The following is a 46,336-nucleotide window of genomic DNA, read 5'->3' as shown; positions in this document are numbered from 1 at the left end:
CGAGGGGGCTTGCCCCCGCTGGGCTGCGAAGCGGCCCCAAAAAGATGGGACTGCTGCGCAGTCCAACGGGGCGGTGCGACGTTTCGACAAGCCCCTCGCCACAGGTACTTCTTTTCACACAAATATTTGCCTAGAACTACTGCACCACGCCCACCTGCACCCGCCCCCGACGCGCCAATCCCGCTTGCAACGCAAAAGCCACCACCACCGTCGCCGGCGCGGAAAAGCTGCTCAAGCCACCGGCCGAAAACATCAGCGCCAGCCCCAACGCCGTAGCCCCAAACCACGCACTCAGCCCCACTGGATTGAACGCCGACACCCGCTCCAGCGACCCGGCGTCATAACGTCCATAGACAATCTGCGCCAGCGCCACGCCCACCCAGGCCACCACGAAGATCCCCTGATAGGCCAACGCCTTGAGCAGGTAGGCAAACACATCCGCCAGCATCAGCCCGTAGACGATCACCCCCACTGCCACCGCCCACACCAGGTACGAGGCACGCAGGCCGAAGCGGGCGAAGAAGGCCTGCATGTTCAGGGTCGCCAGGTAGTAGTTGGCGGTGTTGATCCGGGTTTGCGTGGCCCAGACGAACAGCAGCCCCCACAGGCCCATCAACTGCAGGATCGCCATGACCACCGACACCTCGTTCAGCGCACCTTCGTGGGGAATGCTGCTAACCAGGTAGATGCCCGCCGCGCCATTGAGCAGGAAGGTCACCATGTAGAACGGCATGCCGAAGTTCCAGCGACCGTGGTATTCGGCGTCATCCGGTTTGCCGAAACGGGCGTAGTCGAAGGTGAACAGCATCAGGATCCACACGCCCATGTAGGCCACGAAGCAGTCCCACCAGCCGAACGCAGCGGGCGTCGCCGGGCCGAAATCCAGCCATTGCGACTGGTAGCCGTAACGGCTGATCGACAAGCCCACCGCCACCAGCAGGCCGCCGAGGTACACCGGCAGCAGCACGCCGTTGAGCTTGTCCAGCCAGTGCTGCACGCTGCCCAGAATCATAGGCACGCTGTACAGCACCACCAGCAGCGCGGCCAGCGGATATACCAGCTCCGGGTACAGATGATTGAGTGCCACGGCGATCACCGAGCCCTCGAACACCGCGTAATAGATCGCCGTGGAGAAGAAGATCAGTGTCGCCAGGCACGCTCCGGTACTGCCGAACAGCAGCCGCGAGAATAACGCCACCGACAAGCCGCTGCGCACCGCGAAGCGGCTGAGCACGCTGTTGACCAGCCCGTAGCTGATCACCGACAACACCATACCGATCAGCGCATTGCGCGCGCCGTAGGACAGCGCCAGGGACGCCCCGACCACGATGTAGAACATCGCGCTGCACACCGCCCACCAGGCCATGGTCAGCGACAGTCGGACCATGCGCGCTTCGGTAGGAACGGGGTGATTGGCCGGGTCCTGCCCGGTTTGACTCGATTGCGATAAAGCAGCCATATGCGTGATCTCCAAAACCAGTCAGAGGTTGAAGCGCGGGCAGCCGCCACCGCACCGAAGTGCGGCGTTGGCTGGTCTTTTGGCTTTACCCGCGCCGTGCGGCGGGCAGAATCAGGAAGGGAACAGCTTGCTCAGGCAGCTGAGTTTTTTCTTGTAGGAACGTCGGGCTTCCAGTGCCTCTTCCAGGGTCACCGCGACGAAGCGGGCCTTCTGGTTGGGTTGCATCTGGCCGATCAGGTCGAGGTCGGCGCTGATCACCGTGCCGATCATCGCGTAGCCGCCACCGGACACCGCATCGCGGTGCAGCACGATGGGTTCCAGACCTGCCGGCACCTGGATCGAACCGATGGGGTAACAGCTGTCGACAATGTTCGAAGGATCGGAACCGGCACCGAACGGCTGCTCGCGAGGCTGGAAGCTCAGCGGACTGCCGCCCTTGAAGCGATAACCGATGCGATCCGCTTCCGAGCCGACGGTCCAGGCTTCGGCGAAAAAGCTGTCCGCCGCCGCTGGGGTCAAGCGGTCGTAGTACAGCCCCGGCACCACCCGCAGGGTGATTTCCCCGCCCAGCGACTGACGCAGCGCCATGGGCAGACTGGCCCCGACGCGGCCCTTGCCGCTGGCGACGCCCACCGGCAATTCGTCACCGACCGCCAGCCTGCGCCCCTGAAAACCGCCCAGCGCCCCCAGCGCATAGGTGGAACGGCTGCCGAGCACCACCGGCACATCGATGCCGCCGGCCACCGCCAGATAAGCCCGGGCGCCAGCCTTGGGGAAATCGAAACGCAACACCTGCCCGGCCTTCACCTCGAAGGCGGTGTCCAGGTGCATGTCCACGCCATCGACCTTCGGCGTCATGTGCGCACCGCACACCGCCACCAGCGCGCCCTGCGTGAATTCCAGCTCCGGCCCCAGCAGCGTGCATTCCAGCGCCGCCGAGTTGGCCGGGTTGCCCACCAGCTGGTTGGCCGCGCTCAGGGCGTACTGATCCAGCGCTCCGGAAGGCGGGATGCCCAGGTGGTAATAGCCTTCGCGGCCAAGGTCCTGCACCGAGGTGGCCAGACCGGGTTTGAGTACCTTGATCATGCCAGCACCTCCTGCAGCGACTTGGGATAGCCGATCGGGTCGGCGAGGAACGCATCGAGCGAGAATTCCACCGGACGGATGCGCAGATCGAAGCGCCCGGCTTCCACCTCGGCCACCGCCTGGTCATAGGCCTCGCGGTCCATCGGTTTGAACTGCACGATGTCGCCGGGACGGAAGAACACCATGTGTTCCTTCAGGTACGCCAGGTTCTGCTGCGGGTCGTAGATCGGTGCCGGGGTGACGCCGAACATCTGGTAGCCACCGGCGCCACGCACCGAGTAGATGCAACCGAAGCAGCCGCCATGGCCCAGGGTCAGTTTCGGTGTGTCGGTGCGCGGCCGCAGGTACTTGGGCACCTGCAACTGGCGTTCGCGCTCGACCATCTGGAACATGAACGGCAGGCCCGCCACGAAGCCCACCATCGAGACGAACCACGGCGCGCCACTGTGGGCGGCGATGAACGCCTCGACGTCGGCCAGGCCGTTGATCCGTGCGGCGTACTCCAGGTCCGTGGCGCTCGGGTCCTGATGGCGATCGCGAAAGCGCATCAGGGTTTCGTGGGTCCAGGGATCGTTGTAGAGCACCGGGATCTCGATGATCCGGGTGTGCAGGGTGCGCTCGGCCACGGCCTCGGCTTCGGCGCCCTTCACCGCTTCAAGCAGATCGGCCGGGGCGATGCGGTCCGGGTCGAAACGGATCTGGAACGAAGCGTTGGCCAGGCACACGTCGAGTACGCCATCCAGCGCCAGACGCTCCACCGCACGGGTGACCGCCATGCCCTTGAAGAAGGCCTCCAGGGACATGCTGTCGCTGACTTCGGCAAACAGGTGTTCGTCGGCGCCAAAGCTGTAGCGAATCGGACTGCTCATGCTTCACCTCCGCTGCGGCGCTCGGCCAGCCAGGTTTCCAAAGTGCCGGTGTGGAAGTCGGCGGTGTGCAGCCAGGGTTGCTCCAGCAGCTCGCCGTGCAGAGCCAAGGTGCTGGCCATGCCGGTGAGCGTGGTCTGCTCCACGGCCAGTCGCGCGCGGGCTAGCGCCTGGGCGCGATCGCTGCCATGAACGATCAGCTTCGCCAGCAGCGAGTCATAGTATGGCGGCACCCGGTAGCCTTCATACAGATGGCTGTCGACGCGCACGCCCTCGCCTTGCGGCCAGTTCAGCGCTTGCACCAGCCCCGGGCTTGGGAAGAAATCCCGCGCCGGGTCTTCGGCGTTCAGGCGCATTTGCAAGGCCGCGCCGTTGAGCCGGATATCGCTTTGCTTGAGGCCCAGCGGTTCGCCACCGGCGATGCGCAGCATGGCCTGGACCAGATCGATGCCGGTGATCAGCTCGCTGACCGGGTGCTCCACCTGGATCCGCGTGTTCATCTCGATGAAGAAAAACTCGCCGGTGGCGTCGTCGTACAGATACTCAAGGGTGCCCGCGCCTTGATAACCCAGGGCCTCGGTCAGGCGCACGGCGCTAGCACAAAGAGTCTCGCGCTGCTGTGCATCAAGAACCGGCGACGGCGCTTCTTCGAAGATCTTCTGCCGACGGCGTTGCAGCGAACACTCGCGCTCGAACAGGTGCACCGCGTGCTTACCATCGCCCAGCACCTGCACTTCGATGTGCCGGGCCTTGCCGATGAAGCGCTCCAGATACACCGCGCCGTTGCCGAACGCGGCCTGGGCTTCACGCTGGGAACGGGGGAATTCTTCGCTCAACTGCTGCGGGTTTTCCGCCAGGCGAATCCCGCGTCCGCCGCCACCGGCCGAGGCCTTGATCAGCAGCGGGAAGCCGACGGACTCGGCGGCTTTGAGCGCCGATTCCACATCGAACAGTTCATCCGGCGAGCCAGGTACCACCGGCACGCCCGCCGCTTGTGCGGTGCGCCGGGCTTCGGCCTTGTCGCCCATGCGTCGGATGGTCTCCGGGCTTGGACCGACGAAAATCGCCCCGGCGGCTTGCACCGCTTCGGCGAATTCGGCGTTCTCCGAGAGAAAGCCGTAGCCTGGGTGGACCGCGTTGGCGCCGGTGGCCTTCAGGGCGCCGAGCAGCGCTTCGACATTGAGGTAGCTCTTGTCGGCGCGGGCCGGGCCAAGGATGTGCACCTCGTCGGCCATGCGCGCGGCCTGGGAATCGACGTCTGCTTCGCTGCACGCCGCCACGGTAGGAATCCCCAGCGCTTTCGCGGCGCGAATGATCCGCACGGCAATCTCGCCACGGTTGGCGATCAGCAATTTACGTATGCCTTGAGTCATGGTCGTGCCCTCACGCGTCTTCGAGTGTGGCGATGACCTGACCCGGCTCCACCGGATCACCGTCTTCGACCAGAAACGCGTCCAGGCGCCCTGCCGTGCCGGCGGTCAGTTCGGAAAACTGCTTCATGACCTCGATCAGACCGATCACCGTGTCGGCGCTGACCTGGGCACCGGCCTCGACGTAGTTCGGCGAGTCCGGGGTGGCTTTGCGGTAGAAGGTCCCCGGCAACGGGGTGATGACTGTGTGCTGCGCCATGTCTGTTCCTCTTGGAATAGTTGTAGAAAGGCAGGCAAAAAATCTGTGTGTGATGCAAACCCTGGCGTCTGTGTGCCAGGTGGTTCCTGTTGGTTATCGCGTTGCGATGTGGGTTATCGCGGTGCGCGCACCTTGATCCCCGCGCCGTCCAGCGCTTTGCGGGTGGCCTCGACCAGCGCCAGGGCGCCGGGTGTGTCGCTGTGCAAACAGATGGAATCGAATTCGATCGCCAGGTCTTCACCTTCCACCGTGCGCACCACGCCCTCCTGGCAGGCACGCAGTACCCGCGCCGCTACCTGCGCCGGGTCGTAGGCACGCACGTTGCGGGTGAAGACGATGGAGCCGCTGAGGTCGTACTCGCGGTCGGCGTAGAACTCGCGGATCACCGGTTGGCCGAGTTCCGTGGCGATGCGCCAGATCGCCGAGTCGGGCATGCAATACAGCAGCAGCTCGGGCTCCAGGCGCTGCAGGTTTTCCACCAGCAAACGTGCCGCTTCCTCGTCCCGGGCCAGGTGCATGTACAGCGCACCGTGGGGTTTGATGTGTTGCAGGGCTACGCCTTGAACCTTGGCGAGTTCACGCAGGGCGCCCAGCTGATAGAGCATGTCGTCCACCAGCTCCTGGGCCGGTGCATTGATGTGGCGACGGCCGAAACCGACCAGGTCGCGAAAGCCCGGATGGGCCCCGACGGCCACGCCCAGGCGCTTGGCCTGCTCGACCGTGCGACGCATGGTGCCGGGGTCGCCGGCATGGAAACCGGTGGCGACGTTGGCCGAGCTGATGAAGCCCATCAGTTCGTTGTCAACGCCGTCGCCGATGGTCCACGGCCCGAAGCCTTCGCCCATGTCCGAATTGAAATCTACTGCCTGCATGACACTTGCTCCTGACGCTTGTGACTTCATGCACTCCAAGTTAAATTCCGGCCGACCCCTTGGGAAGATCTATTATCAGAGGGGCCATCTTCTGAAAAACAGATAGCTCTGAAAAACAGATCGCTTCTGAAAAACAGATACCTCGTCGACCGGAGCTTTCATGTCACTGACCCTGCGCCAGGTTCGTTATTTCGTCGCCACTGCCGAGATCGGGCAGATCTCCCAGGCGGCGATCCATTTGAATATTTCCCAATCGGCGGTGACCACCGCGATCAAGGAGCTGGAGGGCATGCTCGGCGCGCTGTTGTTCCAGCGCTCGGCGCAGGGCATGAGCCTGACCGATGCCGGGCGGCACTTTCTCAATCGGGCCTACGTGATCCTGCGCAGCGTCGACGATGCGCTGAACAGCCCGCTGCCGGACGTGCGCGCCAGCGGCCTGCTGCGGGTGGCGGCCAGTTACACGGTGATCGGTTACTTCCTGCCGCACCATCTGCAACGCCTGGAACACTGGCACCCGGACGTGGCCATCGAAGTGCACGAACGGGAACGCCAGGCCATCGAGCAAGGCCTGCTGGAAGGCGAATTCGACATGGCGGTGGTGCTCACGGCGAACCTGACGCACCCGGACATCGTCTCCGAAACCCTGTTCAACTCCGAACGCCGGCTGTGGCTGCCCAGCCATCACCCGCTGTGCGAACGCTCGGCGGTGAGCCTTGCCGATGTGGCGAGGGAACCGTTCATCCTGCTGACCGTCGACGAAGCCGAACAAAGCGCCATGCGCTACTGGGAACACGCCCATCAGCAACCCGACGTGCGGGTCCGCACCAGCTCGGTGGAAGCGGTGCGCAGCATGGTGGCCAACGGCAGCGGCGTGGCAATTCTCTCCGATCTGGTGCACCGCCCCTGGTCGCTGGAAGGCAAACGCATCGAAACCGTGACCATCACCGACAAGGTCACCCCCATGAGCGTCGGCCTGGCCTGGCACCGCGAGCGCGAATTCAGTCCGGCGATGCAGGCGTTTCGCACTTACTTCCACGACGCTTTCCTTGCGCCGCAGCAGCATTCGGCACGGCGCTGAAACGCAACAGGGGGTGCGTTATGGTGCGAATTGCCTAACAATCGGGGCTTCCACTTTCGAGGATGATCCAGGCATGACCACCCACGACACCTCTCTACAAGACACGGCAGCCCCCGACGGCGTCTGCTACGGCTGCGGCGGCAGCAATCCCCACGGGCTGCACATCAAGAGTTACTGGCACGAGGACGGCACCCATGTCGTGGCCGAACATGTGCCGGAAGACAAGTACTGCGGCTGGCCGGATCTGGTCTACGGCGGCCTGATCGCGATGCTGGTGGATTGCCACTCCAACTGGACCGCCATGGCCTGGCACTACCGCGCCGAACAGCGCGAAGTCGCCAGCCTGCCGCGCATCAACTGCGTCACCGGCAACCTGGGCATCAAGTTCATCAAACCCACCCCCATGGGCGTGCCGCTGACGTTGCGGGCCAGAGTGGAAGGCGACGTCGGGCGCAAGACTCGGGTGATCTGCGAAGTGTTCGCCGGCGACGTGCTGACGGCAGTGGGTGACTCGGTGTTCGTGCGGGTCGATGCCGGGCAGTTGGCCGATGCGGCGCATGGTCGATAGGTTGCTTGCGGATTCGGGGCAATGACTGGGGAATTTGCCCCAAATTTGGCTTTCGCGCCCCGGTTCAGAACCTCTCATCTGACCACCCGCCCTCGCTCAACGCCCAACGGCTCTGGCGTCAGGTCCAGCCTCAGGTTTGGCATGAACAATGCTCCAGTTACTACAGGCTTGAAGTAGAAGCCCGATTTGCTGCACAGGGAAACGAAACACTGACAGGACATTCCCCATGGCTGCCATTTCAGCACTGTTCAATCGCCTGCCCCGGGGAGCCGCCGACGCCATTGCGCCGACACGGCAGTTCAATCTGTTGCGCTGGTTTTCGCTGATCAGTTTTTTCCTCGTCAGCGTCATCGCCTTTGGTCTGGGCACGGTGTCGACCCAATATCTGGTGATCGAAAGCCTGGAGCGCGATGCACTGCTGTCAGCGCAATTCATCCAGACCATCGCCGCCGGCGAGATCCGCCATCACGGGCTCACCGGGATGCGGGTAGCCGATGTGCTGGCGGCGCCTCCGTATGGCGTGCTTTCCCATGAATTGGCACAGAACCGGCTACGGGCGCGCTCGGAGTTTTTCGACCATCTGTCGCACCTGCCCGATTCCCTGTTGATCAGCCTCTACTCCCCGCAGCGGACGGTGATCTGGTCGACCAATCCCGAATTGATCGGCAAGCAATTTCTCGACGACGAAGCACTGGAAGCCGCCTTTCACGCCAAGGACCGGGTCTCCACCAAATACAGCGCGGCCGATGAAGCGCGCCCCGAGCAGCAGTTTTTGCATCCGCCGAAAAACTTCTTCATCGAAAGCTACATCCCGCTGATGGATGACGTGGGCAACACACTGGTAATGGTGGAAATCTACAAGGAGCCGTCCGACCTGATCGAAAGGCTCGAGCGGGGCCACTGGATCATCTGGCTGTCCACGGCGCTGGGCGGTGTTCTGCTGTACTTCGGGCTGTACTGGATGGTGCGACGGGCGTCGGCGCAACTGGCGTCGCAGGAAGCGCAACTGGTGGCCAACAAGACCTATCTGGGGCTGATCGAGATGTCCACGGCGGTTGCCCACAGCCTGCGCAATCCGCTGGCGTGCATCCGCTCCAGTGCCGAGTTGGCAGACGAAACAGAGGGCCAGCCCGCGCGCAAGAACATCGCCGATATCGTCAGCCAGGTCGACCGGATGTCGAAGTGGGTGCATGAACTGCTGCTGTGCCTGCGACCGATTCGCGGAGAGGCTGAACTGGTGGAGCCGATGGTCGGGGTACAGGCCACGCTGAGCACCTTCGCCACGCAACTGGGGCAATCGAGAATCCAGGTGATTTTCAGCAACGAGCCGACGCCCCGTGTGGTCAGCAACCCGCTGCTGCTGTCGCAGATTCTCAACAGCGTGATCGCCCATTCCATCGAGGCCATGCCTGGCGGGGGAACATTGACCATCCGCGCCGAGCTGGATGAAACCCAGCAATGGCTGCATCTGACCTTGCATGACACCGGATACGGACTGTCCAGGCTGCAGGAAATGGCGGCCTTCAAATCCTTCTACACGACCAAGGACGGCAGGCTCGGCATCGGGCTGATCATGGTCAAGCAGATCATGGAAAGCTTTGGCGGCGAGGCGACGTTGAGCAGCCTTGATCAGAAGGGAACGTTGGTGCGACTGACGTTCAAGGTGGTTGAACGCAAGGAAAGTGCGCAGCGTAAAACGGCGTAGGTGCGGGGGATTTGTTCGGGCCATGTGCTAACGTGCGGCCATCCCCACGTGGAAGCCACCGCCCATGTCTATCTTCGACAGCCTGCTCGCCTTCACCCTCGCCGCCACGGTACTGACCCTGACTCCCGGCCTGGACACCGCCCTGGTCCTGAGAACCGCCACCGTGGAAGGCCGACAACAGGCGTTTCGTGCCGCACTGGGCATCAACGCCGGCTGTCTGCTGTGGGGCGCTGCTGTCGCTTTTGGCCTGGGCGCCCTGATCGCGGTTTCGGAACTGGCGTTCAGCCTGCTCAAGTACTGCGGCGCCGGGTACCTGGCCTGGCTCGGGCTGAACATGCTGCTGCGCCCACGCCGCTCGCTCTCCCCCGTCGAAACCGATGGCAAGCCGAACGCCAACTGGTTCCTCAAGGGCATGCTGGGCAACGTGCTCAATCCCAAGGTCGGCATCTTCTACGTCTCCTTCCTCCCCCAATTCATTCCCCAGGGACAAAACCTGATTGCCTGGACCTTCGGTCTGGTCAGCATTCACGTGGTACTCGGCCTGATCTGGTCCGCCACCCTGATCGGCGCGACCCAACCACTGGCCAGCGTTCTGCGACGCGAGCGCGTGATCAAGTGGATGGATCGCACCACGGGGATGATTTTTGTGCTGTTTGCGGCGCGGTTGGCGTTCAGTCGGCGTTGAAATCCATCTGAAAAGATCGCGCCTTCGGCAGCGACTACAGGGCGCAGCATACGGGGTGAAGAGGCCTACACTTCTTGAATGGAGGCATCGGAGAACCAATCCCATGACAAAAGACGCAAAGGTCGACTCAAAAGACGCGACGTTCATCGCGCATCAGAATGAGCCTCTGTTCGAATCCACCCCACCGATCGATGAGCATCGCAACGGCAGCTGGGGCGCGCGGTTCTGGGCGCGGCAGCTGAGCAACTCGACGCGATTTGTGATTATTGCGGCGGTGATTCTCGGGTTGACCATGTTTTCCGTGGGCAATCTGGTGAGCGAAAACATCGAAAACGCCGCGGTGAACAGCGCCGCAGCTGCGGGCGCGCAATACATGGGGACCTTTCTGGAGCCCTTCGTGCAGGAGATGAGCGAGAACAACACCCTCTCTGAAGCCAGTGTCCAGGCACTGGATCGTCTCACCCAAAGTCATGCGCTGAAACAGCACATCGTCTCGATCAAGATCTGGCGGGCCGACGGTACGGTGGTCTACAGCACCAACAAGGCCATTACCAACCACAAATTCCCGCTGGAGCATGTCGGCGAGGCGCTCAAGGGCAAGGTGGTCACCGACGTTGAAGACCCGTCCCAGGACGAGAACGAGTGGGAACGCAAACTCGACCTGCCGCTTTATGAGATCTACGCGCCCCTGCGCGATGCCGGTTCCAGCAAGATCATCGCGGTGGGCGAGTTCTATGAAAAGGCCGAGAGCCTGAAGGTCGAGATCAATCGCATCCGCAAGGAAGTCTGGACGGTGGTCGGCGCCGCGACGCTGGCAATGTTGACGCTGCTGTTCTTCATCGTGCGCCGTGGCGACAAGATCATCCAGCGCCAGCAAGTGGCTCTGCGCCTGCGCTTGCAGGAGCAGACCCGCCTGCACATCAGCAATGCCGAACTGCAACGCAAGATGGCCACGGCGACTCAGGAGTTTTCCCGGGTCAACGAACTGACCCTGCGCCGCATCGGCGCGGACCTGCACGACGGCCCGGCGCAGTTGTTGACCCTGATTCTGATCCGCCTCGACGACCTGGCCGAGAACTGCTCGAACGTGGATCAGGAGTCGATGGAAACCATTCGCGGCGCGGCCACCGACGCATTGCGCGAGGTGCGGGATCTGTCCCGAGGCCTGGCCCTGCCGGAAATCAACGACCTGACCCTGGTGGAAGAGCTGCATCTGGTGGCACAGCGACACGAGCAACGGACCGGCACCCAGGTGGCCCTGAACATCGGTACGCTGCCGAAGGTCACGTCGATGCCGCTCAAGCTCTGCCTGTACCGTTTCGTGCAGGAAGTGCTCAACAACGCCTACCGTCATGCCAACGGCGAGGGCCAGGCGATCCAGGCGAAGTACATCAACGGGATACTGAACATCAGCGTCAGGGACAGTGGACCGGGCCTGTCGGACGACGCCTTTGAGCTCGATAAATCAGGCAGGAGCCGGCTGGGGCTGGCCGGCTTGCGCTATCGCGTCGAATCATTGGGCGGATTGTTCAGCATTGACTCCAGCGCCGCCGGCACGTCGGTCAATGCGCAATTTCGACTCTAGTCAGCGTCCTGGGAGGCTTCTTCGGCGGCGAAGCGAAGTCGCTCGACCGCTTCGTGCTCCCAATAACGCCGCAGGACGGTGACCGCTTCCACGCGATTTCGCGCGTTGAGCTTTTGCATCACGCAGCCCATGTGGTGCTTGACGGTCTTTTCACTGATCAGCAGCTTGGTCGCCACTTCCCGGTTGGTCAGCCCTTTCGAGACTTCACGGATGACCTCCTCCTCACGCGGGGTCAAATCGAACTTGGGCATTTCCGCTTCATGCTTTTTGGTGTTGCTCAGCAGTTTGTCCGCAAGCTCGGGGGAGATGAAGGTTTCGCCACGGGCAATCGCCCTGATCGCCTCGACCAGTTGCGGCCCGCTGATCCCTTTCAAGACATAGCCGCTGGCGCCAGCCTCAAGCGCCAGGAAGGCATCGTTCTCGGACTCGGAAACCGTGAGCATCAGCACCTTCACATTCGATAGCTGAGTGGTGATGAAGCGCACTGCGGCGAACACGTCGCCGGGCATATTGACGTCCATCAACATCACGTTCGGGCTCACCCGTTCGGCAATTTCCCTGGCATCGTCCGCACTCGCGCCCTGCTCCACCACCTGGAGGTCCGGACGTCTTTTCAAGGTATTGGCAACGCCCTCGCGCAACAACGGATGGTCGTCGACGATGCCGATACGCACGGATGGATTCATGACACGCTCCCCGAAAGATTTGCATTCCTGCACCCTAAATTAATAGCAGGGAACCGGGGATAACGCCGGACCGACGGCCCACAAAAAATCGCGCGACCGATGAAATGTCGGTCGCGCGGGCGGGATCAGCTTTCCAGGATGGGCGCCAGCGCCGTTTGGATCCTCGACATCTGTTCCGGCGTCGTCATGCTCGTCAGCAGCTTGCCGAAGTGCGGGTGCTGCACGCCCGAAACGATGTACTGCCAGCGGTAGGCGCCCAGCAGGCCGTCGCTGATTTGCGCGCGTTCATCGGCACTGAACGGGCGCGAAACGCTGCGGATGAAGTACTCGGCATCCGCTGCCGACTGTGCTTGCAGGATGCCGTCCACGGCGCCCACCAGGGCAATCAGGTCATCCACCGCCAGGTCGCGCTCGGCCGGCGAGAGCTTGGCGTGTTCCGCTTGCCACTCCAGTTCGTCGAGCACCACGTGCCGGCTCTCATCCTTCCAGTGGAACTTGAACACGTCCTTGAACAGTGGGCACAGCTCTTCGCGCGGGGCGATGCTCTGGCTGTAGTGGGTCTGCACGAACAGCTCGATATGGCAGGTCAGCGCCAGCACCGACCAACTGCTGGCCGCCAGTACCGCGCGGGCCACCTCATTGGGCTCGGCCACCTGGCGATAGCCGGCCGGCAATTGCTCACCAATCATGATTTCAATGCGCCGGAACAGCTCCTGATGCTTGATTTCGTCGTTGGAGAAACGCACCAGCGCCTCCAGCGCCAACTGATCGTCGAACACATGGGCCCTGCCCTGATCGAGCATCTTGGCGCTGATGAAGCGTTCGACCAGGCCGAACAGATACGCATAGGTGCGGCCCTGGATCTGGCTGAACAGGCGCGCTTCGTCGTCGCCGAGAAAGGCCAGCCGGTCGATCTGCGACAGACCGTCGGGGAGGAATTTGCGCGAAAAATCAAAGCGGCGGTCCTGCAGCAGATCGCGGTCGATCTGCCATTCGGCTTTCTTCGATGCTTTGACCATTTGCGCATAGCGATCGACATTGGCGGCAGCTTTGCCGCGTAAGGAGCTGGGTACGGTCACGACAGTATTCACATTGATCTCCGGATTGCCTGGTCGAATAGGGATGTGCCAGTTAGCGATAACGTCGGAGCCAATGACCCTCGATGAAGGCCGCCAAGGGCGCCTGGATCGCCGGTTCCGCGTTGGTGCTAATCTAGGCCTCGCCGTTGCGGCGTTGAATGACCGATGCGCCGGAATACCTGCTCCGTCGTCCGGAAAGGAGAACTGGCCATGCTCGATGCGCTGTCCGATGTACTGCGTGTCATCCGGTTGTCTGGAGGGGTGTTCCTCGAGGCCGAACTCACCGCGCCCTGGTGCATCAACGGGCGCATGTCGGAAGAGGATTGCAAGCCCTTTCAGCAGTCACCCAGGCATGTCATCGCATCGCACTTCGTCGCCGCCGGGAGCATGCAGATCCGGGTCGAGGGCGAGACCGCCGTTGACGTGCAGGCCGGCGAACTGGTGCTGCTGCCGCACAATCACACCCATGCCTTCGGCAGCGACCTGAGCATCGCTCCGATGCCGGTGAAAGAGGTCATCCAGCCACCCGAAGTCGGCGGCATTTCCCGCATTCGATACGGCGGAGGCGGCGAAGTGGCCACGCAGTTGCTTTGCGGTTTTCTTGGGTCCGAAACGCCCTTCAGTCCATTGCTGTCGTCGCTGCCTTCGCTGTTGAAACTGGACCTGCGCGCGACCGCCTCGGGCACCTGGATCGAAAGCTCGTTCCGTTTCGCCGTCAGCGAGATCGCGGCGGGACGGGTCGGCTCGGCCACGGTCATCGCCAAGCTGTCGGAACTGTTGTTCGTCGAAGCCGTCAACCAGTACGTCGCCAGCCTCCCCGCCGAGCGCCGAGGTTGGCTGGCGGGCTTGCGCGACCCGCAGATCGGCCGCGCCCTGGCCCTGCTCCACGCCCGCCCGACCGAAAACTGGACGGCGGAAGGTTTGGCGTTTGAAGTGGGCATGTCGCGGTCGGTGTTCGCCGAACGATTCACGGCTCTGGTCAGTCAACCGCCGATGCAATACCTGACGCTCTGGCGCATGCACGTGGCCGCGCAACAGCTGCGTGAAGGCCGGGGAAATGTGGCGCAGATCGGGTTTGCGGTGGGCTATGAGTCGGAGGCGGCGTTCAGTCGGGCGTTCAAAAGGCAGTTCGGCACATCGCCCGGGATGTGGCGCAAACAGCCACAGGGCTAGGGTTTCAGCATTAGCCGATCTGCGGGCCAATTTCCCCCAATCCCCCCCAAAACAGGGGCTTTGCCCCCACTTGTCCCTCTCTTGAAACACCCCGCCTAACCACCCCCGATTGTCCGCGGACTGTTGGATCCATGAAACATTTGCTCACGTTTTCCGATCGCCGCGAGCGCTGGCACGGTCCCTGCTTGACGCCCAAATATAGGGCACAGTGCTATCAACGCGATGCAGGTCTGGCCTGGCGCCACACCTTGCCGGGGAGGCAAAAGAATGAAGACCAAACAACCCAACCGTTCTTTCTCACGCTTGATACGGCCGGACATGGCTTCGGCCATATTGTTGGCATTCACCATGGGGGACGCGGGGGCTTCGCCGATAGACGATGAGAGCGAGCCATCACACACCGACCCCTCCTACTACCGGCCGCAACCCGCCGACCCTGCGGCCGCGCTGCTGGAAATCCGCACGATGCCGGAGGCCAACCACGGCTCGCTCTCGCTGCCCAACGGCGGCCAGGGCGACCGCAACACTCCGAGGGCCGATAACGTCCTGCCCCCTGCGCTGCAGACCTCGTTCAACTTCCCCACCAACGGCAAGCCAAGCCCGCTGTTTGGCGCCGAACCCTTTACCCAGCAAATCCTCCTGTTCGAAGAATTCGGCCCGGAGAAACTCGACCCGCAAACGCCACCGGGGCAACTGACCTTCCCCGTGCCGACGGTAGGCCCGATGCCCGGCCAGGACCCCAACAGCATCGCCCGCAGCGGCCCATCGGGAACTGCGCTGGAAGCCTTCCTGCGCCAACCGGGGCTGACGCCGTTCCCGACCCAATACTCCAACGTACTGGACCGCAACCCCTGGAAGGCGCAGATCGAAGCCTTCCTCAACCGCGCCCCCGTGGGCTCTCCGGCTGAAGGACGGCCAGGCGGCAAAGGCTGGTCGCACCAGCGCTGGAACGAGTTCTATCCGCAAGCCGCGTTCAAGACCGTGCAAGCCGGCGCCCGGCAGAACCTGGGCCTGCGCGACAGCAAACAGATGCATGGCTACGCCAAGGGTGAATTCGGCCCGGGCGGTCTCTACTACCAGACCTCGGACATTCCAACCACCAAGGGCACCACCAAAGGCATCGACATTCGCATCCATCCGAAGATGCCGATCCAGAACCACAACTCGGTGTGGACCTTCGACGGCACCCTGCCGCCGAAACTGTTGATGGTCCGCTACGGCCAACCGCTGCTGATGCGTCACTACAACGCCCTGCCGATTGATCCGGCGGCCAACAACGGTTTCGGCCTGCACACCATCAGTACCCACGAACACAACGGTCACAGCCCGGCCGAGAGCGATGGTTATGCCAACGCCTTCTTCTTCCCCGGTCAGTACTACGACTACCGCTGGCCGGTGCAACTGGCCGGCTACGACACCATCAACACTAAGGCCGAAGACCCACGCGCCGCCTTCCCTTGCTCGCCGGGCGAAACCCTGTGGGTCAACGACATGGCTCCCGCCAAGAAGACCTGCGAGAACGGCAGCATCAAGATCCGTGGCGACTGGCGCGAAACCATGAGTACTCACTGGTTCCACGACCACATGCTCGATTTCACCGCACAGAACGTCTACAAGGGCAACGCGGTGATGATGAACTACTACAGCGCCATCGACCGTGGGAACGAGGCCTTCGAGGATGGCGTGAACCTGCGCCTGCCCAGCGGCAGCGCCATGCCCTGGGGCAACCGCGACTATGACGTCAACCTGGTGGTGGCCGACAAGGCCTGGGATGCCAACGGCCAACTGTGGTTCAACCCGTTCAACACCGACGGCTTCATCGGTGACCAGATGCTGGTGAACTGGCAGTACCAGCCATTCCTCAACGTGCGCGCGCGCAGCTACCGTTTCCGCATTCTCAACGGCTCGGTGTCACGCTACGTGAAGCTGGCCGTGGTGCGGGAAATCAAGGGTACCGGCGGCGAGTTCCCAGGGCCATCCGGCTCAGGTGTGTCCTACGCCCGGGTGCCATTCCACATGATCGGCAACGACGGCAACATCATGGAACACGCCATTCCCTTCGACGGCAGCATGGACCTCGATGGCGACGGCGACCTGAAAGACAACAACGGCATCCTGCCGACCCAGGCGATTGCCGAGCGTTACGACATCATCATCAACTTCGCGAAAAACGGGATCAAAACCGGCGACAAGATCTACTTCGTCAACCTGATGGAACACAAGACCGGCAAGGGTCCGGAGAAAGAAGAAGTGCCGCTGGGCGATGTCCTGTCCGAAAAATACAAGGCCGTGCTCAAGCAAAGCAGCAAGGGACCGCAGTGGGACAAGGGCGATCCGGTGGTGGGCAAGTTCCTGCAACTGATCGTCAAGGAATACTCCGGCCAGGACCTGAGCATGGACCCTGTCGCCTATGAACCGGCCAAACCCGGCAAACCTGCCGGCAAGAAAATGATCCCGCTGACCATCAACCGCGACGACGTGGCCGACAAGGCGAAAATGGAGAAGGCCCGTCACCGCAGCTTCACCTTCGGCCGCTCCGATGGCACCGACACCGCGCCATGGACCATCAAGACCGACGGCGGCTTCGGCTACAGCATGGACCCACGCCAGCTGACCGCCGCGGCGTCGTTGTCCACCGGGCCGACCGACGCCGGCTTCAGCGGCGACGGCACCCTGGAAGTGTGGAACATCAAGAACGGCGGCAACGGCTGGAGCCATCCGGTGCACGTGCACTTCGAGGAAGGGGTGATCCTCAACCGCGACGGCAAGGCACCACCGGACTGGGAAAAATGGGCACGCAAGGACGTGTACCGCATCGGGCCGGAAGTCGACAGTTCCACCGAAGTGACCATGGCGATCCGCTTCCGCGAATTCGCCGGGACCTACATGGAGCACTGCCACAACACCCAGCATGAGGACTCGTCGATGTTGCTGCGCTGGGACATCGAACACCCCGGCCAGTTCGAGCTGATGCCGACACCGCTGCCAAGCTGGGATGGTGTCGAGTACGTCGCCACCGCCGCCCTGCCGACCTTCCGTACCGGTGGCAAAGGCGAAGGCGAAGGCGGTAATGACGATGACGAGGACGAAGGCGGCGACGACAACAGCACCAACAAACTGCCGATCGCCGGTCCCGACGCCGGCAGCACCACCGCCGGTGTGCCGGTCACCCTTAACGTGCTGGCCAACGACAGTGACCCGGACAACAACGTGCCGCTCACCGTGGTCGGCCTGACACAGCCGGATTCCGGCATGGGCACGACCACCACCGATGGCACCCGGGTGATCTACACACCACCGGCCGCGCTCACCGAGCCGGGCATCGCGTCCTTCACCTATGAAGTGCGCGACGCCAAGGGTGGTGTCTCGGCAACCCCCGGCACTGTGACTGTCTCGGTGGCACCGGCAGCGACCAGCAACGAGGACCTGCAAGTGACCAGCGCCACGGTGTCGGTACGCAGCAACAACCGTTACACCTGGGATCTGGCGGGGACCACGTCGCTGACCGGATCGGTGCTGACCGTCACCGCAGCCACCACCGGCGGGCCGCTGGTACTGGGTACGGCGACCCTGACGCCAACCGCCACCGGCGCGCGCTGGAGGATCTCGGCGAGCACCACCGGCAACGGGCCGGCGGCGACTCCCGTCGTGACGATCAAGTCGTCCTCCGGCAAGTCGGTCACAGCGCCTATCTCCGTCCGTTGACCGGCATCACCTTGCACTCCAGCCCTTACCGGTGGAGTGCAAGGCTTCAATCAGTACTCTGCACAGGACGCACTCATGATCACCTCACACTGGAACCGGACGATCAGACTCCTTCGCCCGTTGCTGCTTTTAACCCTGAGCATCGCTGGCGGAGCAGCCGCCGTTGCCGAGGAAAGCGGCACGAGCACACCCTGGGGCAAGGACTATTTCCCCAACACCGAACTGGTCAATCAGGACGGCCAGAAGGTGCATTTTTTCGATGACCTGATCAAAGACAAGGTGGTGGCGATCAACTTCATCTTCACCTCCTGCACCGACTCCTGCCCGCTGGAAACCGCGCGCCTGCTCCAGGTCCAGAAGGTGCTGGGCGACCGAGTCGGCAAGGACATCTTTCTCTACTCGATCACCATCGATCCGGAAACCGATACCCCTGAGGTGCTGAAGAAATACACCGAGAAATTCAGGATCGGCCCGGGCTGGCAGTTCCTCACCGGCAACAAGGACGACATCACCGCCCTGCGCAAAAGCCTGGGCCTATTCATCGAAGGCATCGACAACGGCCGCAACAAGGACCACAACCTGAGCCTGATCATCGGCAACCAGAGCACCGGCCGCTGGATGAAATCCTCGCCCATGGAGAACCCCTACATCCTCGCCGACCGCTTGGGCAAAACCCTGCAGAACTGGAAACAGCCGAGCACCAGCACCCAGGACTACGCCACTGCCCCGACCCTGCGTCCACCAAGCGCCGGCGAGCAGATCTATCGCACCCGCTGCTCGTCCTGCCATACCGTGGGCGACACCGCGAACGCCGGCATCCGCAGCATCGGCCCCGACCTGATCGGCGTCACCCGCCAACGCGATCCGCAATGGCTCAAACGCTGGATCAAGGAACCGGACGCGATGCTGGCGGAGAAAGATGCATTGGCGACGCAGTTGTTCGAGCAATACAACAGCCTGGCGATGCCGAACCTGCGCCTGGGTGAGATCGAGATCAATGCGGTGCTGACCTATCTGGCCGAAGAGACCGAACGGTTGCAGCCGGCGCCGCCGGTGGCGCAGGACACTCACGATGAGCACCATCAGCATGCGGGGCACAAGATGTAAGGAGGCTAACCACAATCACCTGTAGGAGCGAGCTTGCTCGCGATGGTCGTCAACGATAACGCGGGAAACCTGACACCCCGCGGTGTATCTGACTCCATCGCGAGCAAGCTCGCTCCTACAGTTTCATCAGCGTCCATTCATTTCGAAATGTGAAATTTTCGTTAACCAATTGGTAATTAGCACTTTTTTTCCAGGATCCAATCTGGCACTCTGTTGCGAATGATTATCACAAGTAATCACAACAGCATTTGTGTGAGTGCCTATGTCCGCCTCGTAACGCAATTCGGTCCACCCCGCCGCCGCTGAAACACCCCCCATCCGTTCAATCCGACATCCATTCTGTAAGGAGACTTTCGCGTGCAATTTTTTTGGCCCCGTCCTCTCGCCGTTGCCGTTGCCCTGGCCAGCGCCTCGCCCTTTGTACTTGCGCAGGAACCCGCTACGGCAACAACGCCTGACGAGCCGATCGGCGACCAGCAGGTCCTGACACTGGGAGCCGTGAACGTCAGCGCCGATCAGTTGGGCCAGACCACCGAAGGCACGGGGTCGTACACCACCGGTGCCATGTCGACCGCCACCAAGCTGCCGCTGACCATGCGCGAGACCCCGCAGGCCGTGACCGTGATCACCCGTCAGCGCATGGACGACCAGGCCATGACCAGCGTGAACGATGTGGTCAGGGCAACGCCGGGGCTGTTTCTCAGCCAGTCCAGCGGCCCAGGTCGACAAACCTACAGCGCACGCGGTTTTGACATCGACAACATCATGTACGACGGCCTGCCGAGTTCTTACACCGGCTGGAACGTCGGCGTGCAGCCCAACCTTGCGATGTTCGATCGGGTCGAAATCATTCGCGGCGCGACGGGCCTGGTCACCGGCAGCGGCAACCCTTCGGCGGCCATCAACATGGTTCGCAAGCGCCCCACCGCTACCCCGCAGGTCACACTGACCGGCGCGGCTGGCAGTTGGGATGACTATCGCGGGGAGTTCGACGCTTCCGGCGCGCTGAATGACAGCGGCAGCGTGCGGGGTCGCGTGGTGGGTTCCTACCGCGACTCGGACAGCTTTCGCGACAAGGAAAAAAGCGACCATGGCCTGTTCTATGCCATCGGCGAGGCGGACCTGAGCGACGACACCACGGCAACCCTGGGCTTCTCGCGCCAGGAAGACCAGACCAACTTCTTCTGGGGCGGCCTGCCCATCGGCACTGACGGCCACCATCTGGACTTGCCGCGCTCCACTTACCCGGGCACGGATTGGGAAAACAAACGGCAGGAAATCAACACGCTGTTCGGCGAAATCGAGCATCACTTCGTCAACGACTGGAGCCTGCATCTGGCGGCCACCAAGTCCTGGCAGGACGCGCTGTTCTCCGGCACCTATCTGTCGCGCTACTCCGGCCCGCTGGCGACAACGGCTTATCAGTCCAAACCCCCAGGAAGACCAGACCGCATTCGATGCCTTCGCCAGCGGCCCGTTCGAAGCCTTCGGTCGTACCCATGAACTGATGCTCGGCGCCAGCCGTCGTGAAGTCGACCTGCGCACGCGCGAGTACAGCCCCTACGCCCTGTCATGGGCGATCGGCGCGCCGAAACCGGACTTCGTGCACAGCGGCGACAGCCATGAAGTCACCAGCCAGGACGGCGTCTATCTGACCACCCGACTGAGTCTTGCCGACCCGTTGAGCCTGATTCTCGGCGGCCGTCTGGACTGGTATGACTACGACAACCGCACGGGCGAAGGCGACTACAAGGTCACTCGCAACGTCACCCGTTACGCAGGCCTGATCTATGACCTGAACGACACCTACTCGGTCTACGCCAGCTACACCGACATCTTCACCCCGCAAACCTCCAAGGACACCTCCGGCAAGGTGATCGAACCAATCGTGGGCGAGAACTACGAAATCGGCATCAAGGGCGAATATTTCAACGGCGCCCTCAACGCCAGCCTGGCGCTGTTCCAGGTCGATCAGAAGAACCGCGCCAGCGTCGCCGACGACCAGACCGGTTGCCCGGAGATGACCTGCTACGAATCGTCCGGCCTGGTTCGCAGCCAGGGCATCGACATGGAACTGCAGGGTGCGTTGACCCCGAACTGGCAAGTGGGCGCCGGCTTCACCTACACCCGCGCCCGCTACAAAAAGGATTCGGACCCGGCCAACGATAACCAGCGTTTCACCCCGGATCAGCCTGAGCGCCTGTTCAAGGTGTCCACCGCTTACCGTCTGCAAGGTCCGCTGGAGAAGTTTCGCGTGGGCGGCAACGTCTACTGGCAGAGCCGCATGTACAACGACGTGGCGCTCGACGATGGCAGCTATCGCATCGAACAGGGCAGCTACGCGGTCACCGACCTGATGGCCGGCTACGAGGTGAACAAGCACCTGGACCTGCAACTCAACGCCAACAACATCTTCGACCGCACCTACTACTCGGCGATCGGCTATGACGTGACCTGGGGTTCGACGGATACCTACGGTGCACCGCGCAACTACATGCTGACGGCCAAATACAGCTTTTGATAGTCGCGCTACGGGCGCGGAACCTGATCAGTTCTGCGCTCGTATTGCAGATAACCGTGAGTGTCGATTCCGCTCCGCACGAAACCTGCTCGTTCGTAGAGGTGCCTGGCGGGGTTCTCGGGTTTCACGCTCAACTTCATGAGCGTGAAGCCTTCTCGCAATGCCGCCGCCGTACAAGCCTCGAGCAGCGCTCGACCAATGCCGCAGCGTCCATGCGACGGGCTGACGTTGAGGGTGCAGATTTCGGCGTGATCCTGCTCGGCAGTCCATAAGGCATAACCCGCGAACTGCTCGTCCATGGACGCGATGGTGAACCGTTCGAAGTTCTCCACCCAGCGCGTCAGGTGCCGCTCCAGCTGGATTCGCCAGGCGCTTTCGTGATCAGGTTCCCAGCACCGGATATAGTCCTGCTCGCCCCTGTAGATCGATGGAAGATCGGTAACCTGTGCCTGCCTGAGTGTGAGCGCCATCCTGGTGCCTTTGGTTGATGTGTGGGAACAAGCGCAGGATTATATGGAATCGCCATCCCTTGTAGGAGCGAGCTTGCTCGCGATGGTCGTCAACGATGACGCGGGGAACCTGATACCCCGCGGTGTTCCTTCCTCCATCGCGAGCAACCTCGCTCCTTCAGATTGCTGAAACTGGCTGCAGCTGCGCCGAACCCAGACTATCAAATTCCCCAGAAACCGCCCGGCTGCGAAGCCATTCGTAAACCTGAGCCCAGCCTCTATCTGAACACCATCGGATAGGGTGATGACTTAAGGCCACTATGCGCAAGAAGTTGCGCACAAAAAATGTGGATAAGCCTGTGGACACATTCTTGCAGGCAACGTCGCCCGTGCTGTACAGACAAGTGCGCAAAAAGTTGCCAGGCACTGCGCAACTTCTTGCGCACTTTTAGGGGTAATTGAGCCTCTATTTGTTTCAAACGTCGGACAAAAATGCCTCATACCCCCGATTTCATTACTCCTCATTATTTCTGGCACGTTCCTTGAGAAGGGTTCTGGTACCCGTTGGGCGATTTTGCCCCGTGGGAACCCTTATTTTCGCGTTCCCGATGCAGTGATCAGGCAACGGTTACGCGTTGCTCAACACAAGGAACAGGGAATGGACAGCCCAGTGAACAGAGTTTCCCAAGCCAACTATTTGTTGATTGATGGTGTATTGCGGCCCGATGCGCTTGCCCGTCTGTACCAGCGTGGCGAACCGCTGGAGATTGTGCCGCTGTATCTCGGGACACGGTGGAGTGAGCTACAGGATCTGGGGCCGATTTTGGTTTCGCTTCAGGGGCCGTCCACTTTGATCGGCGAGGAGTACCAGCAGGCGGATGCCAGCCTGTTGTCCAGTCGCGCTCCCCTGCAGGTTGTTGCCGATCATTTGCGGCGCTTTATCGCGCCACCTGATGTGCTGGGCGGGAGCGGATTGCTGCGCTTTGCCGATCCGCTGGTGGCGCGCCATTGGTTGGAGAGCTATCAGGGCACTCACCTCGACGGGATTCTGGGACCGATCGAGGCGTGGCATGTGCCTGAAGGTCAACACTCCTGGGAATCCGCACCCCAATCTGTGTGGCGTAGTTTTCTGCGCGCCGGGCCTGCCCCTGACGGGGTCAATACCCTGTTGGGTGAGGGGCAACTGAAGGCGCTGAACCGCGCTGGCCGTTGGCAACTTTCCGAGCGGTTGAACCATAGCTTGGAGCAACGCGAGCCGCTGCTTTTGGCAGAACTGGACGAGAGCACACGAACCCAATGGTTCGATCAACGATTGGATGAAGCCGAGGCTTGGGGGTTGTCGAGCGAGTGCAGTCTCGCCATCTGGGTCGAGTACAGCGTGCGCTGGGGAATTGGGTTCGCATTTCAATCAGACGGGCCTTATCAGCGTTGGCTCTTACACAATCCCGACGCCCTCCAACTTGCACCAGAACTGCGTATCCAGCGGATGGATAACGATTGTCTACCCACCGAAAACCACAAGGACATGTGATGAGCTACGCAACAGAAGCCCAGCTGGATCAGGCCCGGCGCAATCAGGAATTCCAGAACATACCGATGGGCTCCGGCCAGTGCGGATTGATGCAAAAGGAAGTGGCCGTTTTCCCGGTTCGGTATGCCGTGGACGAGTCGCCGCAAGGCAGCGCCCAAGGTCCTAATCCGCTTCCGAAAAACTGGTCAAACCCCGCATTGCCACCGTTAAAGACCCGCAGCTACACCCTGCGCCAGCTGCGGGACGGCTGGCTGTACGTGTGGAGCAGCGTCGACAAAACCTTCCATGAGTATCAGGTGGAACGCGAGATGCTCATTCGTCACGAATGGACCGAGCGCGAGCTGAACCAGGACACCCGCCACAACCCCGGCCAGGCACGCCAGTACCTGCTCTACTCCCGCCGAACCCAACTGCGCATCGCTTACTCGCCTGTGCAATGGACGTGGCGGATGTGCGAGTTGATGCGCAGCAACGCCGCCGAGCAATCCCGCTGGATGCGCAGCGTCGACCTGCCGGCGTACTGCCTCACCGGCAAAGTCGCCCACGGCGAGGCGATCACCGAGCTGGGCAAATGTGTCGCAGACATTTTCGTCTATGGCGGACAGGCGCCGAGCTTCACCAGCACCCTGCTGCCCACCGAAACCGCCGACCCGGACGCGGCGTTCAAGCCGGCCTTTGAAGAAGCGCTGGTCCGCGGCCGGGTACCGATGCAGGACACGGCGCTGTTTGTCGCATTGGACGATCCGCTGGCGGTGATCGACGACCTGAACATGAACCTCGTCGGTCGGCTTATGGAGCAGAGCCAGTTCGAAGCCCTGCATCAACAGCAATTACAAAGTGCGTTAGCCGTGCAGAACTTGTGCGGGTTTGATGCCGAGCCGTTCATTCCTTCCTCGATCAAGGACCCGATCCAGCGCCAGGCCTACACCGATGACCTGTACACGCTGCTGAGCACCCACGATGAAATCGAACGGTCCACGGAACTGGTGGAGGCCGAGTACAGCGCGATGGTGAGGATGGGCGCGAACTCGACAGCGGCGGCCGGCGAACGCGCGTTCAAAGCCAGGTGGGGACATCTGCCTGATCAACAAAAATGGCGGACAGCCCTCGAGGAATGGGACGCCAAACGCTACTGGCGCGAGGACGTGCGCTTTGACGAGGTACAAAACTACCTGAGCCAGACCACCGTCGAGGCGCTACAGCTGCAGGCGCACATCCAGCGCAGTGCCGACGACCTGATCGACTGGCTCAACCAGTTGAACCCAGGTGCCGAAACGGTCTTTCACGACACCGGCCACGAAGATCAGGCCAGCCAACTGCTGGAAACCGCCCACGCCCTTTACACCGCCTTGGGCAACGTCGAACGCGGACAGCAATGGCTACTCGCGCAAGCCGCGCAGCCCAGCAAACTGTTCGGCACCGCGCTGTACAACTTCAACCCGGAACTCGCCGCGCTGATCAAGCAGGTCACCCACAACTTCAGCACCACCGGCAAACTCGACGACCAGGGCCGCGAAGGCGACGGTCACTCCCCCACCCTGAACCCAAGATCCCCGGGCGACGCCACGAGCATCGGCACCCGCTTCAATGAAATCAAGGCGGTGCTGGACCTGGAATCCGTCCGCGACAGCCAGCTCTACCAGGCCATGAGCAGCACCGCCAAACAGGCGATGAACACCCTCCTCGACGTCGCCAACCACAAGGCCAGAGACGCCTGGCACGGCTTGAGCGTCATGCTGCTGCCGGCCATGAAACAGCAATTGGCACTGACCCTGGCCGTACCGCAAGTGCTGATCTCTACCGAAATCTCCATGGACACACAGCTGGTCTACAACCCGAACTACCAACGCGAGTACCAGGCCTGGCTGCTGGAAGTCGCCACTGTGCAGAACAAGATAGCGTCCTCCAACAACGCCTTACGCCATCGCGCGGCGCCTCACGATCAACGCGCAGCGCGTCACTTTCTGCGAGCCCAAGAAGACCGCCTGAAACACCTCTTCCTGCAACGCCCCAACCAGATCTCCGGTCAAACCTCAGGCCCCACGCGCCTGCCTGTCGACCTGCCACAAATCAACCGCTGGCTCTCCGATCTGGGGAAATCGGAGGTGATCGAGCAGCTGAAAACATTCGGCACTCAGGAACACCTGCGCAGCACCAAAGCCTGGATGAACCAGAACCTGGGCAATGCCTTGCCTGCCCTGCTGGTGGGCCTGAACGCCTGGAACTTGCATCACACGGCAAAACAGGCAAAGAACGATGGCAAATTCTCGGCGGATGAATGGCGCAATGTGAGTGCGAGTGCGGCGTATGCAGGGAATGCGATCGCGGCGTTGTGGGTAGGGCCGGCGTGGAATCGTGCGGGGAATATGACAGCTGAACTAAGGCTCAAAACTCGGAGCGTGGCTCAAGCCTCATACAGAAGTTGGTTGTCGGAGGCCAGAACAGCTGCGATTGACGGGAAAAGTGCCAGAGCAACGCTGGCGACTGAGTTTGCGAACGTTTCTAAAGGGCTGATCTGGCGCACGGTGACGTGGGCGGCATTGGGTGCTGTGGCGAGCGGGCTAGAAGCTTGGCAATTGTCCCATGACGTTGATGGCGCCACCAGCGAGGTTGAAAAAGGCTTACTCAAAGGAAAATCTCGTATCGTTACAGGCATGTCTGTGGTCGCCACGATACAAACTATCGGCACTGGCCTTGGCTATTGGTTCGGCTTTGCCTGGGTAATGTCCAAGCCGGTGATCATCACCTTGGCGATTCTCGGCATCGCCTATTTGATGATCAGCATGGCCGCCAACCGCTACAAGCGCGAGGGACTGCGCCTGTGGCTGTACCGTTGCACTTGGGGGCGAGGATCAATCCCGGAATGGCATGGCGATGAAGGCCACTTTAGGCAGACGCAAGCCCTCTTGGAAACCCTGCAACGTCCCAGCGTCGGCGGCAGGGCTTTGTCCACCGGCGGAGGCAGCACGCCGAGAAAAAACCTGGGTTTCTGGCTGCAAATCCAGGTGCCGAATGCGCTGGCAGGCAAGGACGTGACCCTGCAACCGGCGATGATCCAGACATATCTGTTTTATGCCGACGAACTGCAAAGCACCAAGGACCAGTTCTACGACAGGTTCCTCAATGGTTACTGGATAGATCCGAATCTGCTCGGCCAGTTACCCGACGGTCCCGGTACCAAAGACAATCCGGCGGACTACATCTACACCGGTAAAGAACAGCACCGTCTATGGCAAGTGTGGATCGAGTTCTCCAAAGGCAGCCCTGTCCTTGAATTGGAGGTTAAGTACCCGGCCGGGGTACTTCAGCGTGCTGACAGACGCGGGTACATGTTTCGAATCGCGCTTGAGTGGGCCCCGAACGAAGCGGATCGAGCCAACAATGCTTTCAGCGGCGAGCTAGAGGAAAAGGACGGCATCGTACTGAGAGAGCAAGAAACCCAGCTTCTGAAATTGATCATCCCTAACTGAGCTAATGGACGAGCCCTGATATGTTTAAATTCAACAAAGCACTTGATTTACCGCCGCAACTACAATGGAAATACGCTAGTGAGCCAACGTTAATGGCATGGACGATTCGGGCGCGCAACTACAACACATTCGTGGCCAACTGCATGTTTGCGTTTTCATCAATATTTGTCGTAGGAGGGGCATCATATTTTCTATATCGACATCCGACCCCGGAGGACGGTGACATATCCAGAATTCTGTTTAGCTTAGGTTTTTTTATTTTTTTCTCACTCCTGACCTCATCCATGACCCATCAGCGAATGAATTATGCGTATAGATTCACTCAGTCCGGATTGGAATACTGCGAATGGAAAGAACCAGCTAAATGGGTACTACCATTCTTGAAATGGTTTACCGGCATCATAGCAATTATTTTCATCTTCCTAGCAACCATTGATCCTACCTTCCTGATTGGTGCACTGATAGGTCCCGGCGGCATGGGACTGATGTATCTGTCCATGGCAAATTCCAAGGGTTTTCAAAGTTTGCACACTGAATACCACCATTACTTCATACACTGGAACAAACTAACGAACATTACGATTGCGACAAATAGAGACATGGTTGAACTGGAATTTAAATATCCGGAAAAAAACACAAATGACATGCTCTCAGGGAGCCAATACGTTTTCTTTCAACGCCGAGCAAAAGAACAAGTAGTGGAATTTATCGAAGCCCACCTGCCATCCAGTGTGCCTTGTGTCATTGGAAAGGTGGAGGTTCTGAACTAATCAGCGGTACCTCTCTGTAGGAGCGAGCAAACTCGCTCCTACAGAGAGGTACCTGCGCAATTGCGAATGCCACTTCGAACACCGTAAACCCCGCAGCAAGCATCAGCTGCCAACCGAAACCCCACCACGCGCCTCACTCAACCACCAAACGCCCACGCCCAACACCGCAGTCAGCGCCGCCAACATCAATATCACCCCCTGCATCCCCAGCGGCGCTGCCAACCCCGCCACCAACAACCCCGCCAGCGGCTGCGACAGGTTGTTGAGCAACGTCATCACGCCCACCGTCTTGCCAAAGTCCCGAACCGGAATCACTCGCTGACGAATGCTGCGCATATACACGTTGAACATCTTGTCGAAGCCGACGACCAGCAGAAATCCCACCACATACCCGGTCAGCCCCGGACTCAATGCACTGAACAATCCACCCACGGCAATCATCGAATATCCCAAGCCACCCAGCACCCGCATCGGCAGCGCCACCCGAGCCAGGAAAAACAGGATCACAATGGTGGTCACCGCCCCGGCCGCCTGTAGTCCGGCATAGGCATCCTTGCCAGCGCCGAACTGCCCGATCACCATCGCCGCCGAAGTCGCCAGTGTCACCCCGACAATCAGATTGATCCCAACCGCCAAGGCGATGATCTTCTTCAACTCCGCTTGCTCGCGAATGTGCCCAAAGGCTACCCGCAATGGCTGCAACCAAATGTCCTGATGCTGCTCGAACACCTCCAACGTTATCCGGCTGAGTCGCTGCCACACCCGCATGCTCACATCCGCCAGCACAAACAACCCCGCCACCCACAGCACCACCCAATGCCAAGCCCATACCTCGAGCAACAACGCCGCCACCAGCGGCCCGAGTACCAGCCCCGTCTGATCGGCGATCTGCGAATACGACAAGGTTTTGGTGTAGCTGTAATGCTGGAAGATGTGCGGCATCAGCACCTCGCGGGCCATGATGCCCTGCGTGGTCAGTACCCCGCACAGCGCCGACAGCATCACCAACCAGGCAAGGCCGCCGAACACCGCATAGAGCCCTACCGCCACCACACAAAGCAGCGCCCGGTAAACCTGACTGATGTGCAGAATCCGGACAGGCGAAAACTTGTCGCACAGCGCTCCACACACGGGAAACGCGAGGTAGCGCGGCAGCGATTCGACGAAAAACGCCAGCCCTGCCCATGACGCGCTGTTGGTGGTCTGGAACACCACCAGCGGCACGATGAACAGCAGGATTTGATCGGCCAGTCGTGAGAAGAAGAGGGAGATGAAAAAAGCCGCGTAATCCTTGCGCATGGGTGACGTCCTGTCGCGAGATCGATAGCTGCCCGGATCACCCGTCACGAGGACGCATGATGAGCGTGGCGTAGTCTTCCTCCGATCGGAAGATTGCGCAACACAGATGTTCGCAGAAGAACATTCATGGAGGTTTAGAGTGGATGCAGGTTCGCTATTTAACAATGAGTTCCACCATCCACTTGATAGGAACAGACAATACGCAAATCCAATCAGGCATAGTCCCCCACCCTGCCTCGCCCTAGCATGGCCTCACCCGATATTTTCAGGAGTGCGCCCCATGAATGCTGTAAAAACCCTCTTTATCACCGGCGTCAGCAGCGGCTTCGGCCAGGCCCTGGCCAGGGAAGCCCTCGCCCAGGGCCACCGTGTGATCGGCACCGTTCGCAGCGAATCCGCTTTGGCGACCTTCGAAGCGCTCTCGTCTGAGCGGGCCCATGGTGTGGTGCTGGAAGTCACTGACTTCGATGCCATCGCGGCAGTGGTCTCCGCCGTCGAAAACCGGCACGGTCCAGTGGATGTGCTGGTCAACAACGCCGGTTACGGCCACGAAGGGATTTTCGAGGAGTCGTCGCTGGAGGAGATGCGTCGTCAGTTCGACGTGAACGTCTTCGGCGCGGTGGCGGTTACTAAGGCGTTTGTCCCGTATTTTCGCCAGCGTCGCGCGGGGCACATCCTTAATATCACGTCCATGGGCGGCTACATCACCATGCCGGGCATCGCCTATTACTGCGGCAGCAAATTTGCGCTAGAGGGCATCTCCGACACGCTGAGCAAGGAGCTCGCCCCCTTCAATGTTTTTGTCACAGCCGTGGCACCGGGATCGTTTCGTACGGACTGGGCCGGCCGCTCGATGCGGCGTACGCCGCGCAGCATCAGTGACTACGATGCGAGCTTCGACCCGGTGCGCAAAGCCCGCGAGGAAAAAAGCGGTCATCAATTGGGTGACCCGCAAAAAGCCGCGCGCGCCATGCTGAAGATCATCGACTCCCCCAACCCTCCCGCTCACATGCTACTTGGCAGCGACGCCCTGGCCCTGGTGCGTGACAAGCTGCAGCGGACGGCGGAGAGTATTGAGCAATGGGAGGCGCTGAGCCGCTCTACTGATGGTTGAGCAGGAATGTGGAGGAAGGCGCACCGATGACTAAATCAGAGGACCCGTGCGCCGCGCGCATGGTGCAATTGATGGACCGACTTGCGCCGCTGGAGGGCTACAACCTGAGTCCGCTGGATGACGTGCGCTTTCTGCGATCCAACCGGCCGCTGACACGCACGCCGGTCCTGTATGAGCCGGGCATCGTCATCCTCTGTCAGGGCCGCAAGCGCGGCTATCTGGGCGATGAGATCTATGTCTACGACGCCCAGCATTATCTGGTGGTGTCAGTGCCGGTCCCCTTCACCATGGAAACCGACGCCAGCGAAGCGCAGCCCATGCTGGCGGTGTACCTGCGTCTGGATTTCGCCCTGGCCGGCGAGCTGATTCAGCAGGTAGATGAGGTTTGGAACTTCAGCGCGGCCCGGCCCATGGGCATGTACGCCTCGCCCATGGACGAAGCGCTACGCCAGTCGACCCTGCGCTTTCTGGAAGTCATGAACGATCACAGCGACGCACAAATCCTCGGCCCGGCGATGCTGCGCGAGATCTACTACCGCATCCTCACCGGCGGACAAGGTGGCACCCTGCGCGCGGCGATCGCCCGGCAGGGCCAGTTCGGCAAGGTGACGCGCGCCATCCACAAGATCCACAGCTGTTATCACGAGCACCTGGATGTGGAGGCGTTGGCTCAGGAAGCGCAGATGAGCGTGCCCAATTTTCATCTGCACTTTCGCAGGGTGACCGATTCTTCGCCGATGCAGTACCTCAAGTCGACACGCTTGCATCAGGCGCGATTGCTGATGCTGCGCAACGATCTGACCGCAGCCAAATCGGCGTATCTGGTGGGCTACGAAAGCGCCTCGCAATTCAGCCGCGACTTCAAGCGTCTCTTCGGTCGCACACCGTTGGCGGAGGTGGCGTGGATGAAACAGGCCTATGCGTTGCCGGCGCCGACGACCGCGTCGCCCTTCGTGTCATCACACTGAGTTGGCGGGAAAAACCTCAACCGCTCACCAGATAAGCCCCTGCCGGAACCCGGCGCTGCAATTTCTTGCATTTGTCCGGCGCGGGCTGCTGCCCTGGCGGACGATCCAGAAACCAGATCCGGCATTTGCCCGGCGGCGGCAAATGCCCACGGGGAATCACCAGACCGTCATACGCAGGTTCAGCCTCGACGGAAGTCCGCGCGAGCTTGCCGGATTCGCCGCCAGAATCCTGAGTGGATGGCTGAGCAAGATCGGCCTCGCTGCGCCTTTGGGCCTCCCCTTCCAACTGCTTGCGCACGGCAACCGGGTCCGCAATGGCGCCCGGTGGCGTCCCCGAAGCCTGGGCCTGCTGGGCGGCCTGGATCAATTGGAGGTTGCGGTTGCGCAACGCGACGTTGCGACCGACGCGCATGTTCGAGCGCACCGCCAGGGTTTCAGCCTGCTGATACTGCCCCTGCTGAAGACGCAACACGCCCAGGTAATGCAGCGTCGCGGGATTGTTCGGCTGAATATGCAGGGCCCGCTCCAGGGTGGCGGCGGCCTGGTCCAGCTGGCCTTCGCCATACTGGCGCGAAGCGGTTTCGATCAGCGTGGTCGATGCACTGTTGCTTTGCATGCGCACTGTTCGCTCGGCAGCGATCGAACCCGGCGACGAGGCGGCGCAGAACACCAGGATCAGACCCGGCAGGAAACGCTTGATTGGCATCAGGGACTCGACTGCGCTCGGACGGCATGGGAGGAAACAGACCACTGGACTGCTCGGTACGCCCGAAACAGCGCCAGATTGACCTGGGCGGTGGTCCGAAGTTCCCATAGTGCTGCGATCTTTTCAACGCAACACAAACCGTTTGATCCTTCACAAATCATGTAGCTGTTGGTAAAGCGTAGCTGCCTCTTGGAAGTCGACTAAAGTGTGAGTTTATTCAGCCAAGGGATTCGCAATGAACCTGCACCACAGGCCAGTGACGGCCGATGACGTTAAAGCTATCTGCGGCTTTCCTCAAAACGCCCAAGAGCTGTTTTTCATGTTTCCGAAAGCGCAGTACCCGCTAACGGAAGAGCAATTGAATGCCGCCATTTCTCAACGCTTCGACTCGACCGTCTTCGAACTCAATGGAGACATCGTTGGATTCGCCAACTTCTATCGAGCCGAACGCCAAGGTGTTTGCTGCGTTGGCAATGTCATCGTCCCGCCGCACGCCCGGGGCAAAGGTGTCGCGACCTTTATTGTGGAGACCATGACGGCCTTGGCGTTTGAAAGGTATGAAGCCAGAGAGGTGCAGATTTCGTGCTTCAACGAAAACACGGCGGGGTTGCTGCTGTATCCGAAACTCGGGTTTTGTCCATTTGCTATTGAAGAGCGGGTTTCGCCAAGAGGCAGTCGAACAGCACTGATACACATGAAGCGCCAACATCCGGATTTCGCGTCCGCGGATGACCAATAACGGGCTGCGATGGCGTTGAGTCCATTGGTCTTTGGAACTCGATACATGCATCAGCTTCCTGCTGTTTGTGCAGACCTTTCCTGCCGAGCAGCAGCCCCAAAAAGATCGCAGCCTTCGGCAGCTCCTACCCTGGAATGCGTCCACCTGTAGGAGCTGACGAAGGCTGCGATCTTTTCACCTCACTCACTACAACTTCTGCGCACCGCCACACACTTGATCTCTACCAACAACCCCGGGTGAGCCAACTCACTGACACCGACGCACGTCCAGGCGCACAGACCTTTGGGAAACACGCGATTCTTCACCTCACGAAACACCGCCATGTGCTGCGACATGTTCACGTGATAGGTCGTCATCTCGACCACATCCTCAAAGCTGCAACCTCCAGCGGCGAGCACGTCTTCAAGATTTCTCCAGGCGCTGATGAACTGCTGCTCGGGATCCTGAATGACCTCCAGCTCAGGCGTTCTTCCCACTTGGCCCGCGCAGTAAAGCGTGTGACCAACTCTGACCGCAGGGGCGTAACCCGCGCGCTCGACGATAGGCCTCATGGCATCTGGAATGATGATTTCGCGGTCCGGCATTGCTTGATCTCCAAATGGGAAAGCGTCAGATGTTAGCAGCCTGAGCAACCACCCCCGCAACAACCATCCCCGCCAACCCCATCAAACACCCAACTCCCAACGCATAAGCAATCGTCCGCCAAGGCTGCCATCCCGCCAGAAACGTCACCGTATGCACCACCCGCGCCCCCGTAAAAATCCCAAACAACCAAACAGTACGATCCACCGGCGTATCGAACACCACACAAAGCCCGCCCAACGCAAAAAACAGCGGAATGTTCTCAAGATCGTTCAGCCACGCACTCTTCGCCTTCGCGACTTGAGGTAATTCCGACGCACTGGGCAAGCGCCCCACAAGCCTCGCGTCTTCCGGATTCTGGAACGTCAAACGAGAGATCCGATAAAACCCCTGATAACAGGAAATCGCAAACATCTTGAGGAACAGCACAACCACACACAGCGCGTAGACAGACAGAACCGTGTTCATCTTTTCTCCTTAAACATGATCAAGCCCTGATTCTCCCGATTGCCGCAGAACGAATTCGATGTTGTTGGCTGAATTGACAATTCCTACGGCCAGTCGGAAATTAACCGAAACCCGCCAAGAGAAGGAACTCAAATGCCATTCGATTTCAACCACCTCCTGCTCGTACTCACCGTGTATGTGATTGGCGCGGCGAGTCCAGGGCCCAGCAACATGCGAATCATGGGGGTCGCCATGCATCAAGGCAGACGCCCGGCGTTCATGCTCGCAGCAGGCGTTATCAGTGGTTCTTTTTTCTGGGGTTTGATGGCGGCCACAGGCGTTTCCGCCATCCTGACGCAATATGCCCATGCGATCGGCGTACTCAAAATAGTCGGTGGAGCCTATTTGCTGTTCCTCGCCATCAAAGCGGCACGCTCCGCACGTATCTCGGACGAGCAACTCAGGCAGACGCATGCCGCCACCCCGGAAGTCTCCGGCTTCAGGCTCTACAAGCGGGGTTTGCTCATGCACCTCACCAACCCCAAAGCATTACTTGGCTGGGTTGCAACAATGACTCTGGGGCTGGGGCCGCAAGCGTCGACGGCGACCGTCGCCATCACCCTGGCCGCCTGCGCGGTGATGAGCATCACCATCTTCGGTGGCTATGCACTCGTTTTCTCCACCGCCCCAATGGTTCGGGCCTATCGCCATGCACGTCGATGGATTGAAGGCACGCTCGCGTTGGTCTTTGGCGCCGCTGGAATCAAACTGCTGCTTTCTCGTTCCTGAGCCGCTGATGCATCAAAAAACCGAGACCGAGCCAATGACCATTCGCAACGAGCAAGCTGAAGACATCCAACGCATCGCCACACTCACTGCCGCAGCGTTCGAACACGCAGAACATTCCAGCCACACCGAACACTTCATCGTCGACGCCCTGCGCCGTGCCGGGCAACTAACGGTCTCTCTGGTGGCCGTGGAAAATGACGAAATCATCGGCCACGTCGCGATCTCCCCTGTCAGCGTGTCCAGCGGTGCGACGGGATGGTACGGACTCGGGCCGATATCCGTATCGCCGAACCGGCAAGGCCAGGGGATTGGTTCAACTTTGATGAAAGCGGCATTGACGGAATTGCGAGACAAGGGTGCGGCTGGCTGCGTGGTGCTGGGCGATCCGGGTTATTACGGTCACTTCGGTTTCAACGTTCATGTTGGATTGGAGTTGCCCGGCGTTCCCCAGGAATACTTCCAGGCGTTGTCTTTCGTCGGTGAATTTCCGTTGGGCACGGTGCAATACCACGAGGCCTTCAATGCCACGGAATAACCCCGGGCAACCCTAACGGCTAGCTGAACGTACCCTGAGCCCACTCTCGAGTGGGCTTTTTTCATTCTCGGCATTCCATAACGCTGTTGACCGATGCCCCACACGCCAGCGACGCCTATAGGGTCTCCAGCGTAAAACCACCAATGAGCGCTGACCAAAAACTCCATTTAGTCAGACTTTATTATTGCAACAAACGATTATTCCGCTATAAATTTGATCTCACCCGATAATTAGCATGACTATTTTGCGCTGTAGATGCTAACGAGTGAAGCGTCTGCCCAGCCCTGCGCGGTCCCATGCGGCTTACCGGTGTTTTCCAGAACAACAACAAAAAGGAAGGTCAACCATGCTTCAATCCCGTCACCTGCTTTCCGGCCTTGGACTGTCCCTGATGCTCTCGACCCTATCCGCCCAGGCCGCCGGCCTGTCCAGCGAACACAAAGCCTTTGGCAAAACCAATGACGGCACTCCCGTCGAACAGTTCATCCTGCGCAACAGTCATGGCATGCAGGCCAGCGTGATCACCTATGGCGCGACGCTGCAGGCGCTGCAGGTGCCGGACAAACACGGCAAGCTCGATGATGTGGTTCTCGGCTTCGACGATGTGCAGGGTTATCAGAAAGGCACGGCGTACTTTGGCGCGACCATCGGCCGCTTCGGCAATCGCCTGGCCGATGGTGCATTCGAACTGGACGGCAAGCGTTATCAGGTGCCACAGAACGACAAGACCAACGCGTTGCATGGCGGCACTCAGGGTTTCGACAAGAGGGTCTGGAAAGCGCAGGAGATCAAGGACAAGGACTCGGTGGGCGTGACCCTGACCTATCTGTCGGCCGATGGTGAAATGGGCTTCCCTGGCAACCTCACCACCGAGGTCACCTACCGCCTCACCGACAGCAATGAATTGCGCATCGACTACAAGGCCAGCACCGATAAACCGACGGTACTCAACCTGACCAACCACAGCTATTTCAACCTGGCCGGCGCCGGCAACGGCGACATTCTCAAACAACTCGCCACCCTGAACGCCAGCCATTACACACCGGTCACCGCCAAACTGATTCCGACCGGCGAACTGGCCCCGGTGGCCGGCACGCCGATGGACTTCCGCAAACCCACGGCAATCGGTCAGCACATCAAGGCCGATCACCCGCAACTGAAATTCGCCGAGCCGAAACAGGGCGGGTTTGACTTCAACTGGGCGCTGGATAGCAAAGGCGATATCAAGCAACTGGCCGCCGAAGTCAGCGACCCGCAGTCCGGCCGTGTCTTGCAGTTGTACACCAACGAACCGGGGGTGCAGTTCTACACCAGCAACTTCCTCGACGGCACGGTCAAGGGCAAGGCAGGCAAGGTTTATCCGCACTGGGGCGCGTTCACCCTGGAAACCCAGCACTATCCGGACTCGCCGAATCAGCCGGCCTTCCCGAGTACACGGCTGGATCCGGGGCAAACCTACACTCAGAACGTGATTCTGAAGTTCTCTGCCAAATAACATCTCGTGGTGAGGGGATTTATCCCCGTGGGGCCGCACAGCGGCCCTACAAAAAAATCGCAACCCCCGAAAATTCCTACAGGACTACACATCACCCTGTAGGAGCTGCCGAAGACTGCGATCTTTTCAAACCGACACAAATTTACGGCGGATCAATCTGATCCAAAACCCGATTCGCCGTTATCTCCGCCAACATCACACTATTGGAAATCCCCAACAACGCATTGCGCGCCCCACCATCCAGCAGATCCACCAGGTGATGCACCATCACATCCACCGACGCCAGCGTTTCGACCAGATAGACCATCAGGTCTTCGGTTGAGACATCGGGGTTGACGGTGAACAGTGTGCTGGGTGTTCGGGATGTTGCTTTGATGGTGGCGGTTGTGTGGGGGTCGAGGGTGGGTTCGGTGTTGTCGTTGGGGGTGGTTGGATCGGGTTGATTCGAGGATGCCGGATCGGTGTCCGGGGGATTTGGTGTGACTTTGAACATTTCTCAGGTTCCTAATCATGTGCCTACCCTCTTGCTGCTAAACGAGAGGGAGGCAGCTGCACGCAGGTTAGCAGACCGGGGAACCTAAGAAGCCGGCGCGCCCAAGGGCGCCCTGCGTACAGCCACCATCAAGAAACATGCGCGAGCCTGACTGATAGAAGCGTTGCACGACTTAGATTACCTACAGGCTGCTAACCCGATCACTGATGGGCAGTGACGCGGATCAAGTTACTGAGCGGGCCCAAGGCGTACAAGCCGGCGGATTCTGGCGTAGCGGTAGGGAAAGGCGCAAGGATTTGTAGCTTTCTGGAAGTAAGTCTGAGGATGCTTAAACACGCACTCGCTGGTTATGTTTAAAAACTGCTCGCACGCCACCTGAAACTAGCAATCCATGGGAACTGGACGGCATTTGCCACTCTTCAATACGAGTCATCTCCCCTCATAGCAGCGCTTAGCAGAGACTCAGTCAGCGATTGGCCAAAGCAGTCAAGAGCATTCGCTTTGGTGGCGAAGGACTGCAATCGGCCAGAAGCGGTCATCACCGGCAAGCTAGAAATGTCTATCACTGGTCAACTCACACCCGCGCAGCTTGACGTCGCCGGTGCACCCCCAAGCGTGACCTTAAACTCATGCCGGAGGCTAAATGTTTTCAGGTTAATGCTTTCCTAACCTTCAAAGCTGCCTCTTGTATGGCTCGCTCTTCGTACGGAGCAAATCCCAACAAAAAACCGCCAGATTTCGGCGACCGATAAAATCTTCCCAGTGGCATGACATCGACGCCGGCCTTTTCCATTCTCTCGCACGCCTCTGTTTCGTGGCCGACCAACAATGAAGCGGCGATATCCAGTCCACCACGAATCTCCGGTACCTCGATCAAGCCCCGCCAATGCTGTTGTGCTGCACAATTTAGCGCTTCTGCACGAAGTGAATAGAGCTTGCGCATGCGTCTGACATGCCGGTCGAAATGTCCTTGGTCGAAAAATGCCGCCAGCACAGCCTGATTGAGGCTGTTAGGGTGGCGCGAGGTCAATGCCAGCGCTTGGGTAAAGTTGTTGACCAGGTGGGGCGGTAGCACCAGATATGCCAAGCGGACGGATGGAAACAGCAATTTGCTGAATGTACCAGCCAGGATCACCGAGTCATCGGCGCCGGCCATTGAGCGCAATGCGGGGATGGGCTTGGCGATAAAACGATATTCGCTGTCATAATCATCTTCGATTATGTAGGCCCCAGAGGCGTTCGCCCAACGCAGCAGAGCGCGTCTTCTGTAGGGAGACAGTTGGTAACTGGTGGGCATTTGACGCGACGGCGTCACGTAAATCAGCTCTGCCTCTGGGGCGACCTGGACACCATGCTCGATGCGCATGCCCTGTTGATCGACAGGAACGTCCACTACCTTACAACCTGCGACAGTCATGAGTTGTCTCACTCCTGGGTACCCTGGATCTTCCATCCAGACAGACGCCCCAGGTCGTGCCAGAAGTCGCAGGCAAAGGTCGATTCCCTGTTGCACGCTACTGAGCACTACGATTTGGTCCTCAGGCACGTGCACCCCTCGCGCCGAGCCCAGATACTGTGCAATGGCACGACGCAAACTCGGTAATCCGGCCGGATCATAATCGAGCAACGTCTCTACCTTTGAACTGCGCATCTGCTGAATATGCAGCTTGCGCCATAGATCAATCGGGAAAGAATGTACGTCGCTACGCATTGGGAAAAATGGCAGCAGTCCGGGAAGAATTTTGCGCCTCGTGATCGCTGGAGTAGCGCTCAGCCGCTCAAGCCAGTCTGTGACTGGCGGCGTTCGCCTCACCGTTACGTCTGCGCCATCACCTTGATCCAGGGAAAATGCTCGTAATTTGGTATCAGGCAGCTCAACGGAGACACGTGTGCCACTTCCAGTTCGACTGACTGTATAACCCTCTGAGAAAAGCTGCTGATACGCTGAGTGCACCGTACCGCGTGCCACTCCCAGATGCTTGGCCAGCGCCCGGCTTCCCGGTAGCTTGCTGCCCGGAGGGATACGTCCGGTGAGCATTGCGTCGCGCAATTCTACATACAACCATTCTTGAAGATTGATACCCACAGGAGGCCTTCCCGAGGGTAGTGCCATGGCCCCGAACAGGATCGTATTGGAGGACATGAGCACCTCAAAAGTGGACCAGTAGATTAGAAGCCTAGTGGATCAATACCATAGTCCGCTTTATGACCACAATTGGCTCGACCTCATTTTTCTCCGTACACCAGCAGCGTTCGCTGCCATGGGCTCCTTATAAGCCCGGTTAGGGGGTGGGGATTCGCATAATTTCGAGACAGCGACGCCTGCATGTCTTTCGCACCAACGCCGTAATGAGAGGAAGGAAACTTATGAGTCGCATCAATTGGTTTGAAACTTCGCCTGGCGCAGCCAAGGCCCTCGGAGGACTGCACCATTTCGTGACCACATCGACAAACTTGCCGGCCCTGCTAATTCATCTCGTGTTTTTGAGGGTTTCTCAAATCAACGGTTGTGCCCATTGTATTGATCTGCATTCACGTGATTTGATCAAAGAAGGAATGTCGGTGGACAAGCTGCTGCTGGTACCGGTATGGCATGAAGCACAATACCTTTTCTCGGATTTGGAGCGCTCGGCGTTAGCTTGGGCAGAAGAAGTCACGCGTGTCAGCGAAACACATGTATCCGATGACGCCTACGCGTCCGCATCTGCCATGTTTGCAGAAAAAGATCTGGTTGACCTCACAGTGGCCATTGCTGCAATGAACGCTTTTAACCGCATGGGCGTCAGCTTCCGCTTACCTCCCGCTGCAAAGGCTTAATGTCTTTAGTCGTTCAGCAGTCACAAGTTCGGCAGTAATGTATGTATCACCTTGCTCAAAAGAGTGCTTTGAAAGTGGCATTCGTGATCGGAAACTAATGGCTGGAAGCAGTCTATCGCCAATGACTGCTTCTGGCTGGTTGCTGCCTTCTTCACGCTCCCCCCTAAAAGGGCGCGCCACAGTTTTTCGATCCATCAGCCTCCAATGAATTACTCGCACCGGGCGAACATGGCGCGCTAAACAAATGGCGCGCCTCACTGCCACACTCATCAGGTCAATCCTACCTCCCTCACCCAACCACCCCCAAATAAACCTCCCGATCCACATTCCCCCCCGACAACACAACCCCCACCCTCTTCCCAACCATCGCCTCCCGCTCCTGCATCAACCCCGCCAACCCCGCCGCCCCGGCCCCTTCCGCCAAGTTATGCGTATCGGTGAAATAAACCCGCATCGCCTCCCCCACCTCCTCCTCACTCACCGCAACAATCCGCGCCGCGCCCTTCGCGTACACCGCAAACGCCTCCGGAATCGGCTTTCTCACCGCCAGCCCGTCGGCAAAGGTATTCGCCGAGTCCGTCTCGCAAATTTCTCCCGCCTCGAACGATAATTTCGCAGCCGCCGCCTCGGTCGAGACCACGCCCACGACTTCGGTTTTCAACCCCAAGGCATCGCGGGCGGCGATGACGGCGCAGATGCCGGAGCCGCAGCCGATGGGGACGTAGACGGTGTCGAGGTCTGGGGCGGCGGTGAAGAGTTCGAGGGCGTAGGTGGCGACGCCTTTGACCAGTTCGGTGTGGTACGGGGGGACAAGGTAGAGGTTGTGTTGTTGGGCCAGGCGGGCGGCTTCTTCGCGGGCTTCGTCGAAGTCGCGGCCGTATTCGACGACTTCGCCGCCGAAGCCGCGCATGGCGTTGTTTTTTTCCTTTGAGTTGCCTCTGGGGACGACGATGAGTGCGCGCAGGTCCAGGGCGCTGGCGGCGAAGGCCTGGCTTTGGCCGTGGTTGCCGCGGGTGGCGGTGACGATGCCTTTGACTTCGGGGTGGGTGCGTTTGAGCCAGTGCATGAAGGTGATGCCGCCGCGCACTTTGAAAGCGCCGGTTGGTGTGTGGTTTTCGTGTTTGACCCAGACGGTGCAGCCCAGGCGTTCGGCGAGCAGCGGCCAGCGATATTGCGGCGTGGCGGGCATGGCCTGGTAGACCTGACGGGCGGCTTGCTGGATGTCGTCGAGGGTGAGTGTGTGCATGGCGGGCTTCCTTGAGGTTTTGTTCAGTCTAGGCATGGGCGTGGCCGATGGGCTTTCAGAAAACTGACCTGACTTTTGTCCCCGCTGTTCACTACTATGGAGCGCATGAGCTCTCGAAAACGCCCTCCTTCACCGCCGCAGTCTGAACCGGTCCGCCGTGTCGAGGCCGGGTCGTGGGCGATTGAATTGTTGCCCAGGGCGGCTTATGCGACGCGGTATGTGGCGTCGCAATCGGCGATTGGCTTTGCCTTTGACAGCCAGCGCGGGGTGCATGCGATCGGCAGTGATCGGGTGCTGCCCTTCGATGCGGTGCCCAATGGGCTGGCGTTTGTGCCGGTGGGGTGTGATGTGTTGTCGGAGTCGCCCAAGGGCGGTGAGTACCTGCGGGTGTTGCGTACCGATGGGGTGGCGTTGACGGGGGATCGGGCGTTCAACAATCTCATCGATCCGCAGGCGATTGCCCTGGCGTTGCGCATGCGTGGAGCGTTGTTGCGGCCTTCGGTGGAGGATGACTGGGAGGCTTGGGCGCTGGGGTTGGCCGAGCGTGCGCAGGGGGAGGAAGTGGAGGCTTTCGGGTCGATTACCGGGAGTCGGATGCGTTTGCTGGATGAGTTTATCGAGGCGGGGCTCGACGGTTCGCTGGGGGTGAAGGCGATGGCGGATTTGTTGGGGTTGTCGGAGGGGTATTTCATGCGCGCGTTCAAACTGGCGACCGGGCAGAGTCCGCATGGGTATCTGATTGATCGGCGGGTGGCGCGGGCTCGGGCGTTGATGCGGGATTCGAAGGCGACGTTGGCGGAGATTGCGTTGGTGTGCGGGTTTAATTCACAGGCGCATATGGCAACGGTGTTTCGGCAGCGGTTGGGGGTTAGTCCGGGGGAGTTGCGTAGGGCATAGATTTTTGGGGGCTGCTGCGCAGCCCAACGGGGGCAAGCCCCCTCGCCACAGGAGTTTCCTTTCCACAGGAATTTCTTCTATAGAGAAATAGCCTCATCACAAGGGACTGCTTGGTTGAATCGCCTGGCCTGAATCATGCTTTCTTCAGTGACCAAACGTCGGTGCTGACTATGCGGATGACACTTTTGAAGTGAGTCGCGTCGGTGGGTCGCCCGATAATCGAGGGATCACTGACGACAGGTCGAGGTCAAGCATGACGAGCACTACTACGGAACAGGTCAGCCCTGAAACGCTGCGCAAGGTGATTGTCGCGGCCGGCATTGGCAATTTTGTCGAGTGGTTCGACTTTGCCGTCTATGGCTTTCTGGCCACGACTATCGCTCAGCAATTTTTCCCCAGTGGTGACGCCAGCGCGGCGTTGCTCAAGACCTTTGCGGTGTTCGCGGTGGCCTTTGCGTTTCGCCCGCTGGGCGGGATTTTCTTTGGCATGTTGGGGGACAAGATCGGGCGCAAGCGCACGCTGGCGGCGACGATTTTGTTGATGGCGGCTGCGACGACCTTGATCGGGCTGTTGCCGACTTATGCGGCGATCGGGGTGATGGCACCGGTGCTGTTGTCGTTGATTCGCTGTGCCCAGGGGTTCTCCGCCGGCGGTGAGTATGCGGGGGCCTGTGCCTATCTGATGGAGCATGCGCCGAACGACAAACGCGCCTGGTATGGCAGCTTTATTCCGGTGTCGACCTTTGCGGCTTTCGCTTCGGCGGCGGTGCTGGCTTATGCGCTGGAGGCGTCGTTGTCGGCCGAGGCGATGGCGAGTTGGGGTTGGCGGTTGCCGTTCCTGGTGGCGGCGCCATTGGGGCTGGTGGGGCTTTATCTGCGCTGGAAGCTGGATGAGACGCCGGCGTTCCAGGCGGTGACCGAGGAGCATGATGTTGCGCACTCCCCTCTCAAGGAAACCCTGCGCAATCACGGTGCGGCGATGTGCTATCTGGGCGCGTTCGTGTCGCTGACGGCGTTGTCCTTTTATATGTTCACCACCTACTTCACGACGTATCTGCAGGTGGCCGGCGGCTTGAGTCGGGCGACGGCGTTGCTGGTGTCGTTGATTGCGCTGGTGTTTGCGGCGCTGATTTGTCCGGTGGCGGGGTTGTATTCGGACAAGGTCGGGCGGCGCAGGACGGTGATGACGGCTTGCGGGTTGTTGATTGTAGTGGTGTATCCGTCGTTTTTGATGGCCAGTTCCGGGTCGTTTGCGGCGTCGGTGTTCGGGGTGATGTTGCTGGCGACCGGGGCGGTGTTGTGCAACGTGGTGACGGCGGCGCTGCTGTCGGAGACGTTCCCGACCAGGACGCGCTATACGGCGTCGGCGGTGACGTACAACATGGCGTATACGCTGTTTGGCGGGACGGCGCCGTTGATGGCGACGTGGTTGATCAGCACGACGGGGAGCAATTTGTCGCCGGCGTTTTATTTGATGGTTGTGGGGGTGTTGGGGTTGGTTGGGGGGTTGGCGTTGCGGGAGACTTCGCGGGTTTCGTTGCATGAGGTTGGGGGGGATGAGGAGCGTGTAGTTGTCGGGAATCATCGCGAGCAGGCTCGCTCCCACATTTGATCGCGGGCTGCACCAAAACTGTAGGAGCGAGCTTGCTCGCGATGGTGGATCTGGCACCGCGGGGTGTCAGGTAGCCAGCGTTATCGTTGACGACCATCGCGAGCAAGCTAGCTCCTACAGTTGATTCAGGTGTGTCAGGAAGCCAGCGTTATCGTTAACCACCATCGCGGGCAAGCCACGCTCCCACAGGGGTTGCATTGACCTTGTAGGCCGTAGGTGTTTGAAAAAAAAAGAAATCCCCATGTGTTTCCTTCGTTCTTCCATACGTCGCAGTTCCTCACTGCCCGTTTTCGTCGTATGGAGTTCTCCCGATGCCCTCGCCCAAATCCCTGCCCGCCGCGTTGCTTGGCCTGACGCTGGTTTGTCCGGCCCTGGCCGAAGCGGAGGGGTTGGAGTTGGGGCAGGTGTTGATTGGCGCTGAGGATCGTAGCGGCGAGGATCGTTCGGTTGCCGAGGCCGAGGCGCGGTTGGCCGCGGTGCCGGGCGGGACGAACGTGGTGGATATGCGTCGTCCGCTGCAAGGGCGGGTGGCGAGCAATCAGGATGTGCTGGCGTATCAGCCAGGGGTGTATGCCCAGTCTTCGGGCAATGAAGGGGTGAAGATTTCGATTCGTGGTTCGGGGATCAACCGGGCGCCGGGGGCCCATGCTTCGGGGCTGTACACGATGCTCGACGGGCTGCCGCTGACCGGCCCCGGTGGTACGCCGTATGAGTTGCTGGAGCCACTGTGGCTCGATCATGTGGAGGTGCTGCGCGGCGCCAACGGCTTTGATCGCGGTGCCCTGGCGCTGGGTGGGGCCATCGATTACCTCAGCCACACCGGCTACAACTCGCCCAAGTTGCAGGTGCGTTATGCGACCGGCAGTCATGGCTATCAACAGCGTCAGGTCAGTTCCGGGCAGGTGCTGGGGGATTTCGACTATTACGTGGCGGTGACCGACGCGCAGTCCGACGGTTATCAGGACCACACCAACAGCGAGAGCCAAGGCCTGATCGCCAACTTCGGTTATCGCTTCAATCCGAATCTGGAAACGCGTTTTTACCTGCGCTATCGCGAGACCGATAACGACCTGGCCGGGCGCGTGACCAAGCACTCCATCGAGCACGATCCCCGTGCGGCGAACCCGGCCTATGTGCTGCGCGATGACAGCCGCAAGCAGCCGGGCAGCACCTTTATCGGCAACAAGACGACCTTCTATCTGGATGACGATTCGAGCATTCAGACGGGGCTGGTGTATCACGACTATCCGATGGACTTGCGTGAAGGCCCGAACCGCTTGAAGGTGGCGTACACCGATGTCAGCGGCACCTTCGACTACAAGCGCCGCGACACGCTGTGGGGGATGGAGAGCAACAGCAACGTGGGTTTGCGGGTGACCAAGCATCTGCCGAACAACGGGGCCAGCGAGCTGGTGCGAATCCCCACCGGCAACACCGCCGGTTATGCGCCGGGCACGCACATGCGCAACTTCACCTATCAGGGTTCGGACACGGTGCTGCATGCCGGCAATGACCTGGAGATCGCCGAGGACCTGTGGCTGACAACGGGGCTGGCCGCCATCTATACCCGTCGCGAGAGCGCGGTGACTTACCCGGATGGCGGCGGCAAGACCAGCATGGGCGACTGGGATTACGCGCCGCGGGTGGGGCTGCGCTATCAGCTGACGCCGCAGGTGCAGGTGTTCGGTAATCTCAGCCGCTCGGTGGAAGCGCCGCATCCGTGGTCGCTGATCTACAGCGCCAACCAGCGCTTCCCGGTTGGCAGCGGCCCGGCGACGGGGACTCAGCGCGATCCGATCGAGTTGCAGAATCAGACCGCGACCACCCTGGAGCTGGGTGGTCGTGGCGATAGCGCGATCGGGCAATGGAGCCTGTCCTGGTATTACTCCCAGGTGCGCCATGAGTTGCTCTCGGTATTGCCGGACGCCAACGCGACCACGCCTTATGAGCTCAACGCCAGCCCGACGGTGCATCAGGGGGTTGAGGCCGGTTTGCAGAGCGACCTGTGGGCGGCGGCGGATGGTGGGCGGTTGAGTTTGCGTCAGGCTTATACCTTCAGCGATTTCCACTATCGGGATGATGACCGATTCGGCGACAACCGCCTGCCGGGGTTGCCGATGCACTATTACCAGGGGGAATTGCGCTATGACTGGCCGCAGGGGTTCTTTGCGGCGGTGAATACGCAGTTGGTGTCGAAGGTGGCGGTGGATTATGCCAACAGCTATTACGCCGATCCTTATGCGCTGTTTGGCGCAACGCTGGGCTTCAATGCGCCGAAGGGGGATTGGCAGACCTGGCTGGATATTCGCAATCTGACGGACAAGCGTTACGCGGCGACGGTGACGCCGGGGTATGACGACAAGGGGGTGGATGTAGCGAGGTCTACGCCGGGTGAGGGGTTGGGGGCTTATGTTGGGGTTTCCTGGAGTTGGCTCTGATGTCCTGTGAGCATTCTGATTACCCGCGTCATCGTTAAACTCCATCGCGGGCAAGCCCGCTCCCACAAGGTTTCGAGTCGTTCACAGACACTGCAATCAACTCAAAAAACTGTGGGAGCGGGCTTGCCCGCGATG

37 protein-coding genes and 1 pseudogene are annotated in these 46,336 nt (G+C 60.3%); 22 read left to right on the top strand and 16 right to left on the bottom strand.

What is annotated here, in order from left to right; translation table 11 throughout:
- Positions 1 to 136: 136 nt before the first annotated feature.
- The 6 genes from ACW9JE_RS07585 to ACW9JE_RS07560 form a co-directional block, all read right to left on the bottom strand.
- Positions 137 to 1,459, bottom strand: a complete 1,323-nt coding sequence (locus ACW9JE_RS07585; RefSeq protein WP_457432380.1) for a purine-cytosine permease family protein — start codon at positions 1,457 to 1,459, stop codon at positions 137 to 139.
- A 111-nt stretch (positions 1,460 to 1,570) separates the two neighbouring features.
- Complete coding sequence (locus tag ACW9JE_RS07580) at positions 1,571 to 2,545, bottom strand: 5-oxoprolinase subunit C family protein (protein WP_457432379.1); 975 nt, start codon at positions 2,543 to 2,545, stop codon at positions 1,571 to 1,573.
- Positions 2,542 to 3,414, bottom strand: a complete 873-nt coding sequence (locus ACW9JE_RS07575; protein ID WP_175380092.1) for a 5-oxoprolinase subunit B family protein — start codon at positions 3,412 to 3,414, stop codon at positions 2,542 to 2,544. Before ACW9JE_RS07575 ends, ACW9JE_RS07580 begins: the two co-directional genes overlap by 4 nt.
- The gene (locus ACW9JE_RS07570; protein ID WP_457432378.1) at positions 3,411 to 4,784 is read right to left on the bottom strand and encodes an acetyl-CoA carboxylase biotin carboxylase subunit; all 1,374 of its coding nucleotides are present in this window, start codon (positions 4,782 to 4,784) and stop codon (positions 3,411 to 3,413) included. Before ACW9JE_RS07570 ends, ACW9JE_RS07575 begins: the two co-directional genes overlap by 4 nt.
- 10 nt (positions 4,785 to 4,794) lie before the next feature.
- The gene (locus ACW9JE_RS07565; protein WP_046855294.1) at positions 4,795 to 5,040 is read right to left on the bottom strand and encodes an acetyl-CoA carboxylase; all 246 of its coding nucleotides are present in this window, start codon (positions 5,038 to 5,040) and stop codon (positions 4,795 to 4,797) included.
- Positions 5,041 to 5,153: 113 nt separating this feature from the next.
- Positions 5,154 to 5,912, bottom strand: a complete 759-nt coding sequence (locus ACW9JE_RS07560) for a 5-oxoprolinase subunit PxpA (protein ID WP_457432377.1) — start codon at positions 5,910 to 5,912, stop codon at positions 5,154 to 5,156.
- 160 nt (positions 5,913 to 6,072) lie between these two features.
- On the opposite strand from ACW9JE_RS07560, the gene ACW9JE_RS07555 reads away from it, so the two are divergent.
- The 5 genes from ACW9JE_RS07555 (at position 6,073) to ACW9JE_RS07535 (ending at position 11,533) form a co-directional block, all read left to right on the top strand.
- Positions 6,073 to 6,990, top strand: coding sequence for a LysR family transcriptional regulator (locus ACW9JE_RS07555; protein WP_457432376.1), 918 nt, complete (start codon positions 6,073 to 6,075; stop codon positions 6,988 to 6,990).
- Between the two features lie 73 nt (positions 6,991 to 7,063).
- On the top strand, positions 7,064 to 7,558 hold the full coding sequence (locus tag ACW9JE_RS07550) for a PaaI family thioesterase (protein ID WP_457432375.1): 495 nt from the start codon (positions 7,064 to 7,066) through the stop codon (positions 7,556 to 7,558).
- Between the two features lie 226 nt (positions 7,559 to 7,784).
- Positions 7,785 to 9,263 (top strand): sensor histidine kinase, encoded by a 1,479-nt coding sequence (locus ACW9JE_RS07545; protein ID WP_457432374.1) that lies wholly within the window; start codon positions 7,785 to 7,787, stop codon positions 9,261 to 9,263.
- Between the two features lie 64 nt (positions 9,264 to 9,327).
- The gene (locus ACW9JE_RS07540; RefSeq protein WP_457432373.1) at positions 9,328 to 9,948 is read left to right on the top strand and encodes a LysE family translocator; all 621 of its coding nucleotides are present in this window, start codon (positions 9,328 to 9,330) and stop codon (positions 9,946 to 9,948) included.
- 103 nt (positions 9,949 to 10,051) lie between these two features.
- A complete protein-coding gene (locus tag ACW9JE_RS07535) occupies positions 10,052 to 11,533 on the top strand; it encodes a sensor histidine kinase (RefSeq protein ID WP_457432372.1) in 1,482 nt (493 codons plus the stop codon).
- On the opposite strand, the gene ACW9JE_RS07530 is transcribed toward ACW9JE_RS07535, so the two are convergent.
- Both ACW9JE_RS07530 and ACW9JE_RS07525 read right to left on the bottom strand, forming a co-directional pair.
- Positions 11,530 to 12,219 (bottom strand): response regulator, encoded by a 690-nt coding sequence (locus ACW9JE_RS07530; RefSeq protein WP_457432371.1) that lies wholly within the window; start codon positions 12,217 to 12,219, stop codon positions 11,530 to 11,532. The two genes, ACW9JE_RS07535 and ACW9JE_RS07530, sit on opposite strands and share 4 nt — an antisense overlap.
- 125 nt (positions 12,220 to 12,344) lie before the next feature.
- Positions 12,345 to 13,310 carry a diiron oxygenase gene (locus tag ACW9JE_RS07525; protein ID WP_457432370.1) on the bottom strand — a complete coding sequence of 322 codons (966 nt, stop codon included), beginning with the start codon at positions 13,308 to 13,310 and terminating at the stop codon, positions 12,345 to 12,347.
- A gap of 198 nt (positions 13,311 to 13,508) precedes the next feature.
- Here ACW9JE_RS07525 and ACW9JE_RS07520 point away from each other — a divergent pair, with 198 nt between their 5' ends.
- The 4 genes and pseudogenes from ACW9JE_RS07520 to ACW9JE_RS07505 all read left to right on the top strand — a co-directional run bounded on the left by ACW9JE_RS07520 (position 13,509) and on the right by ACW9JE_RS07505 (position 21,804).
- Complete coding sequence (locus ACW9JE_RS07520) at positions 13,509 to 14,471, top strand: AraC family transcriptional regulator (protein ID WP_457432369.1); 963 nt, start codon at positions 13,509 to 13,511, stop codon at positions 14,469 to 14,471.
- A 318-nt stretch (positions 14,472 to 14,789) separates the two neighbouring features.
- On the top strand, positions 14,790 to 18,176 hold the full coding sequence (locus ACW9JE_RS07515; RefSeq protein WP_457432381.1) for an Ig-like domain-containing protein: 3,387 nt from the start codon (positions 14,790 to 14,792) through the stop codon (positions 18,174 to 18,176).
- Positions 18,177 to 18,251: 75 nt separating this feature from the next.
- Entirely contained in the window at positions 18,252 to 19,283 is a 1,032-nt protein-coding gene (locus ACW9JE_RS07510; RefSeq protein ID WP_457432368.1) for an SCO family protein, read from the top strand.
- A 357-nt stretch (positions 19,284 to 19,640) separates the two neighbouring features.
- Positions 19,641 to 21,804 (top strand): annotated as a pseudogene (locus tag ACW9JE_RS07505) (TonB-dependent siderophore receptor).
- An 8-nt stretch (positions 21,805 to 21,812) separates the two neighbouring features.
- Here ACW9JE_RS07505 and ACW9JE_RS07500 read toward each other — a convergent pair.
- Positions 21,813 to 22,274, bottom strand: coding sequence for a GNAT family N-acetyltransferase (locus ACW9JE_RS07500; protein ID WP_224532859.1), 462 nt, complete (start codon positions 22,272 to 22,274; stop codon positions 21,813 to 21,815).
- 637 nt (positions 22,275 to 22,911) lie between these two features.
- Between ACW9JE_RS07500 and ACW9JE_RS07495 the strand changes: the two genes are divergently transcribed.
- From ACW9JE_RS07495 to ACW9JE_RS07485, 3 genes are read left to right on the top strand one after another with little or no spacing between them, the layout of a single operon-like run.
- Positions 22,912 to 23,784 (top strand): DUF4123 domain-containing protein, encoded by an 873-nt coding sequence (locus tag ACW9JE_RS07495; protein ID WP_457432367.1) that lies wholly within the window; start codon positions 22,912 to 22,914, stop codon positions 23,782 to 23,784.
- Complete coding sequence (locus ACW9JE_RS07490; RefSeq protein ID WP_457432366.1) at positions 23,784 to 27,254, top strand: T6SS effector BTH_I2691 family protein; 3,471 nt, start codon at positions 23,784 to 23,786, stop codon at positions 27,252 to 27,254. The genes ACW9JE_RS07495 and ACW9JE_RS07490 overlap by 1 nt, the downstream gene beginning before the upstream one ends.
- A 20-nt stretch (positions 27,255 to 27,274) precedes the next feature.
- On the top strand, positions 27,275 to 28,024 hold the full coding sequence (locus ACW9JE_RS07485; RefSeq protein WP_457432365.1) for a hypothetical protein: 750 nt from the start codon (positions 27,275 to 27,277) through the stop codon (positions 28,022 to 28,024).
- A 102-nt stretch (positions 28,025 to 28,126) separates the two neighbouring features.
- Here ACW9JE_RS07485 and ACW9JE_RS07480 read toward each other — a convergent pair whose 3' ends face one another.
- Positions 28,127 to 29,323 (bottom strand): MFS transporter, encoded by a 1,197-nt coding sequence (locus ACW9JE_RS07480; RefSeq protein ID WP_457432364.1) that lies wholly within the window; start codon positions 29,321 to 29,323, stop codon positions 28,127 to 28,129.
- A gap of 280 nt (positions 29,324 to 29,603) precedes the next feature.
- Here ACW9JE_RS07480 and ACW9JE_RS07475 point away from each other — a divergent pair, with 280 nt between their 5' ends.
- Together ACW9JE_RS07475 and ACW9JE_RS07470 are read left to right on the top strand one after the other, a co-directional pair.
- The gene (locus ACW9JE_RS07475; protein WP_457432363.1) at positions 29,604 to 30,437 is read left to right on the top strand and encodes an oxidoreductase; all 834 of its coding nucleotides are present in this window, start codon (positions 29,604 to 29,606) and stop codon (positions 30,435 to 30,437) included.
- A gap of 26 nt (positions 30,438 to 30,463) precedes the next feature.
- On the top strand, positions 30,464 to 31,405 hold the full coding sequence (locus ACW9JE_RS07470) for an AraC family transcriptional regulator N-terminal domain-containing protein (RefSeq protein WP_457432362.1): 942 nt from the start codon (positions 30,464 to 30,466) through the stop codon (positions 31,403 to 31,405).
- Positions 31,406 to 31,421: 16 nt separating this feature from the next.
- Here the strand turns inward: ACW9JE_RS07470 and ACW9JE_RS07465 are convergent, their stop codons facing one another.
- Positions 31,422 to 32,111, bottom strand: coding sequence for a tetratricopeptide repeat protein (locus ACW9JE_RS07465; RefSeq protein WP_224533278.1), 690 nt, complete (start codon positions 32,109 to 32,111; stop codon positions 31,422 to 31,424).
- A gap of 235 nt (positions 32,112 to 32,346) precedes the next feature.
- Between ACW9JE_RS07465 and ACW9JE_RS07460 the strand changes: the two genes are divergently transcribed.
- Positions 32,347 to 32,850 carry a GNAT family N-acetyltransferase gene (locus ACW9JE_RS07460; RefSeq protein WP_224533277.1) on the top strand — a complete coding sequence of 168 codons (504 nt, stop codon included), beginning with the start codon at positions 32,347 to 32,349 and terminating at the stop codon, positions 32,848 to 32,850.
- 179 nt (positions 32,851 to 33,029) lie between these two features.
- Here the strand turns inward: ACW9JE_RS07460 and ACW9JE_RS07455 are convergent, their stop codons facing one another.
- Together ACW9JE_RS07455 and ACW9JE_RS07450 are read right to left on the bottom strand one after the other, a co-directional pair.
- Positions 33,030 to 33,434, bottom strand: a complete 405-nt coding sequence (locus tag ACW9JE_RS07455; RefSeq protein WP_224533276.1) for a RidA family protein — start codon at positions 33,432 to 33,434, stop codon at positions 33,030 to 33,032.
- 25 nt (positions 33,435 to 33,459) lie between these two features.
- A complete protein-coding gene (locus tag ACW9JE_RS07450; protein ID WP_457432361.1) occupies positions 33,460 to 33,900 on the bottom strand; it encodes an MAPEG family protein in 441 nt (146 codons plus the stop codon).
- A 132-nt stretch (positions 33,901 to 34,032) separates the two neighbouring features.
- Between ACW9JE_RS07450 and ACW9JE_RS07445 the strand changes: the two genes are divergently transcribed.
- The 3 genes from ACW9JE_RS07445 (at position 34,033) to ACW9JE_RS07435 (ending at position 36,698) form a co-directional block, all read left to right on the top strand.
- Positions 34,033 to 34,668, top strand: coding sequence for a LysE family translocator (locus tag ACW9JE_RS07445; protein ID WP_457432360.1), 636 nt, complete (start codon positions 34,033 to 34,035; stop codon positions 34,666 to 34,668).
- A gap of 7 nt (positions 34,669 to 34,675) precedes the next feature.
- Positions 34,676 to 35,203 (top strand): GNAT family N-acetyltransferase, encoded by a 528-nt coding sequence (locus tag ACW9JE_RS07440; protein WP_457432359.1) that lies wholly within the window; start codon positions 34,676 to 34,678, stop codon positions 35,201 to 35,203.
- 346 nt (positions 35,204 to 35,549) lie between these two features.
- On the top strand, positions 35,550 to 36,698 hold the full coding sequence (locus ACW9JE_RS07435) for an aldose epimerase family protein (protein ID WP_457432358.1): 1,149 nt from the start codon (positions 35,550 to 35,552) through the stop codon (positions 36,696 to 36,698).
- Positions 36,699 to 36,840: 142 nt separating this feature from the next.
- Here the strand turns inward: ACW9JE_RS07435 and ACW9JE_RS07430 are convergent, their stop codons facing one another.
- Positions 36,841 to 37,191 carry a DUF6124 family protein gene (locus ACW9JE_RS07430; protein WP_457432357.1) on the bottom strand — a complete coding sequence of 117 codons (351 nt, stop codon included), beginning with the start codon at positions 37,189 to 37,191 and terminating at the stop codon, positions 36,841 to 36,843.
- Positions 37,192 to 37,840: 649 nt separating this feature from the next.
- Complete coding sequence (gene pdxR / locus ACW9JE_RS07425) at positions 37,841 to 39,334, bottom strand: MocR-like pyridoxine biosynthesis transcription factor PdxR (protein WP_457432356.1); 1,494 nt, start codon at positions 39,332 to 39,334, stop codon at positions 37,841 to 37,843.
- 224 nt (positions 39,335 to 39,558) lie between these two features.
- Between pdxR and ACW9JE_RS07420 the strand changes: the two genes are divergently transcribed.
- Positions 39,559 to 40,008: a carboxymuconolactone decarboxylase family protein gene (locus tag ACW9JE_RS07420; RefSeq protein ID WP_224533268.1), complete on the top strand. Its 450-nt coding sequence runs from the start codon at positions 39,559 to 39,561 to the stop codon at positions 40,006 to 40,008.
- Between the two features lie 289 nt (positions 40,009 to 40,297).
- On the opposite strand, the gene ACW9JE_RS07415 is transcribed toward ACW9JE_RS07420, so the two are convergent.
- Positions 40,298 to 41,254, bottom strand: a complete 957-nt coding sequence (locus tag ACW9JE_RS07415; protein ID WP_224533267.1) for a threonine dehydratase — start codon at positions 41,252 to 41,254, stop codon at positions 40,298 to 40,300.
- A gap of 105 nt (positions 41,255 to 41,359) precedes the next feature.
- Here ACW9JE_RS07415 and ACW9JE_RS07410 point away from each other — a divergent pair, with 105 nt between their 5' ends.
- The 3 genes from ACW9JE_RS07410 to ACW9JE_RS07400 all read left to right on the top strand — a co-directional run bounded on the left by ACW9JE_RS07410 (position 41,360) and on the right by ACW9JE_RS07400 (position 46,201).
- Positions 41,360 to 42,151, top strand: coding sequence for a helix-turn-helix transcriptional regulator (locus tag ACW9JE_RS07410; protein WP_457432355.1), 792 nt, complete (start codon positions 41,360 to 41,362; stop codon positions 42,149 to 42,151).
- A gap of 253 nt (positions 42,152 to 42,404) precedes the next feature.
- The gene (locus tag ACW9JE_RS07405; protein WP_457432354.1) at positions 42,405 to 43,763 is read left to right on the top strand and encodes an MFS transporter; all 1,359 of its coding nucleotides are present in this window, start codon (positions 42,405 to 42,407) and stop codon (positions 43,761 to 43,763) included.
- A 311-nt stretch (positions 43,764 to 44,074) separates the two neighbouring features.
- Positions 44,075 to 46,201: a TonB-dependent receptor family protein gene (locus tag ACW9JE_RS07400; RefSeq protein WP_457432353.1), complete on the top strand. Its 2,127-nt coding sequence runs from the start codon at positions 44,075 to 44,077 to the stop codon at positions 46,199 to 46,201.
- Positions 46,202 to 46,336: the final 135 nt, after the last annotated feature.

The organism is Pseudomonas sp. SDO55104_S430, assembly GCF_054070595.1.
This window is presented reverse-complemented; position numbering and strand designations above follow the sequence as displayed.

What these genes read in the sequence shown, in the direction of transcription:
- ACW9JE_RS07585 (WP_457432380.1), bottom strand. Translation starts at nt 1,459, where the DNA reads ATGGCTGCTTTATCGCAATCGAGTCAAACCGGGCAGGACCCGGCCAAT.
- ACW9JE_RS07580 (WP_457432379.1), bottom strand. Translation starts at nt 2,545, where the DNA reads ATGATCAAGGTACTCAAACCCGGTCTGGCCACCTCGGTGCAGGACCTT.
- ACW9JE_RS07575 (WP_175380092.1), bottom strand. Translation starts at nt 3,414, where the DNA reads ATGAGCAGTCCGATTCGCTACAGCTTTGGCGCCGACGAACACCTGTTT.
- ACW9JE_RS07570 (WP_457432378.1), bottom strand. Translation starts at nt 4,784, where the DNA reads ATGACTCAAGGCATACGTAAATTGCTGATCGCCAACCGTGGCGAGATT.
- ACW9JE_RS07565 (WP_046855294.1), bottom strand. Translation starts at nt 5,040, where the DNA reads ATGGCGCAGCACACAGTCATCACCCCGTTGCCGGGGACCTTCTACCGC.
- ACW9JE_RS07560 (WP_457432377.1), bottom strand. Translation starts at nt 5,912, where the DNA reads ATGCAGGCAGTAGATTTCAATTCGGACATGGGCGAAGGCTTCGGGCCG.
- ACW9JE_RS07555 (WP_457432376.1), top strand. Translation starts at nt 6,073, where the DNA reads ATGTCACTGACCCTGCGCCAGGTTCGTTATTTCGTCGCCACTGCCGAG.
- ACW9JE_RS07550 (WP_457432375.1), top strand. Translation starts at nt 7,064, where the DNA reads ATGACCACCCACGACACCTCTCTACAAGACACGGCAGCCCCCGACGGC.
- ACW9JE_RS07545 (WP_457432374.1), top strand. Translation starts at nt 7,785, where the DNA reads ATGGCTGCCATTTCAGCACTGTTCAATCGCCTGCCCCGGGGAGCCGCC.
- ACW9JE_RS07540 (WP_457432373.1), top strand. Translation starts at nt 9,328, where the DNA reads ATGTCTATCTTCGACAGCCTGCTCGCCTTCACCCTCGCCGCCACGGTA.
- ACW9JE_RS07535 (WP_457432372.1), top strand. Translation starts at nt 10,052, where the DNA reads ATGACAAAAGACGCAAAGGTCGACTCAAAAGACGCGACGTTCATCGCG.
- ACW9JE_RS07530 (WP_457432371.1), bottom strand. Translation starts at nt 12,219, where the DNA reads ATGAATCCATCCGTGCGTATCGGCATCGTCGACGACCATCCGTTGTTG.
- ACW9JE_RS07520 (WP_457432369.1), top strand. Translation starts at nt 13,509, where the DNA reads ATGCTCGATGCGCTGTCCGATGTACTGCGTGTCATCCGGTTGTCTGGA.
- ACW9JE_RS07515 (WP_457432381.1), top strand. Translation starts at nt 14,790, where the DNA reads ATGGCTTCGGCCATATTGTTGGCATTCACCATGGGGGACGCGGGGGCT.
- ACW9JE_RS07510 (WP_457432368.1), top strand. Translation starts at nt 18,252, where the DNA reads ATGATCACCTCACACTGGAACCGGACGATCAGACTCCTTCGCCCGTTG.
- ACW9JE_RS07500 (WP_224532859.1), bottom strand. Translation starts at nt 22,274, where the DNA reads ATGGCGCTCACACTCAGGCAGGCACAGGTTACCGATCTTCCATCGATC.
- ACW9JE_RS07495 (WP_457432367.1), top strand. Translation starts at nt 22,912, where the DNA reads ATGGACAGCCCAGTGAACAGAGTTTCCCAAGCCAACTATTTGTTGATT.
- ACW9JE_RS07490 (WP_457432366.1), top strand. Translation starts at nt 23,784, where the DNA reads ATGAGCTACGCAACAGAAGCCCAGCTGGATCAGGCCCGGCGCAATCAG.
- ACW9JE_RS07485 (WP_457432365.1), top strand. Translation starts at nt 27,275, where the DNA reads ATGTTTAAATTCAACAAAGCACTTGATTTACCGCCGCAACTACAATGG.
- ACW9JE_RS07480 (WP_457432364.1), bottom strand. Translation starts at nt 29,323, where the DNA reads ATGCGCAAGGATTACGCGGCTTTTTTCATCTCCCTCTTCTTCTCACGA.
- ACW9JE_RS07475 (WP_457432363.1), top strand. Translation starts at nt 29,604, where the DNA reads ATGAATGCTGTAAAAACCCTCTTTATCACCGGCGTCAGCAGCGGCTTC.
- ACW9JE_RS07470 (WP_457432362.1), top strand. Translation starts at nt 30,464, where the DNA reads ATGACTAAATCAGAGGACCCGTGCGCCGCGCGCATGGTGCAATTGATG.
- ACW9JE_RS07465 (WP_224533278.1), bottom strand. Translation starts at nt 32,111, where the DNA reads ATGCCAATCAAGCGTTTCCTGCCGGGTCTGATCCTGGTGTTCTGCGCC.
- ACW9JE_RS07460 (WP_224533277.1), top strand. Translation starts at nt 32,347, where the DNA reads ATGAACCTGCACCACAGGCCAGTGACGGCCGATGACGTTAAAGCTATC.
- ACW9JE_RS07455 (WP_224533276.1), bottom strand. Translation starts at nt 33,434, where the DNA reads ATGCCGGACCGCGAAATCATCATTCCAGATGCCATGAGGCCTATCGTC.
- ACW9JE_RS07450 (WP_457432361.1), bottom strand. Translation starts at nt 33,900, where the DNA reads ATGAACACGGTTCTGTCTGTCTACGCGCTGTGTGTGGTTGTGCTGTTC.
- ACW9JE_RS07445 (WP_457432360.1), top strand. Translation starts at nt 34,033, where the DNA reads ATGCCATTCGATTTCAACCACCTCCTGCTCGTACTCACCGTGTATGTG.
- ACW9JE_RS07440 (WP_457432359.1), top strand. Translation starts at nt 34,676, where the DNA reads ATGCATCAAAAAACCGAGACCGAGCCAATGACCATTCGCAACGAGCAA.
- ACW9JE_RS07435 (WP_457432358.1), top strand. Translation starts at nt 35,550, where the DNA reads ATGCTTCAATCCCGTCACCTGCTTTCCGGCCTTGGACTGTCCCTGATG.
- ACW9JE_RS07430 (WP_457432357.1), bottom strand. Translation starts at nt 37,191, where the DNA reads ATGTTCAAAGTCACACCAAATCCCCCGGACACCGATCCGGCATCCTCG.
- pdxR (WP_457432356.1), bottom strand. Translation starts at nt 39,334, where the DNA reads ATGTCCTCCAATACGATCCTGTTCGGGGCCATGGCACTACCCTCGGGA.
- ACW9JE_RS07420 (WP_224533268.1), top strand. Translation starts at nt 39,559, where the DNA reads ATGAGTCGCATCAATTGGTTTGAAACTTCGCCTGGCGCAGCCAAGGCC.
- ACW9JE_RS07415 (WP_224533267.1), bottom strand. Translation starts at nt 41,254, where the DNA reads ATGCACACACTCACCCTCGACGACATCCAGCAAGCCGCCCGTCAGGTC.
- ACW9JE_RS07410 (WP_457432355.1), top strand. Translation starts at nt 41,360, where the DNA reads ATGAGCTCTCGAAAACGCCCTCCTTCACCGCCGCAGTCTGAACCGGTC.
- ACW9JE_RS07405 (WP_457432354.1), top strand. Translation starts at nt 42,405, where the DNA reads ATGACGAGCACTACTACGGAACAGGTCAGCCCTGAAACGCTGCGCAAG.
- ACW9JE_RS07400 (WP_457432353.1), top strand. Translation starts at nt 44,075, where the DNA reads ATGCCCTCGCCCAAATCCCTGCCCGCCGCGTTGCTTGGCCTGACGCTG.